The sequence below is a fragment of the Shimazuella sp. NTD247 genome, from assembly GCF_059510415.1.
On sequence record NZ_JCAJZU010000004.1, the window covers coordinates 173,015 to 229,827 of the forward strand.

The 56,813-nt window shown below is 38.9% G+C and carries 65 protein-coding genes (2 of these 65 running past the window's edge); 42 read left to right on the plus strand and 23 right to left on the minus strand.

The genetic code is table 11. The annotated features are described in order from the left end of the window. A protein-coding gene (locus AC5WOC_RS11580; protein WP_496055574.1) for an alpha/beta hydrolase family protein crosses the window boundary here: on the plus strand, positions 1–884 show its 3' portion. The gene continues 535 nt to the left of window position 1, outside the view; 884 of the gene's 1,419 nt are visible here — the last part of the coding sequence; the start codon falls outside the window, past its left edge; its stop codon occupies positions 882–884. Positions 885–1,043: 159 nt separating this feature from the next. On the opposite strand, the gene AC5WOC_RS11585 is transcribed toward AC5WOC_RS11580, so the two are convergent. From AC5WOC_RS11585 to AC5WOC_RS11595, 3 genes are all read right to left on the minus strand, one after another. Continuing rightward, a complete protein-coding gene (locus tag AC5WOC_RS11585; RefSeq protein WP_496055575.1) occupies positions 1,044–1,649 on the minus strand; it encodes a TetR/AcrR family transcriptional regulator in 606 nt (201 codons plus the stop codon). Positions 1,650–1,668: 19 nt separating this feature from the next. Next, positions 1,669–2,715, minus strand: coding sequence for an alpha/beta fold hydrolase (locus AC5WOC_RS11590; protein WP_496055576.1), 1,047 nt, complete (start codon positions 2,713–2,715; stop codon positions 1,669–1,671). 293 nt (positions 2,716–3,008) lie between these two features. Further along, a complete protein-coding gene (locus AC5WOC_RS11595; RefSeq protein WP_496055577.1) occupies positions 3,009–3,797 on the minus strand; it encodes a class I SAM-dependent methyltransferase in 789 nt (262 codons plus the stop codon). 106 nt (positions 3,798–3,903) lie between these two features. Here AC5WOC_RS11595 and AC5WOC_RS11600 point away from each other — a divergent pair, with 106 nt between their 5' ends. Further along, on the plus strand, positions 3,904–4,824 hold the full coding sequence (locus AC5WOC_RS11600) for a LysR family transcriptional regulator (protein ID WP_496055578.1): 921 nt from the start codon (positions 3,904–3,906) through the stop codon (positions 4,822–4,824). 207 nt (positions 4,825–5,031) lie between these two features. Here the strand turns inward: AC5WOC_RS11600 and AC5WOC_RS11605 are convergent, their stop codons facing one another. After that, positions 5,032–5,373: a hypothetical protein gene (locus AC5WOC_RS11605; protein ID WP_496055579.1), complete on the minus strand. Its 342-nt coding sequence runs from the start codon at positions 5,371–5,373 to the stop codon at positions 5,032–5,034. Positions 5,374–5,534: 161 nt separating this feature from the next. Here AC5WOC_RS11605 and AC5WOC_RS11610 point away from each other — a divergent pair, with 161 nt between their 5' ends. The 3 genes from AC5WOC_RS11610 to AC5WOC_RS11620 all read left to right on the plus strand — a co-directional run bounded on the left by AC5WOC_RS11610 (position 5,535) and on the right by AC5WOC_RS11620 (position 9,969). Further along, the gene (locus AC5WOC_RS11610; RefSeq protein WP_496055580.1) at positions 5,535–6,776 is read left to right on the plus strand and encodes an LOG family protein; all 1,242 of its coding nucleotides are present in this window, start codon (positions 5,535–5,537) and stop codon (positions 6,774–6,776) included. Between the two features lie 548 nt (positions 6,777–7,324). Continuing rightward, on the plus strand, positions 7,325–8,821 hold the full coding sequence (locus AC5WOC_RS11615) for a malate:quinone oxidoreductase (protein WP_496055581.1): 1,497 nt from the start codon (positions 7,325–7,327) through the stop codon (positions 8,819–8,821). Between the two features lie 263 nt (positions 8,822–9,084). Then, on the plus strand, positions 9,085–9,969 hold the full coding sequence (locus AC5WOC_RS11620) for a hypothetical protein (RefSeq protein ID WP_496055582.1): 885 nt from the start codon (positions 9,085–9,087) through the stop codon (positions 9,967–9,969). Positions 9,970–10,107: 138 nt separating this feature from the next. On the opposite strand, the gene AC5WOC_RS11625 is transcribed toward AC5WOC_RS11620, so the two are convergent. Both AC5WOC_RS11625 and AC5WOC_RS11630 read right to left on the minus strand, forming a co-directional pair. Continuing rightward, positions 10,108–11,088 (minus strand): HTTM domain-containing protein, encoded by a 981-nt coding sequence (locus tag AC5WOC_RS11625; protein WP_496055583.1) that lies wholly within the window; start codon positions 11,086–11,088, stop codon positions 10,108–10,110. Next, positions 11,085–11,690, minus strand: a complete 606-nt coding sequence (locus tag AC5WOC_RS11630; protein WP_496055584.1) for a DUF5819 family protein — start codon at positions 11,688–11,690, stop codon at positions 11,085–11,087. The genes AC5WOC_RS11625 and AC5WOC_RS11630 overlap by 4 nt, the downstream gene beginning before the upstream one ends. Before the next feature lie 161 nt (positions 11,691–11,851). Between AC5WOC_RS11630 and AC5WOC_RS11635 the strand changes: the two genes are divergently transcribed. Further along, complete coding sequence (locus tag AC5WOC_RS11635) at positions 11,852–12,271, plus strand: thiol-disulfide oxidoreductase DCC family protein (RefSeq protein ID WP_496055585.1); 420 nt, start codon at positions 11,852–11,854, stop codon at positions 12,269–12,271. Positions 12,272–12,476: 205 nt separating this feature from the next. Then, positions 12,477–12,599: a hypothetical protein gene (locus tag AC5WOC_RS11640; protein ID WP_496055586.1), complete on the plus strand. Its 123-nt coding sequence runs from the start codon at positions 12,477–12,479 to the stop codon at positions 12,597–12,599. On the opposite strand, the gene AC5WOC_RS11645 is transcribed toward AC5WOC_RS11640, so the two are convergent. Further along, positions 12,590–13,561, minus strand: coding sequence for a CPBP family intramembrane glutamic endopeptidase (locus AC5WOC_RS11645; protein ID WP_496055587.1), 972 nt, complete (start codon positions 13,559–13,561; stop codon positions 12,590–12,592). The genes AC5WOC_RS11640 and AC5WOC_RS11645 overlap by 10 nt on opposite strands. 100 nt (positions 13,562–13,661) lie before the next feature. Here AC5WOC_RS11645 and prfA point away from each other — a divergent pair, with 100 nt between their 5' ends. Together prfA and prmC are read left to right on the plus strand one after the other, a co-directional pair. Continuing rightward, entirely contained in the window at positions 13,662–14,729 is a 1,068-nt protein-coding gene (gene prfA / locus AC5WOC_RS11650; RefSeq protein WP_496055588.1) for a peptide chain release factor 1, read from the plus strand. Next, positions 14,719–15,588 carry a peptide chain release factor N(5)-glutamine methyltransferase gene (gene prmC, locus AC5WOC_RS11655; RefSeq protein ID WP_496055589.1) on the plus strand — a complete coding sequence of 290 codons (870 nt, stop codon included), beginning with the start codon at positions 14,719–14,721 and terminating at the stop codon, positions 15,586–15,588. The genes prfA and prmC overlap by 11 nt, the downstream gene beginning before the upstream one ends. Positions 15,589–15,829: 241 nt before the next feature. Here prmC and AC5WOC_RS11660 read toward each other — a convergent pair whose 3' ends face one another. The 3 genes from AC5WOC_RS11660 to AC5WOC_RS11670 form a co-directional block, all read right to left on the minus strand. Further along, positions 15,830–16,075 (minus strand): hypothetical protein, encoded by a 246-nt coding sequence (locus AC5WOC_RS11660; protein WP_496055590.1) that lies wholly within the window; start codon positions 16,073–16,075, stop codon positions 15,830–15,832. 176 nt (positions 16,076–16,251) lie between these two features. Next, positions 16,252–17,058 carry a hypothetical protein gene (locus AC5WOC_RS11665; RefSeq protein WP_496055591.1) on the minus strand — a complete coding sequence of 269 codons (807 nt, stop codon included), beginning with the start codon at positions 17,056–17,058 and terminating at the stop codon, positions 16,252–16,254. Positions 17,059–17,377: 319 nt separating this feature from the next. Continuing rightward, the gene (locus AC5WOC_RS11670; protein ID WP_496055592.1) at positions 17,378–17,908 is read right to left on the minus strand and encodes a superoxide dismutase family protein; all 531 of its coding nucleotides are present in this window, start codon (positions 17,906–17,908) and stop codon (positions 17,378–17,380) included. 244 nt (positions 17,909–18,152) lie between these two features. On the opposite strand from AC5WOC_RS11670, the gene spoIIR reads away from it, so the two are divergent. Then, the gene (gene spoIIR / locus AC5WOC_RS11675; protein WP_496055593.1) at positions 18,153–18,788 is read left to right on the plus strand and encodes a stage II sporulation protein R; all 636 of its coding nucleotides are present in this window, start codon (positions 18,153–18,155) and stop codon (positions 18,786–18,788) included. Between the two features lie 243 nt (positions 18,789–19,031). Here the strand turns inward: spoIIR and AC5WOC_RS11680 are convergent, their stop codons facing one another. After that, positions 19,032–19,454 carry a hypothetical protein gene (locus tag AC5WOC_RS11680; RefSeq protein WP_496055594.1) on the minus strand — a complete coding sequence of 141 codons (423 nt, stop codon included), beginning with the start codon at positions 19,452–19,454 and terminating at the stop codon, positions 19,032–19,034. A 371-nt stretch (positions 19,455–19,825) separates the two neighbouring features. Here AC5WOC_RS11680 and AC5WOC_RS11685 point away from each other — a divergent pair, with 371 nt between their 5' ends. The 3 genes from AC5WOC_RS11685 (at position 19,826) to AC5WOC_RS11695 (ending at position 21,824) form a co-directional block, all read left to right on the plus strand. Further along, positions 19,826–20,263, plus strand: a complete 438-nt coding sequence (locus AC5WOC_RS11685; RefSeq protein WP_496055595.1) for a hypothetical protein — start codon at positions 19,826–19,828, stop codon at positions 20,261–20,263. A gap of 68 nt (positions 20,264–20,331) precedes the next feature. Further along, the gene (locus AC5WOC_RS11690; protein WP_496055840.1) at positions 20,332–21,363 is read left to right on the plus strand and encodes an L-threonylcarbamoyladenylate synthase; all 1,032 of its coding nucleotides are present in this window, start codon (positions 20,332–20,334) and stop codon (positions 21,361–21,363) included. Between the two features lie 11 nt (positions 21,364–21,374). Continuing rightward, on the plus strand, positions 21,375–21,824 hold the full coding sequence (locus tag AC5WOC_RS11695; RefSeq protein ID WP_496055596.1) for a GNAT family N-acetyltransferase: 450 nt from the start codon (positions 21,375–21,377) through the stop codon (positions 21,822–21,824). A 44-nt stretch (positions 21,825–21,868) separates the two neighbouring features. On the opposite strand, the gene AC5WOC_RS11700 is transcribed toward AC5WOC_RS11695, so the two are convergent. The 4 genes from AC5WOC_RS11700 to AC5WOC_RS11715 all read right to left on the minus strand — a co-directional run bounded on the left by AC5WOC_RS11700 (position 21,869) and on the right by AC5WOC_RS11715 (position 25,427). Next, positions 21,869–22,858, minus strand: coding sequence for an NADP-dependent oxidoreductase (locus AC5WOC_RS11700; RefSeq protein ID WP_496055597.1), 990 nt, complete (start codon positions 22,856–22,858; stop codon positions 21,869–21,871). Between the two features lie 106 nt (positions 22,859–22,964). Further along, positions 22,965–23,255: an ArsR/SmtB family transcription factor gene (locus tag AC5WOC_RS11705; RefSeq protein ID WP_496055598.1), complete on the minus strand. Its 291-nt coding sequence runs from the start codon at positions 23,253–23,255 to the stop codon at positions 22,965–22,967. Positions 23,256–23,687: 432 nt separating this feature from the next. Then, positions 23,688–24,455 carry an SDR family NAD(P)-dependent oxidoreductase gene (locus AC5WOC_RS11710; RefSeq protein WP_496055599.1) on the minus strand — a complete coding sequence of 256 codons (768 nt, stop codon included), beginning with the start codon at positions 24,453–24,455 and terminating at the stop codon, positions 23,688–23,690. A 204-nt stretch (positions 24,456–24,659) separates the two neighbouring features. Further along, positions 24,660–25,427 (minus strand): SDR family NAD(P)-dependent oxidoreductase, encoded by a 768-nt coding sequence (locus tag AC5WOC_RS11715; protein WP_496055600.1) that lies wholly within the window; start codon positions 25,425–25,427, stop codon positions 24,660–24,662. 295 nt (positions 25,428–25,722) lie between these two features. Here AC5WOC_RS11715 and AC5WOC_RS11720 point away from each other — a divergent pair, with 295 nt between their 5' ends. From AC5WOC_RS11720 to AC5WOC_RS11735, 4 genes are all read left to right on the plus strand, one after another. Beyond that, complete coding sequence (locus AC5WOC_RS11720; protein WP_496055601.1) at positions 25,723–26,286, plus strand: manganese efflux pump MntP; 564 nt, start codon at positions 25,723–25,725, stop codon at positions 26,284–26,286. 94 nt (positions 26,287–26,380) lie between these two features. Continuing rightward, positions 26,381–26,830: a low molecular weight protein arginine phosphatase gene (locus tag AC5WOC_RS11725; protein ID WP_496055602.1), complete on the plus strand. Its 450-nt coding sequence runs from the start codon at positions 26,381–26,383 to the stop codon at positions 26,828–26,830. Positions 26,831–26,837: 7 nt separating this feature from the next. Next, a complete protein-coding gene (rpiB, locus tag AC5WOC_RS11730; RefSeq protein WP_496055603.1) occupies positions 26,838–27,281 on the plus strand; it encodes a ribose 5-phosphate isomerase B in 444 nt (147 codons plus the stop codon). A 2-nt stretch (positions 27,282–27,283) separates the two neighbouring features. Beyond that, the gene (locus tag AC5WOC_RS11735) at positions 27,284–27,832 is read left to right on the plus strand and encodes a TIGR01440 family protein (protein ID WP_496055604.1); all 549 of its coding nucleotides are present in this window, start codon (positions 27,284–27,286) and stop codon (positions 27,830–27,832) included. Positions 27,833–28,329: 497 nt separating this feature from the next. Here the strand turns inward: AC5WOC_RS11735 and AC5WOC_RS11740 are convergent, their stop codons facing one another. Then, positions 28,330–29,571, minus strand: a complete 1,242-nt coding sequence (locus AC5WOC_RS11740; RefSeq protein ID WP_496055605.1) for a macrolide family glycosyltransferase — start codon at positions 29,569–29,571, stop codon at positions 28,330–28,332. A gap of 177 nt (positions 29,572–29,748) precedes the next feature. On the opposite strand from AC5WOC_RS11740, the gene AC5WOC_RS11745 reads away from it, so the two are divergent. Then, the gene (locus tag AC5WOC_RS11745; protein WP_496055606.1) at positions 29,749–30,996 is read left to right on the plus strand and encodes an RNA-guided endonuclease InsQ/TnpB family protein; all 1,248 of its coding nucleotides are present in this window, start codon (positions 29,749–29,751) and stop codon (positions 30,994–30,996) included. A gap of 417 nt (positions 30,997–31,413) precedes the next feature. Here AC5WOC_RS11745 and AC5WOC_RS11750 read toward each other — a convergent pair whose 3' ends face one another. Further along, complete coding sequence (locus AC5WOC_RS11750) at positions 31,414–32,661, minus strand: macrolide family glycosyltransferase (RefSeq protein ID WP_496055607.1); 1,248 nt, start codon at positions 32,659–32,661, stop codon at positions 31,414–31,416. A gap of 296 nt (positions 32,662–32,957) precedes the next feature. Between AC5WOC_RS11750 and glyA the strand changes: the two genes are divergently transcribed. After that, positions 32,958–34,187 carry a serine hydroxymethyltransferase gene (glyA, locus tag AC5WOC_RS11755; protein WP_496055608.1) on the plus strand — a complete coding sequence of 410 codons (1,230 nt, stop codon included), beginning with the start codon at positions 32,958–32,960 and terminating at the stop codon, positions 34,185–34,187. Between the two features lie 65 nt (positions 34,188–34,252). Here glyA and AC5WOC_RS11760 read toward each other — a convergent pair whose 3' ends face one another. Both AC5WOC_RS11760 and AC5WOC_RS11765 read right to left on the minus strand, forming a co-directional pair. Further along, positions 34,253–34,603, minus strand: coding sequence for a hypothetical protein (locus AC5WOC_RS11760; RefSeq protein WP_496055609.1), 351 nt, complete (start codon positions 34,601–34,603; stop codon positions 34,253–34,255). 216 nt (positions 34,604–34,819) lie between these two features. Continuing rightward, positions 34,820–36,193 (minus strand): MATE family efflux transporter, encoded by a 1,374-nt coding sequence (locus tag AC5WOC_RS11765; protein WP_496055610.1) that lies wholly within the window; start codon positions 36,191–36,193, stop codon positions 34,820–34,822. Between the two features lie 197 nt (positions 36,194–36,390). Here AC5WOC_RS11765 and AC5WOC_RS11770 point away from each other — a divergent pair, with 197 nt between their 5' ends. From AC5WOC_RS11770 to AC5WOC_RS11825, 12 genes are all read left to right on the plus strand, one after another. Beyond that, positions 36,391–36,618, plus strand: a complete 228-nt coding sequence (locus AC5WOC_RS11770; RefSeq protein WP_496055611.1) for a hypothetical protein — start codon at positions 36,391–36,393, stop codon at positions 36,616–36,618. A 360-nt stretch (positions 36,619–36,978) separates the two neighbouring features. Then, the gene (gene upp / locus AC5WOC_RS11775) at positions 36,979–37,608 is read left to right on the plus strand and encodes a uracil phosphoribosyltransferase (protein WP_496055612.1); all 630 of its coding nucleotides are present in this window, start codon (positions 36,979–36,981) and stop codon (positions 37,606–37,608) included. Positions 37,609–37,821: 213 nt separating this feature from the next. Beyond that, a complete protein-coding gene (locus AC5WOC_RS11780) occupies positions 37,822–38,037 on the plus strand; it encodes an AtpZ/AtpI family protein (protein WP_496055613.1) in 216 nt (71 codons plus the stop codon). A gap of 8 nt (positions 38,038–38,045) precedes the next feature. Beyond that, positions 38,046–38,420 (plus strand): ATP synthase subunit I, encoded by a 375-nt coding sequence (locus AC5WOC_RS11785; RefSeq protein WP_496055614.1) that lies wholly within the window; start codon positions 38,046–38,048, stop codon positions 38,418–38,420. A gap of 9 nt (positions 38,421–38,429) precedes the next feature. After that, a complete protein-coding gene (gene atpB / locus AC5WOC_RS11790; protein ID WP_496055615.1) occupies positions 38,430–39,167 on the plus strand; it encodes a F0F1 ATP synthase subunit A in 738 nt (245 codons plus the stop codon). A 21-nt stretch (positions 39,168–39,188) separates the two neighbouring features. Beyond that, positions 39,189–39,413 (plus strand): F0F1 ATP synthase subunit C, encoded by a 225-nt coding sequence (atpE, locus tag AC5WOC_RS11795; protein ID WP_160800256.1) that lies wholly within the window; start codon positions 39,189–39,191, stop codon positions 39,411–39,413. A gap of 134 nt (positions 39,414–39,547) precedes the next feature. Next, positions 39,548–40,036, plus strand: coding sequence for a F0F1 ATP synthase subunit B (gene atpF / locus AC5WOC_RS11800; RefSeq protein WP_496055616.1), 489 nt, complete (start codon positions 39,548–39,550; stop codon positions 40,034–40,036). Further along, positions 40,033–40,563 carry a F0F1 ATP synthase subunit delta gene (locus AC5WOC_RS11805; protein ID WP_496055617.1) on the plus strand — a complete coding sequence of 177 codons (531 nt, stop codon included), beginning with the start codon at positions 40,033–40,035 and terminating at the stop codon, positions 40,561–40,563. The genes atpF and AC5WOC_RS11805 overlap by 4 nt, the downstream gene beginning before the upstream one ends. 22 nt (positions 40,564–40,585) lie before the next feature. Continuing rightward, complete coding sequence (gene atpA / locus AC5WOC_RS11810) at positions 40,586–42,100, plus strand: F0F1 ATP synthase subunit alpha (RefSeq protein ID WP_496055618.1); 1,515 nt, start codon at positions 40,586–40,588, stop codon at positions 42,098–42,100. A gap of 42 nt (positions 42,101–42,142) precedes the next feature. Beyond that, entirely contained in the window at positions 42,143–43,006 is an 864-nt protein-coding gene (gene atpG, locus AC5WOC_RS11815) for an ATP synthase F1 subunit gamma (RefSeq protein WP_496055619.1), read from the plus strand. Positions 43,007–43,030: 24 nt separating this feature from the next. Beyond that, positions 43,031–44,431 (plus strand): F0F1 ATP synthase subunit beta, encoded by a 1,401-nt coding sequence (gene atpD, locus AC5WOC_RS11820; protein ID WP_496055620.1) that lies wholly within the window; start codon positions 43,031–43,033, stop codon positions 44,429–44,431. A 15-nt stretch (positions 44,432–44,446) separates the two neighbouring features. Next, positions 44,447–44,842: a F0F1 ATP synthase subunit epsilon gene (locus AC5WOC_RS11825; RefSeq protein WP_496055621.1), complete on the plus strand. Its 396-nt coding sequence runs from the start codon at positions 44,447–44,449 to the stop codon at positions 44,840–44,842. 491 nt (positions 44,843–45,333) lie between these two features. On the opposite strand, the gene AC5WOC_RS11830 is transcribed toward AC5WOC_RS11825, so the two are convergent. The 4 genes from AC5WOC_RS11830 to AC5WOC_RS11845 all read right to left on the minus strand — a co-directional run bounded on the left by AC5WOC_RS11830 (position 45,334) and on the right by AC5WOC_RS11845 (position 48,126). Continuing rightward, entirely contained in the window at positions 45,334–45,900 is a 567-nt protein-coding gene (locus AC5WOC_RS11830) for a DUF4309 domain-containing protein (protein ID WP_496055622.1), read from the minus strand. A 288-nt stretch (positions 45,901–46,188) separates the two neighbouring features. Next, entirely contained in the window at positions 46,189–47,256 is a 1,068-nt protein-coding gene (locus AC5WOC_RS11835) for a DUF4097 family beta strand repeat-containing protein (protein WP_496055623.1), read from the minus strand. Further along, positions 47,253–47,810: a DUF1700 domain-containing protein gene (locus AC5WOC_RS11840; RefSeq protein ID WP_496055624.1), complete on the minus strand. Its 558-nt coding sequence runs from the start codon at positions 47,808–47,810 to the stop codon at positions 47,253–47,255. Before AC5WOC_RS11840 ends, AC5WOC_RS11835 begins: the two co-directional genes overlap by 4 nt. After that, on the minus strand, positions 47,797–48,126 hold the full coding sequence (locus tag AC5WOC_RS11845; RefSeq protein WP_496055625.1) for a PadR family transcriptional regulator: 330 nt from the start codon (positions 48,124–48,126) through the stop codon (positions 47,797–47,799). Before AC5WOC_RS11845 ends, AC5WOC_RS11840 begins: the two co-directional genes overlap by 14 nt. Before the next feature lie 509 nt (positions 48,127–48,635). Between AC5WOC_RS11845 and ndhC the strand changes: the two genes are divergently transcribed. The 11 genes in view from ndhC to AC5WOC_RS11900 are tightly spaced (at most 35 nt apart) and all read left to right on the plus strand, a layout consistent with a single transcriptional unit that may run on beyond the window. Continuing rightward, a complete protein-coding gene (gene ndhC / locus AC5WOC_RS11850) occupies positions 48,636–49,010 on the plus strand; it encodes an NADH-quinone oxidoreductase subunit A (protein ID WP_496055626.1) in 375 nt (124 codons plus the stop codon). Positions 49,011–49,045: 35 nt separating this feature from the next. Continuing rightward, positions 49,046–49,519, plus strand: coding sequence for a NuoB/complex I 20 kDa subunit family protein (locus AC5WOC_RS11855; RefSeq protein WP_496055841.1), 474 nt, complete (start codon positions 49,046–49,048; stop codon positions 49,517–49,519). After that, positions 49,516–50,073 carry an NADH-quinone oxidoreductase subunit C gene (locus AC5WOC_RS11860; RefSeq protein WP_496055627.1) on the plus strand — a complete coding sequence of 186 codons (558 nt, stop codon included), beginning with the start codon at positions 49,516–49,518 and terminating at the stop codon, positions 50,071–50,073. The genes AC5WOC_RS11855 and AC5WOC_RS11860 overlap by 4 nt, the downstream gene beginning before the upstream one ends. Before the next feature lie 3 nt (positions 50,074–50,076). Further along, positions 50,077–51,177 (plus strand): NADH-quinone oxidoreductase subunit D, encoded by a 1,101-nt coding sequence (locus AC5WOC_RS11865; protein ID WP_496055628.1) that lies wholly within the window; start codon positions 50,077–50,079, stop codon positions 51,175–51,177. After that, positions 51,177–52,157, plus strand: coding sequence for an NADH-quinone oxidoreductase subunit NuoH (nuoH, locus tag AC5WOC_RS11870; protein ID WP_496055629.1), 981 nt, complete (start codon positions 51,177–51,179; stop codon positions 52,155–52,157). The genes AC5WOC_RS11865 and nuoH overlap by 1 nt, the downstream gene beginning before the upstream one ends. A 13-nt stretch (positions 52,158–52,170) precedes the next feature. Beyond that, positions 52,171–52,632 (plus strand): NADH-quinone oxidoreductase subunit NuoI, encoded by a 462-nt coding sequence (gene nuoI / locus AC5WOC_RS11875; protein WP_496055630.1) that lies wholly within the window; start codon positions 52,171–52,173, stop codon positions 52,630–52,632. Next, the gene (locus AC5WOC_RS11880) at positions 52,629–53,126 is read left to right on the plus strand and encodes an NADH-quinone oxidoreductase subunit J (protein ID WP_496055631.1); all 498 of its coding nucleotides are present in this window, start codon (positions 52,629–52,631) and stop codon (positions 53,124–53,126) included. The genes nuoI and AC5WOC_RS11880 overlap by 4 nt, the downstream gene beginning before the upstream one ends. Continuing rightward, positions 53,126–53,431 carry an NADH-quinone oxidoreductase subunit NuoK gene (gene nuoK, locus AC5WOC_RS11885; protein WP_496055632.1) on the plus strand — a complete coding sequence of 102 codons (306 nt, stop codon included), beginning with the start codon at positions 53,126–53,128 and terminating at the stop codon, positions 53,429–53,431. The genes AC5WOC_RS11880 and nuoK overlap by 1 nt, the downstream gene beginning before the upstream one ends. Before the next feature lie 2 nt (positions 53,432–53,433). After that, a complete protein-coding gene (gene nuoL, locus AC5WOC_RS11890) occupies positions 53,434–55,287 on the plus strand; it encodes an NADH-quinone oxidoreductase subunit L (protein WP_496055633.1) in 1,854 nt (617 codons plus the stop codon). Further along, complete coding sequence (locus tag AC5WOC_RS11895) at positions 55,287–56,747, plus strand: complex I subunit 4 family protein (protein WP_496055634.1); 1,461 nt, start codon at positions 55,287–55,289, stop codon at positions 56,745–56,747. The genes nuoL and AC5WOC_RS11895 overlap by 1 nt, the downstream gene beginning before the upstream one ends. 2 nt (positions 56,748–56,749) lie before the next feature. Continuing rightward, positions 56,750–56,813: the start of an NADH-quinone oxidoreductase subunit N gene (locus AC5WOC_RS11900; RefSeq protein WP_496055635.1), read on the plus strand. 1,385 nt of this gene lie beyond the right edge of the window; 64 of the gene's 1,449 nt are visible here — the first part of the coding sequence; the start codon lies at positions 56,750–56,752; the stop codon falls past the right edge of the window.

A 56,813-nucleotide genomic window follows, 5' to 3' on the forward strand; every position in this document is an offset into this window, starting at 1 on the left:
ATATCCAAAATCGTCTGGTACAAAATGGAATAACTGCTCCTAATGTGATTGATTCGCTGACCACGAGAGGTGCTAGATTTGTATATCAATCAGGGATGTTTCCGGAAGGTGATCATGGAGCAGAGAAGTATCTAGCTGAAGTAAAACAACCTATATTAGCAGTGTGGGGAGCAAAAGATCGTTTGACACCAGCAACAGAAGGTTCGCAAAAATTATTGGAACTTTGGAAACAGAACGGTAATAAACATAGTTCCATTTTGTTTATAGCTGATGCAGACCATGCAGCACATCAAACAGATAAAACAGGATTTAAAAGAGATGATGCCTTTGCAGCAGGTTATGAAAAAGGAGTAACAGATTGGCTTCAGCAAGTGGCAGAGGGAAAGACACTGACATCCAAAGTGATGGGACAACTGCCAAAACAAGATGTTGAAGTATATCATAACTTGATTCATGATGTAAAAGTCTATGATTCTTTGTTCATGCAAGCGGGGATCTTAGCAATTTTACTCATTGGCTACATCACTGTAATTATCAGCTCATGTTCTAATCGAAAAACAAAGAAAAACTCTCCGATAAAAGGTTACGCAGGCTGGACAACAGCTGCAGGACTGATTGCCACCATCGGATTTGCTACCTATTTTATTATGATTTGGTCTAAAGGAGCGAAAATATTAGGACCAATTTTGTTAGATCGTCCGCTGATTTGGCTGATTGTGCAAGTATTTACAGTCTTAACTGTACTGTTAACACTTATTCTCAGTGTAAAAGGTGCAATGAAAAAAGTATATCAAACGGATTTGTTTCGATATATAGTATTGGTTATCACAGGAGTCGTATTCCTTGTGTGGTCATATTACTGGGAATTGTTGTTTCCGCTTTAAATGTCTGAATTACCTTTAAAATTGCGTAGTAGACCTTTTTGATTACACTATAGTAATCAGCCTGCATAGATTACATCTATGCAGGTCTACGAAAAAAACATTTAATATAATCCAAAATGACTAGCCCATCTACTGACTAGTCATTTTTTATATCCAATTCTAATCGTGATACAATGGGTGTTTGATTAGTTGCAAAAGAAAATCAACACTTGGCATACCATAAATTTCATCCCCATTTTCTTGTACGAGCAGACTATTGATAACGAGAAAGTACCAAACGAGCAATTGTCTAGCATCCCCTTCTCGAAATTGTCCTGTTTTTTGTCCCTTTTCGATAATCGGTACCACTTTTTCATAAAAAGCTTCTTTCGTATTTTTCTGCAAAAGCTCTACTACTTTTTCAGGGAGGTTATCTGCTTTTCTCACTTGATGGATAAACATAAATGCATAACGGCTTTCTTCATCAAGCATATTTTGTGTTAGAGCTCGCATCTGTTCAAGTGGAGTTCCTGGAAACAATTGCGTCTCATCGAGTTCTTGGCTGGCATCGGCTAACAAATCTTCCACTAATATTTGAAATAATTCTTCCTTGGATTTGAAGTAGCGATAGGCTAATCCCGCACTAACACCGGCTTTTTCTGCAATCATGCTCATTTTCGTTCCAGTTGTGCCTTTTTTGGCGAATACTTTGAGTGCTGCTTGTTTAATTTGTTCTTTGCGTTCATCCTTTATTTGTTCTAATTGTTGTTTGTTCAGTGGAGACAACTTCTATTCATCCCTTCCATTATCGGGCAACAGGGTATCCCTTTCCCTTGTTTATATGTGGTAAGACACGTGTCACCAACTCTTCTAAAAAATGATCCGGTCTTGCAAAGCAGGCGAGATGCCCTGCTTGGCGAAGCAATGTGAATTCCTTATGAGGAGCTTTTATTTTATCAAAATATGCTTTTGCTGTTACGGTTGGAGTAATTATGTCATTATCTCCTTGAAAGATAAATAGAGGAATTTCAAGTGATGTAACTTCTTTGTTTTCATAAAAATTCACTAGTTCCTTATTTAGTTGTGCAGAAGAGTACTTCATCCCTTTAAAATAATCTTTTATGTCACTGAAAGTATGCTCTGGAGACGAAAGCATGGATGGTAAAATCAAATCCATGATCATATTCGGTACATTTTTCATTGTTTTGATCAATAATTGATTGCGTTTATCAAACTCTTTTTCTGTCCAATTTAACGGATTCGTTCCCATTTTTCTAACAAAATCGAGTCCTTTTTTATCTTCAGTTTTGGTCAAAGAATCAAGTATCATTTGATAACCAAGGTGATCTGGGTCAGGTGAGTTTTGATCTGTCCCTACATAAGCATAAAAGAGATCTGGCCGCTGATATGCCATTTGTGTACCTGTTAAACTGCCTACGGAGCTGCCAACGAGAATTACTTTCTTGTGTCCTAATTGCTCTAGTAAATATTCTACTGTCTCGATTCCATCTTTTATCAGACGATCAAAGGTGATTTTCCCTGTTCGATCTTCCCCGTTTCGGCTGAATGTTTTTCCAGCACCTGGTTGATCCCATTGTACGACGGTAAACTGTTTTTCCCAAAAACGTATCAAGGAGTGAAAGATAGTATAACTAGAGGCTGGTCCGCCATGAACAATGAAGAGTATCGGATTATTTCGATCTTCCCCTCGTATAGAAATCCATTGGTCGATGCCGCCGATTTGGATAAATCTGCTTTCTGTGATGCTGTTTGGAGTATCGATTTGCAGTAATTTTGCATTTTGGCGTTGATTTCTTTTGCGGAAAATCATGGAAGATAATAAGTTATTCATAAGAGAATACCTCTTTCATTTTGTATTTTTTTGATGAATGAATTATTCATTCATTGATTATGGATAGAATATACCGTTTTAGAGATAATGTCAACATTTACTTTTCTGTTATAAAAAAATTTTGGATTGCGCATAGAAATCAAATGGAGTATAAGTTCTAAGGATATGTAAAGTGATAGTTAGAGATAGAAGAGAAAAGGGGAAGGGTGGTATTCGAAAATTCTTTTGTACAAAAATGAAGGAAATCAGAAGAAATGTAGTATTACCTCCGATTCCCAATTTCAAGATTATTCCTATATGGCTTCAATTGATTCCATTTTTTTAATGCCTCTAATCAAAATAGATTTTAAACAAAAAGAATCGATCGAACCATCTTCTTTATAACGAATGGAAAAGGTATCTTTTTCTGCTTGAGAAGCATTTTGGAAGAAGGATTGAAGCTGTTTTTTTTGTTCTTTCGATGTTTGTGCTCGATCGACCCAGTTATCATAGAAGAGAGGAATTTCCCAGTGCTTGACTTCTTGATAACTCAAGTTATTGTCGATAAAGAATGATTTCCATTCGGATAAGGTATATTCACGAATATGTGATGGATCGCGAATTTGATCGATTCGGTTGATAAACTCGTCAAGTTTTGTATCTTCAGGAGCATAATGATCGTCAAGCAGGAATACGCCGCCTGGTTTTAATACTCTGGCTATCTCGCTCATCGCTTGATGTATATCTGGGAAATGATGTGCTGCTAAGCGACAGGTTACTACACAAAAAGTGTTATCTGCAAAAGGAAGCCTAGTAACGTCTCCTACTTGAAAGTGTACATTGGTTATGCCTTGATCCGCTGCGAATTGATTGGCAACGGATACCATTTCCTTTGTCACGTCTACTCCTATACACTCATCAGCTAAGTCAGCAAAGACAATGGCAGTATGCCCTGCTCCGGCACCAATGTCTAGCAGTGTCTTAATATGATCTAATCCTACAGCTTGTTTCATATCTCGTAAGTCTGTACCTTTTGCAAAGATCTCATTATCCCGGTATTTTTCTGGATTTTTGGCGAATTGCTCAGCGGAAGATGTGTTCAAAAATAACTCCTCCTTGTACTTTTTTTCAGTTTATCGTAAGAATATTTATAAGTCTAAGATATGGTTGTGATAAGATCGATAGATAGAACCTATGAAGGAGAGTTAAATGGAAATTCGTTTGTTGCGTTATGCATTGGAAATTTACTATCAAAGGAGTTTCACCAAAGCAGCTTCCCGATTACATATTGCTCAACCATCCCTTAGTCAGCAAATAAAAAAATTAGAATCAGAACTTGGTGTGACTTTATTTCACCGTGCCAAAAATGAAGTAGCCGCTACCCCTGAAGGTCATCGTTTTATGGAGAGCGCGCTGCATATTATTCAAGCACATGATGACTTGGTACGGGAAATGAAAGATCACGAAGGTGATTTATGTTCGACTTTAACGATTGGAACTCCAGCAGTAACAGGAGGATATGTGCTGCCTCCTATGATTCAGAGTTTTTTAGAACAATATCCGTCTGTTCATGTGAGATTGATCGAAGATTCACCAGCGAAACTAGAAAAATTATTAATTCAAGGTGAAATTGATTTTGCACTTTTAGCATTGCCAGTCGAAAAGGAGAATATAGCAACCCGTTCAATCATTACCGAACCATTGCTGTTAGCTGTTCCAAAAAAACAGCCAAATAGCATGTTACTAACTCTGCCAGATTCAGTTGATTCAATAAAATCGGCTTATTCCCACATGGTTATTTCTATCAAAGCACTGCAACATGTTCCGTTTATTTTATTAAAAGAAGAATATGGCTTTCGGAGAACCGTTTTGGATCTCTGTGCTGAAGCAGGTTTTCAGCCAGATGTTGCTTTTTTGACCAGCAATATCGAGACCGCGCAATCTTTTGTTGCTTCTGGGCTAGGAGTGACGATTGTTCCACAGATGGTGACACGGGAACGAGCAGATCTATTGTATTTTTCACTAGAAGAGCAGCCCACTCGAACATTGGTATTTGCTTATCAGAAAGACCGCTATCAAACGAAAGCAGTTCAAGCTTTTATGGATGTCTATGGGAATGAGGATGTGTAAAATAAAAGTGATATAAGAAGGATTCGTAATAAAAAAGAAGAGGTATTGTTTAGATTTTTCAACATTTGGGATACAGTAGATTTTTGTTATTCCTATTTCAAAAATACCTAAAAATAAATATATCCCCCAATAGCTTGAAAACTAATGGGGGGCGGTTGCAAAATCGCAACCAGTTTGCTTTTTTACTAGCTATTTACCTCATAAGTTCTAAGCTTCCTTTGCCCAGCCCTTCCCTGGTTCAAGCTTCCATACGCCGATAATCTTCTTATTCTTATCAAAGAAGACATAGCGATAAAGCTTGCCTGCTTTGATAGTGAGGACAATAATGAACTCAGTTTCCTGAGGCAGCTCTCGAATCAGCTCACCAGGTCTCTCTTGAAGCTGTGCCTCTTCACACTGGCCTTCAAATTTCTTTCTCTTGTAACGAAAAGAGTAAAGAACTTCGTCAAGGAATTGCTTCCATCGCTCCCTGTTGTAACGGATTTCTCCCTGATTATGTTCGAGAGTGAACATTTTTGTTGTTTCATCAAACTGTCCAGGGAATTCCATGGTGTCTCCAACTGTTAGGTGATGGTTTGTACGATTCTTATATTATCAGTAATCCTCTTATTCCAACAAGCATATTGTTTGTTTCACAATGCATAAAAAATGTATAAAAAGAAGGAAAATAAAGGAGGATGTAATGACAGGCATAAGAAGGGTTGTTTGGTATGAATGAAATAGAATTGTATGGAACCATTTTTTATGAACCAACTACCAATCAATGGACTGGATCTGGTACTGGATGGTGGATTGATAGAACAGAAAAAAATAAAGCGAAAATCGTTTTTGAAGAGCCAATCACCTTTGATCAGCGTTTACCATCTAAAACGGAGCATTATAACCTATCAATTAGCAATATTAACGAAAATGGCGATGTAGAAACATATCAGGTTAACGAAAAAGGTTTTATTTTAAAATGGAGCAATTACACAGAAGATACTTGTATCGCATCTTTTCATGTTGTCGGCACACAAGTATGTTTTGTACCAAATGACCGAAATCTCCGCACGGAGCAAAGTGTAGCAGATATTTACGCAGCTGAGCTGCTATTTAATTATGAGGCGAAGTATGGTGTCATCACGGCAATGGGTTCTGGTACGATTTCATGCAGTGACATTGCTAACAAAAAAATAGACGTTTTGGGAACGCATACAGACAAAGTGAAAACAGCCATGGAAGAAGAAAATGATACTTTCTCGAAAAAACTGTTGCAAGATCGTCTTTATAAAACAGATTTACGTGCAGAAAGACATAAAAAAATTATTGATAATAGCGCAAAATATTGGGATTCCGCTTTAAAATTTGGTCAGTTGTGGGGGCATTATTCTGCAAATGAACAGGAAGAAGCACTAGGTGGATGCTATATTCCGCTGTGTACTGGCGGAGGACCCGGCATTATGCAGGCAGCCGCCCAAGGAGCCAGAGAGCAAAATGCTCATGTTATTGGGATTGACTGTCAGTTTGGCATAGATGATTTTTTTAATCTTAAAGATACCTATTCGGTTTACACCAATCAGCGGTTACGCTTAAACAATTTCTCGATTCGCGAGAGCGTGCTCATTAATTATTCGCATGTTATTTTGTTTTGGCCTGGTGGCTTTGGAACTGCTTGGGAAGTATTTGAGACACTATCCAAAATCCAAACCAATCATCTACGCAAACATCGTGTGAAGGCAATTTTTGTACACCAAGAGTATTGGGAACCCCTTTTTCGGATGATTGATCAAATGCGCGAACATGGAGCGATTAACAGCTATGGAGATCGGATTAAAATTCCGGGTGTGGACGATCAGTTGCCGGATGAGGCTTATATTGCGGAAGTAGTAGAGGGACCTGTGGAAGCGTTTGAGAAGACACGAGCATTTGTGGAAGCTTTATATCACAAAAATCAATTGACGTTGAGAGAATGAAAATTAGTTAACAATAAACAGTTAGATGACCGATTTCATACATAAAAGCAATAGCTTTAATGGATACCCATTTTAGCTATTGCTTTTTATCATTTTATCTTTTTCGATTTTGTTCCTTCTCCCAGTCCTAGCAGCAGCTCATTTCTGCTGCAACTTCTTTTTTCAAATTCAGTAAAAGCTGCAAAAAAATGAAACATGTGTTATCCTGTTTCATTGGGGCCCTTGGATTATGCTTCGTTTAAATCATATACCGTTTATAGAATGGCAAATATGTTATTGGAAATTGAACTTATTTAAAGATGTTTGTAAAATAGATGATGTAGAAGTAAAGTAAACCCGTCCAAATTTGAGAAGGTCATGGGAACATTTCATGGAGTTAGATGCCACAAACTAGTAGTAATGGCATGTTTCAAGATATTTCATACTACAAGTAATTGTAATACACTATGATATGGCATAGTGGGGACAGGAAGGTGTGTGACTGCGCCTTAGCTTGATGTGACGCCTGCATCTTTTCTGTAAATTTCAGGAAAAAAAGGTTGATAAAAATGAGCAACAGAGAAACGAAAACAGATGTGATTTTAATTGGTGCTGGAATCATGAGTGCCACTCTCGGAACACTCTTGAAAGAATTAGTGCCAGAATGGGAAATTACAGTGTTTGAGAAACTCGCGAACGCGGGACAAGAAAGCTCTAATGAATGGAATAATGCGGGAACAGGACATGCGGCTCTATGCGAGCTTAACTACACCGTCGAAAAACCAGATGGATCAGTAGATATCAGTAAAGCGATAAAAATTAATGAACAGTTTCAGCTTTCCATGCAGTTTTGGTCTTATCTCGTTAAAAGAAATCTGCTAAATAATCCACATGAGTTTATTATGCCATTGCCTCATATGAGTTTTGTAGAAGGGGAGCAAAATGTAGCGTTTTTAAAGAAACGTTTTGAAGCGTTACTGAATAATCCTCTCTACCAAGATATGGAGTTTTCTGATGATCCAGAGAAACTGATGGAATGGATTCCGCTGATCATGCAGGGCCGTGTATCAAATGAACCGATAGCTGCCACCAAAATTGACTCAGGAACAGATGTCAACTTTGGTGCGTTAACACGCATGTTATTTGATCATTTGGGAAGTAAAAACGTTGATATTCACTACAAACATAGTGTGAATAATATTAAACGTACAAGCGACGGGCTGTGGGAATTAAAAGTGCGGGATCTCGATAGTGACGAGATAAAACGTCATACTGCCAAATTTGTCTTTATCGGCGGTGGGGGAGGAAGCCTGCATTTACTGCAAAAGTCCGGTATTCCAGAAGGAAAGCATATCGGCGGATTTCCGGTAAGTGGAATATTTATGGTCTGCAATAATCCAGATGTCATCTCCCAGCACCATGCAAAAGTATACGGAAAAGCTAAGATTGGTGCTCCGCCAATGTCTGTTCCACATTTGGATACCAGATATATTGAGAATAAAAAATCGTTACTCTTTGGGCCGTTTGCTGGATTTTCACCTAAGTTTTTAAAAACAGGTTCTATGTTTGATTTAGTGACTTCCATCAAACCAAATAATGTCTTGACGATGCTGGCGGCTGGCGCGAAAGAGATGTCATTGACCAAATACTTGATCCAGCAAGTGATGCTGTCAAAAGAACAGCGTATGGAAGAGCTGCGTGAGTTTATTCCGAACGCCAAAAGTGAAGATTGGGATATGGTAGTTGCTGGTCAACGTGTACAAGTTATCAAAGATACCGCTGACGGCAAAGGAACGCTTCAATTTGGCACAGAAGTAATTACTGCCGCTGATGGTTCCATTGCAGCGCTGCTAGGTGCCTCACCGGGTGCTTCTACAGCTGTTCATGTAATGCTTGAAGTCATCAAAAGATGTTTTCCAGATCAGATAAAAGAATGGGAACCGAAAATCAAAGAGATGATTCCATCTTATGGCATGTCTCTGCTGGAAAATCCATCGCTGCTGGACGAAGTCCATCATTTAACAGTACAAGTGCTAGGCTTAAGCGAAAAAGCTGCTGGTTTTTAGCTGTCTTATGTAGAACCAAAGGTTGAATGAAAAGGGAATATGTTTTATTTTTGGCGCATGCAGCCCCATGACTAAAATCAAGGGGCTGCATGCGTTTTTTGCCTCTTTATAAATACACCGTCTTTTTACGATTTTAACTATGTGAAAAAATTCACTCAAAAACGAGGCTTCTTTTACTCACTGCATACAGCAAAATACCTAGAAAAATGGTAGAATTACAGAAAGAGCCATCAAGGCTGAAGATTCAGTTGAATGGAGTTGTCATGCAGGTTCGTCGTCTTCCGGCTGGTTTCACGCTGACCACCAACACCCACAAGGGGAAGGTTCAGCTGCCGCAGTACCAGCGTCAGGCGATCAAGTCTGCCAAGCTTCCCTCCAAGAACGGAGAGGTGCATGGCGGCACGCTCATCCAGATCGACGACTCGGCGCACTACGTGCTGGAGCTCGTCGAGTCGGGATTCTGGCACAAGAAGCTGGAGAACACGGAGATCCCGGTCTTCCGTTTCCCGACGTGGATGCGAAAGTCCTCGGTGCTGGACAAGGCGCTGAGTGTCATCGAGAAGCTCATCTCGGTGCGAATCGACTCGCTGGAGCGGTTCAACGCCCCGCAGCAGACGTACGCCAAGCTGACCGACGAGCAGTTTGAGCAGCTGGTCGCCGAGCCGGACACCATCGATCTGACGGACGGCGTCCGCACCGGCAAGTACCTCGTGCTCATTCTCCACGAGAACGGGAACAACCGTCAGGTCATGTCCGCCGCCACCGGTGGATCGGTCAACAAGGAGATCGCCAAGTCGCGAAACGCGATGGCGGAGAACGTCCTCGACCGCCAGTTCACCGAGCTGGGTATCTCTGTCAACCCGGAGAAGATCACCTTCAAGTACCACCTGATCGACGGATCGATGAATCACCTCGTTCCGATCATGGAGTACGGAGCGGAGATCCTCAGCACGTTCGCCAGCCGCACCAACAAGTTCGTCACGGGCAGGATCATCCTCCCGGCGACGCTGGAGGCTGTCGAGGCGTTCGGAGAGACCATCGAGGAGAATGGCAAGACCTACAAGGTCTTCAAGCACGCCGGCAAGACCTACAAGGTCTGGAACGGCATCCGCATGATCGCCCGCGAGGAGTGGGGCTCCAACAACTGAACATCTGCCTGAGATCAGGTACTCACCTGTGATTAGGTAGAAAGTTGCCCTGTTCATATGACCATCCAGTCATCTTGAACAGGGCAGCGTCGTTTTTAGAAAAAAAATCCGCTTTCCATTAGGAAAACGGATAATCTATTAGGAAGTAATAACTGTCTCTTGCACAGGTGCTTCCACTTGTTTTTCTTTTCGCTGAATAATGCGCCTCAACCATGTTGCGAGGATGCGATAATCTTTATCAAACAGCAGCATACATTCACAACCAATCATTACCCATGAGAAGTCGACTAATCCCATGGAAACAGCGATGCCAATGTGTAAGAGACATGCTGAGAAGATAGCAAAGTATTTGGTATAGCGATTGAGCAGCAAAAACGGAAATGCTACTTGAAAAATCGTCGTCGCATACGTTGCGAGAACGAGAACAGGCTGGTACTTCCAGAGTAATTCATTTAACCCAGGAGTATAAAATTCCTGCACACGACTTGCATAGTACAATGCGGTACCGTTTTGCCACAGTTCACCCATGATTTTGTAGCTGCCAGAAGCGAAATACATAAAGATTAACTGGATCGCACAGGTAATCCATGCAAAGTTGTGAATAATCGCGATAAAATCTCTTAACCCTTCATTATCGCGAAGCTTTGCAAACCATTTGCCCTTTCTCCTTTTTCTCCACCATGCATCGACCGAAAAGTAAGCGCCCACATTTGCAAAGATCAAGTAAATAAATAAAATGCGTAAAATATTGTCCCCGCCATGCGTAATGCTGTAATCTCTTGTATAAATCGAGAACATGAGAATAGCCATCAAAATCCCCATGATGCGAGTTTGAAATCCAATGATATAGAGAATAGAAACAACTATCCCACCAAAAATAATGAGGTTTACAACCCATAAATCCGGCCCAATATCAAACAATGTATGTATGTTATTAGACTCAGTAATATGTTGGTATGATTCATAAGAGACGATACCATCAGGTCCCCATAGTAAAAATCTTGTCGGAATATTCATCGCTAGTTCATAAAGCATGGCAACTCCAAAGATAATACGGACAAGACTCAAACCAATCAAAGATTGCTGTGTAGTGAGAAAGTTTGTAAGTCGGTTAATCAAGATTCCCCACCTCCTGTTTGTAACGATTGTGGATTCCACCAATTTGTTTGATAGTAATTAATATTACCAGCTGAGTCAGGCTTGTCCCTGTTTTGGTAATTTGGGAAGCGGTTAACGACTGCGCGAAGCTGAATTTTATTAATCGTTCCTGGGACTACATATTTTTTGCTTTTAAGAATATAGTCCACATACCGCTGCATGGAGTGAAAAGCTGCATCTTTGTCATTTTTTTCTCCCCACACATAATCGCTGATGAGGGAATCTTGGAATTCGGAGATACGCGCATTTGGCGAAAAACGATTGGATTGCAGTTTTTGTATCACTGGCAGCGTAATGCTTTTCCAATCCGTCTGTCTTGTTTTTCCTTCTTTATCCACGTATTGTACACGCATATCCAAGTTCATCTGCTGGTTAGCGGGATTTGGTGCGAATAGTTTCCAATTTTGTGTAAATAAAGGGTTCATGTAATGAAATATTTCTTCCCAATAATTACTTTTTAGTGGATTTGCAGGTGACAAATAAATAAAGGTAAAGCTAAAATGAATGAGTAAAACAATGGATAGTATCGTGCTTGTCGTAAAAACGAGTATTTTTCGAGACAAGGAGTTCTCTCTCCCTTTTTTTAAAATAGAGTACTACTAAAATAACACAAATTAGCAAAAGGAAATAGTACAATCATCATGACAAGTATAGGTAATGTTATGTTTAAAAATTTGCAGAGAGGGAATTCAACTAGTGTAGAATAGCAAAGGGGATGACAGTTATGTCAACCGATACAAAAGCAGATCCATCTGGTACATATGTGTTATTTGACGGGGTTTGTAATGTATGTAATTACTGGGTTCAGTTTATCATTAAAAGAGATCAGCAGTCGCATTTTCGTTTTGCGTCTCTCCAATCAACAGAAGCCCAAACATTACTAAACGAATATAAACAAAAAGCAACACTCGACTCTATTGTGTTACTTCAAAATGGAAAAGTCTATACAGAATCAACTGCGATTCTACAAATTACGAAAAAGTTAACAGGCTTATGGAAATTATTGAGCGTATTTCTTCTTGTTCCTAAATTTATTCGAGATGCTGCTTACCGCTGGTTTGCTAAAAATCGATACCGTTGGTTTGGTCAGCAAGAAAGCTGTATGATTCCTACACCTGAAATTCGTCAGCGTTTTTTAGCATAATGCCTCTGTAAGGTGCTAGGACACTGCTCATCATGATAATAATAAAAAGACTTGAGCCATGTTTCATCGCGAAGCTCAAGTCTTTTCTATTCACTTATTCAAACGACTTGGGATGAGCGGTTTGCCGTCACCAAGATCAAACTGCTGGATATCGAGGAGATCGATTTCGATTATTTTTGAGCCATACTCCATTGGTGTTTCGATCATGAATTTTACACTTCTTGGTTTTGCATCTTGTATTCTGCGGTTTGATTGTGCGACATACTGCTCTACTTTGATTTCCGTTGGATTGACCACGGCTTTAGCCGTGGGGAGTTATCATGTGTAGTGTGAACCAATCAGTGTCATCAGACCTAAAATAATATTATAACTCGCATGTGTAATCATGGTTAGTGTTGTGCTGTATCGTTTGCGCAGTATACCTAGGGAGATGGCTAATATGAACACAATCAAAGTGGCAATGCTCAATCCATAGTTAGCATGTACGAGTGTAAACAGGAGACTTGTATAAACAAGTCCAAAACGAGGCAGCAATGCACCTCGAAAAATAAGTTCTTCTCCTAATGCAGCGGCCAGTCCTAATGTTAAAATGCCAGGTATGGTGTTGAACAAAGGGCCTAACTCTTGATCTGTTACTTTATCGACGTTCGGATCGATGCCTATACCAGTGATCGAGGCTAATTGTTCTAATACTACATTGATAAACACGAAGCACATCGCAAATGTGACCCCGAGTAAAACAAGCCGTACTGTCGGGCGGACAATGCCCAATCTTGCGAGCGTTTCCTTTGTATTCCTATTTTGTAGCCATCCGACTCCAAGTAGAGCGGTCAAGGCTAATAATATGTCTTGTGTCCAAAGATTTCCTATCGTTGTACCTTTACTGGCATCTTCGATGAGCTGCTCTAAAGAAAATGCAGTCAAAATATACACATGAAACACGATAAAGCTAAGGCTGAGTGATACTGTATGTATAGCACTATTTGGATTTATGGGAATGGAACGGCTGATCAATCTTCGTATTGCTGGTACAAATATGGTTAGTGCTGCAACTGCTACGAGAAACATAGCGACAGATTGCAGTGTATTTTCATCTTGTGAATATGCAACTCGTAATAATGCTGGAAAATTTGAAATAGCAACAAACGCATAACTAACGATTACAAGGGTATAGATTATTCGTATAATCCATTCATATACGAAAGGATGATTGTCTTTTTGTTTCTCTCCAAACTGCAGGAAGAGGAACAGAAGCAGAAAAGGGGAAACTTCCAATATGATTTCAAACACAAATTTGTCTCCTTCGATGATAGATTTGAATATCCTTTCTTCTCTATAATAGATATGTTACAATTAAATGACTTATGGTTAAAAAATGGGAGTGAGAACTATGCTGGATCGACTCCAGTCCATTCATGAAAGATATGAAGAACTAAGTACATTATTATGTGACCCAGAAGTGATAAATAACCCAAATAAATTACGTACTTATTCCAAAGAGCAGCGAGGTTTGGAAGATCAAAACAGTGCCTATTTGGAGTATAAACAAGTAATCGAAGGCCTGCAAGAAGCGAAGGCAATGCTCGAAGAGAAACTGGACGATGAAATGCGCGAACTGGTTAAGGCTGAGCTGGATGAATTGACGGAACGAAAAGAAGAATTAGAAGAACAGATTAAAATTTTATTACTGCCAAAAGATCCAAATGATGATAAAAACGTGATCGTCGAAGTTCGTGGCGCAGCAGGCGGGGATGAAGCTGCTCTTTTCGCTGCTTCTTTGTATCGGATGTATGGACGTTATGCAGAGCGCCAAGGCTGGAAAATAGAAGTACTAGAAGCCAATTCAACAGGATTAGGCGGAATGAAAGAGGTAGTCTTTTCTATTCAAGGCCAAGGTGCTTACAGCCGTTTAAAATATGAGAGCGGGGCACATCGCGTACAGCGTGTTCCTGCGACAGAATCTGGCGGCCGTATTCACACTTCTACAGCAACTGTAGCAGTTCTGCCAGAAGCAGAAGATGTAGAAGTGGAGATATTGGATAAGGACTTGCGAATCGATACATTTTGTTCCAGCGGTCCTGGGGGACAGAGTGTGAATACGACGAAGTCTGCTGTTCGTATCACACATATGCCAACGGGAATTGTTGTTTCATGCCAAGATGAAAAGTCTCAGATTAGCAATAAAGACAAAGCGATGCGTGTTCTACGTGCAAGACTGTATGATTTGAAACAACAAGAAGAGATGGCAAAGTATGCGGATGCAAGAAAATCAGCAGTAGGTACAGGGGACCGCAGCGAACGAATTCGCACGTATAATTTCCCGCAGAGCCGGGTTACAGATCATCGTATCGGGCTTACACTGCATAAATTGGATATGATTTTAGATGGTGATCTGGAAGAAGTAATCGATTCGCTTATTTTACATGAGCAGACGGAGCAATTAAAACATGCAGAATAACACAATCCGGGAAGCCTTAGGTGAGGCTTCTTCTTTTTTAATAGAAAATGGAATTCAAGATGGATTATTTGAAGCAGAATGGATGCTCCGGGAATTGTTAGGTGTGGATCGGGCTGCCTTTTTTTTGAATCTGGACAAGCAGATGACAGTAAGCGAGTTACAGAAATTTCAAGAGTGGCTGGAAAAGAGAGCACATCATCAACCATTGCAATATATTTTTGGCAAGGCTGATTTTTATGGCCGGCCTTTTCATGTAACACCAGCTGTACTGATCCCACGACCAGAAACAGAACTATTGGTAGAGCATGTCATAAAAAAAGTTGATGCCAGCTATGGGGGCCGTCCGATTCGAATAGCAGAGGTTGGCACTGGAAGCGGCTGTATTGCTGTTACATTGCAGTTAGAACGGCCAAATTGGTCTGTTACGACAATTGATATATCCGCTGATGCCTTACAAATCGCGAAGAAAAATGCAGAAACATACGGTGTCAGAGACAAGATAACATTTTTACAAGGCTCTTTCTTAGAGCCTGTGCAAGATACGGGTATCGATGTTATCATTTCCAATCCTCCCTATATTCCATCTAGTGTGATTCATACGTTGAATCAAGAAGTTCAAAAGTATGAGCCGCATCTTGCATTAGATGGAGGAGAAGATGGAATATATCCATATCAGCAAATCACTTCACAAATCGAGAAGATGCCATTACATGAACAGCAGTTGATCGCATTTGAGATTGGAGATGAACAAGGTCAGCAGGTAGCTGACCTTGTGCGAAGAATACCCAAGAGCAGTGAAATAGAAGTTTTACAAGATATGAATAACCGCGACCGCTATGTGTTTGGTTGGATTAATTAAACAGGAAGTAGGCATAAATGCAGATACTATTTTTCAACCTTTAACTTAGCGAGCATTTGTGAGCTCTTACCAAAACAAAAACCGTATGAAAAATTTTTTCATACGGTTTTTTTCTATATGAACAAAAATGTTATAGTCGAGCCCGAACATCCGCTTGATTAGAAGCAGCTGTTCAGGTGTACTCCCAGCAGGAGCACATCCACAGGAGAGATCTTCCTGGGGCTCTAGTGCATGAGAAGCGTCAGCCCTTCAGCCAGACGGACTTGTCCTGCACAGTGCCGTCCTCGTAGACGAGGAAGTAGTTGTCCGTCTTTTCTCCGTTGCTGTCGAGCTCGTAGTAGAGCTCGCAGGGCAGGTCGCCCTCGCCGATGATGCTTTCGGGGGCGGTGGTCTTGTGGCTGTGAGCGTCGCCGTTGTTGTCCTGGAAGGACAGCGTCTCACCGTCGAAGGAAACACCGGGAGCCTTCTCGTCAGCACGAGCCATCATCAGGAACCTCCTGGGAGTTGTTGTGATAACTTTATATTAATTTATTACCCATCGATTTTCAATTATTTGCCCTAATAAAATATAATAAAAAAGCACTCTCTATTGGTAGTAATTTAACAATAGAAGGTGCAGTTATTTATGATCCAATTTGAAAAGATAAAATTGTTTCTAAAATACTAATAAGTAGTATTGCTATTGCTGCTTCCATTACTGCTCGTTGGTTGGCTAGGCTGTGCACTTTGGATCACTTCTGATGGAATGGTGATTGGATCGCTGTAAGGAACTAGATCCAAATCCACTGAATTAAACTTACTGCCGTCTGCTGATTCATAACTGAAAGCGTATTTTTTTGGTGCAAATGTATTTGCATCAACTGTTAGTATGGTTTTTCGGGTTTTGGTTTGTTTTTTATAGGTAATAAAATCAGCATCAGTCATGGAAGGATCTTTAAATACCAAATAATCAACCGTAATGGTGTATTCAAAGTCATTTTTATTTACGGTAATGCCTGGGATCTGGTCTTTTGTTCCTAGGTTTTCCAAGATGAATTCCACATTATTTGTAAATAAAACACTCACTAATACTTTTCCATCGGTGTTGGTACCTTTGATCCATTGTCCATCTTTTTTCATATAAATATTTTGTTTATCGTAATAATACTCGTGATTTTTGGAATTTGTAAAATGGGCAATCTCCGGATTTAGTTGTTCCTCTCCCGTTTCTGTGTTGTTGTAATTCGTAGTGCTGCTTTTTTCAATCGTAATCCGTGAAAATTTATAACCGCGTATCGCTGAGATCTTCTTTTGTGTTTCTTTTAAAATCTGAAGAGGAGTTTTTTGTTCATCCGTGGACGTTTGCTGGATTTGTTTTTGATTGGTATTTGTACTAGCGTCTGTATCCGTGTCAGATTTCCATAAAGAATATCCTTTGTAAAGAATAACGACAAGTGCGACTAGAAAAAGGAGAAACCGTAATTTCTTCATTGGATCACCAAGTCTTTCATAATATGATTCTAAAACATTATAAAAATAATTAATAACATAATAATCTTTATTTTATACTAATTTTTCCTTTTAGTAAATAATGAAGGAAGCATAGAGATGAACTATTCTAAAGGTTTTCTCTTACCAAAGCAGGATACATTTTCAAAGGAAAAATATTTGAAAAGACCAGATAACAGATTATTTTATAATTGTATGGAGATATTTAAATAAAAATGGATATGATTTCTAAGAAATGAAACACTTTGGAGAAAAAATGCGCATTAGAAAAAGCCATCCCATCGGATGGCTTTTATAAATATTATTGTTTGTATTTTACTACTCCACAAGCGATGCGGCTTCCCGCATTTCCAGTCGGGTCTGTTTTTTCATCATCCGGTTTCTCATGGATGACAAAAGCGGTGCCTTCTGGCTGGAAAAGAGAATTTTTTTCACCGGGCTGCAAAGTAATGCCTTCTATTTTTTTGGTTAAGCTAAATGTACCATCTGCTTTTACGGTTATATTTCCAAGGTCTCCAGCATGGTTTCCATTTGGATTGTGATGACCGTGTTGTTTGTTTGTTGGATTAAAATGTGAACCTGCAGATTTAAAATCTGGTGCAGAGCATTTTCCTACTGCATGAATATGAAATGCATGGGTGCCAGCTGGCAGATTTTGTGCTTTTACTGTTATTTGCACACCATTGTGATCTTCCGTAAGTTGAACTGTTCCAACGTTTACTCCTTTCGAATCGATCAACGTTGCTGTTGCTACTTTGGATGCGTGCAGCTGTGAGCATCCAAGGATGAAGGAAAAACAAAAAATGACAATGAACAGAAAAGTTTTGTGCAAAGGTGATCCTCCCTCTATGTATTTATTTGCAATTATAACAAAATTTTCCGAAAAATTAAATCTACAAATCTTTTAAGAGGTTCGCTCATTATCACAAAGCCGGATTAATACAGAAACAATGGCATTTAAACTACTTCCGTATGATAGATAGAGAGCAAAAAATGAATCATCTGGAATTTTCTGAATGGTACCACGACTAAATTTCTAATCAATTGTCCATACTGAATAGGGAGGAGGGAAAGAAATGAAAAAGTTGTTTGCACTTATAACATTTTTATTATCGATGATGCTTGTATCCAGTCAACATACTGAAGATCTCAGTATTCCCAGTATTCCAAATGAAGCAGTAAGACTCCGCATTCTTGCCAATAGTGATTCAGCTGGAGATCAATGGCTTAAACGCCAAGTTCGGAATGAAATCGTAAATGAAATGAAAACATGGGTACATAAACCAAAAACAATCGTTGAAGCGAGGCAAATGGTACGTCAGCATCTTCCTTTATTTCAACAATTAGCAAAAGAAACGATCAAAAAATACGGATTCACTTATCCAGTCAAAGTACAATTTGGACAAGTTCCATTTCCAACAAAGCTCTATGGGAATCAAGTATATGCTGCTGGAAACTACGAGGCATTGTTAGTGACGATAGGTTCTGGAAAAGGCGGAAACTGGTGGTGTGTTCTATTTCCTCCATTATGTTTTGTCGACATGGGGAAAGGAGAAGCATATCCTAAAAATGATACAGGAGCAGTAGTTTCAACGGATATTGAACCTCAGAGGCAAGTGTACGCAGAACCGACAAGAGAGAATAAGAAGGTAAAAGCGAGTCATTTGGAAGTGCGTTTTTTACTATTAGATGAAGTCAAAAATTTATTTTGATCCTATATACATAATGTATATAGGTTTTTCCATTTTTCGATAGAGAAATCAAGCGAAAATGAAGCAGAAGTAATAAGATTATTTTAAATATTTATGGGAATGTTTTCGTTTTTTTGGAAATTATTTCATTTTCTGGATTATAACAGGGGGTGTGCATGTTTTGAATAATTGGGGCTCCTCTTCATTGAGAGGAGCGGGGCTATTGCCTTCACCCAGCTGTGATGATCAAGCTTTGCATAGCGATCAGTAGGATGTGATTTGATGATCCCAGCTCCAACGATGCCACCACGTGCCGAGGACATTCTCCTCAAGTGGAGGATCCTGCAACCACGGGAAGGCCTCCGGCTCCTGCCCATCTTCTGCGCTGCAGAGCCAGTGGTCGATGACCTGGAGCCAAATACCAAGTCGACTGCGCAGCTGACTTCCCGCTTCGTCAATGCAGAAGAAGTGCTTGGCCGGGCTTCCATTCGGCTCGACCTTGAAACGCTGATCACCGTCCACAAAAACCGTGTGGTGAAGTGTCGTGAATACGGTGATATTCCCAAGTTTGTTCTCGGAGGCAAGGTAGGGGAAGATGTAATACACCCCTCCCTGAAACAAATACAGGGAGTGAATGTCCGTTCCCGGGATGCACTTTCGCTCGATGGTAAGCTTGTTGTCTGCCATTGTGTGGACCCTTTCACGTGGGGTGGCAATAGTATTTGTATATAGTATAGCAAATACTACTATCGAAAGAATATTTATGTTATTTTTTTCGATAAGAAAAAGGGTTTTTCATGGTTTATTGATAATTACCATACAAATATTCGGCGACTCTGCACGACCCATCTGCTTGGCAAATTCGGCGTTCAGCCAGAGGAACGCAAAGTTATGAAGAATAATCATTTGGCAACTTTCATGAGAGATGTTTTTTTGTTGGTTATAAATTTTTTCTTTCTTGACGAGTACGAGAAACTTTACCAAACTACGGAAACATAGTTCTACTTCTCCTCTTTTTTCATAGATTAGAACAAAACAATGAGCAAAGGGAGTTAGATATGTTTTTTTTACGTAGAGCGATAGAAACGGATCGAAACTGGATGAATACTTGTAACTTGGGAGTGGCAGAAGAAAACGTAGAGAAAATAGATGAGTATTTTATTGTGGAATCCATTATCGAGCAAAAATCGATTGGTATGTTAGCAGTTGAACTGCATGGAAACATCGCTTATTTGCATTCTTTGCGTTTTATGCATGGTGCTCCAACACTGGAACAATTGGGAATGTTATTCGATCATGTGATTCATCACTGTCAAAAACAAAAAAAGGACAAATTATTTCTAGTTGTCCCTCCAACTTCTAAATGGCTGCTAGATCTAGGGTTTTTACCGGTTGAGGAAGCACCGCACGCTCTGCAATTCTCAACACATTACCAAAGTGTTGCAAATAAAGGGGAATTATTGTTTTATTCCTTATCCGTAAGGGAAATTGTTTAAGTTGCATTTTGTTTTCATATTCGTTACCTTGAAAGGAGTACGTAAACAAGGAGACAATACGAGTGACAATCGTAAATAAATTACCATACAATAAAAAAACAAGTGAGTATCGGAAAATAAAAGAAGTGAATCAAGCCGCGGATCTTCTGAGATCAGGTGGCTTAGTTGCATTTCCGACGGAAACGGTCTATGGATTGGGTGCAGATGCAACCAATGAACAAGCAGTGAAAAATATATTCAAAGCAAAAGGAAGACCTAGTGACAATCCATTGATTGTTCATTTAGCAGGAATAGAACAGATCAAACGATGGATTCAAGTAGTTCCACCTGTAGCACAGCTATTAATCAATCATTTCTCCCCAGGGCCAATTACATATGTATTGCGGCATCAAGGAGGATTTGCACAAGCAGTTACAGCGGGTTTGGATACTGTTGGTATTCGTATTCCTGATCATCCACTGGCACTTGCCTTACTGGAACAGGCAGATGTTCCTGTAGCAGCCCCAAGTGCTAATGCATCTGGCAGACCAAGCCCTACTTCTGCTGAGCATGTGCAGGTGGATTTGGATGGAAAAATAGATATGATTTTAGATGGTGGGACGAGTACAGTAGGAGTTGAATCTACTGTTATCGATGTAACTGGAGATGTTCCTATTTTGCTTCGACCAGGTGGGATCACTTTGGAGTTGATCGAGGACGTTGTGGGGAAAGTATTGGTTGATAATGAAATTAGCCAAAAACCACGCTCTCCTGGGATGAAATACCGTCATTATGCTCCAAAAGGTGAAATGTGGCTCGTTTCAGGTGTCGACATGGTAAGCAAAATTCAATCTATTTCCCGGGAAAAGGTGAGTGCTGGGTATCGTGTTGGCGTTTTGACGACTATAGAGAACAAACATCTTTACTGTGGTGTAACTACAATATCTTGTGGGAGCAGAAATAATCCCTCTTCTGTTGCTCATGCACTATATGATGTTTTAAGGCAGTTTGACGAATTCGATATAGATTTCATTTTGTCAGAAACATTTCCTATGGATGGGATCTATTTATCTGTGATGAATCGATTGATGAAAGCATCTGAAGGGAAAATCATTACGTAGAGGGGATCAAAATGATAGTTCCGCTTGATATCCGCAATCCGATGGTTGCAGAACAGATTCTGAATGTACAGATGCCAGCATATGAAGTGGAAGCTAAACTCATTGGTTTTAAAGATATTCCACCGCTAAAAGATACTGTTGAAACGTTGCAAAACAGTGGAGAGATGTTCTATGGATATATAGAGAATGAAACATTAATGGGAGTGACTGGTTTTCAAATAGACCAAAATATTTTAGATATTCACCGAGTGGTTGTTCATCCGCTTTTCTTTCGAAAAGGAATCGCAAAAGCGATGCTTTCTTTTGTATTAAAAACATATAAACAGAAAGTAGATCATTTTGTTGTTCGTACAGGTGCAGCCAATATACCTGCCATAAGTTTATATCGTCGTTTGGGATTTCATGAAATCGATCGTATGCAGGTGAATGATCATCTTCAAATGGTTGTGATGTCATTATAGGAACAAATGGCATGCATATTGTGAATACATACCATTTGTTTTTACTATATTTGTACAAGAACTTTCCCCAAGTATTTGCCAGCTAAGAGGTCTTCAAAGGCTTTTGGAGCATTTTCAATGCCTATAATGATTGTTTCTGTATACTTAATCTTACCTTTTTGTATCCAATCGCTGAAATCAGCATTAAAATCAATTGCGCGATTCAGATGATCAGTAACGACAAAACCTTTCAGGGTTATTCTTTTCCCGATGGCTAATGCTAGATTAGAGATGTTACTCATGCTTCCCGAAGATGTAAGTACAGTTCCACATAGTACAATATGACCATACGGATTCATTACTTCTATAGCAGCTTCCAGCTGTTCTCCCCCAACATTATCAAAATAAACATCGATACCTTCTGATGCTAATTGACGAAGCTGGTCTATGGAGCCATCATGATAATTAAAAGCAGCATCAAATCCCAGATCTTTTAATAGGTATTCGACTTTTTTGGAGGAACCAGCAGAACCAATAACTCGTTTGGCTCCTTTGATTTTGGCAATCTGACCAGCTATGCTTCCAACGGAACCTGCAGCATTGGATACAAAAACAGTGTCACCAGTTTTAAACTTTGCAATATCGAGTAATCCTACATACGAGGTTAAACCGAGACTCAAGTGAGCCCCTAAAGTTGGAAAAAGGTTTGGATCGATTTTACGAAACTGATTCCCCTCTGCTAATGCGAATTCACGCCATCCGTATGAATGACGTACGATATCACCGACTTGCAGAGACTCATCTTGCGATTGGATTATCTCCCCAATTGCATCTCCATACATTGGTTCTCCAATCGAGTATAGGGGTACTGGCATATTTAATTTTTCCATACGCAGTCGCATTCCAGCATCCAATGAGAGATATTTATTTTTGACTAAAACTTGTCCTTTTGAAACATTTGGTATGGTCACTGTTTCGATTGTAAAATCATTTTCATGTACACCATTCGCAGGTCTCTTAGATAGATGAATTTCTTTACCAATGCTAAAATTCATAAGATAACCACCTCATTATATAAATTAGAAGATAAAATGCGAAGTTAGTAAATTAGTTAAATTGATATTTAACTATTTAACTAATTTACGAAAGAAAACCTGAATATTATAAGGTATCCAGGAAGGAAGGTAAATACTGCTCAAATATTTCTAAATCGAGAGAAACATACTTTGTCTGTGCTTCTTTCCTTACTTTTATTAAGCCAGCTTCACGAAGTGTACGAAAATGATAAGAAATATTTGCTTTTGAGGTGTGACATTGTTCCCCTACAATTCCAAAACTCATCTCCTTTTTACTATGATAAAGTGTTCGAAGGATCTCTAACCGTGTGGGATCAGCCAATGCTTTAAAAATTTTAATTCTTGTTTCATCTTCTGAGATTAGTTTAATACTCATACAACTAATTTATAACGTTTTTTAAAAAAAGTAAATGGAGATCAGGTCAGATAAATCACTATTATTTAGGAGTAAAAAATACCCACTTTTGACAACTCCACACGGCTAAAGCCGTTGGATTATGGGATGATAGCCTTATGACTATTTCCTTACCAAGTAAACTCGTGTGCCCTGCGGTTTATATATGTAGATTTCTTCTTTGTCGCAAGCAAATTGGTTTTTTGCTGTGACTATACTATTATCGTGCGAATATTTGTTTGTAATGGGACGGGTAAAGGAAAATTCCTTCCTTTGTCCATCGCTCGCTTCCATCCCACGATTAATCGTGGTTTTTCTCGCTCACAATGCTAAAAAATATAAGTATGTAGAAGATAATCGTGCGTATACTGGAGATAGTTGCTGCTTCTATGACTTCATTTTGTTATTGTTTTATTACTTCGCTGTCATCCCGCCATCAATAATATGTGATGTGCCTGTAATGTATTTTGCTCTGTCGGAAGCTAGAAATAAAATACTCTCTGTTACTTCATCTGCTTCCAAATAACGCCCCATCGGAAGTAAACTTAAAATTTGTTGTCTTCCCATCATTGGATTATCCGGAAAGAGAATTTCTTCCACCTCATCCATCATAGATGATTTCATAGGTGCAGGGACGACTGCGTTGACTCTAACACCTGATGTTACACAATCCAATGCAGCGGATTTCATAAATCCGATCAGTGCATGCGATACCATAGAATATGCAGAAAAGAATGGCAGCCCTCGCAATCCAAAAACAGCTGATACAAAGAGAATACATCCACTATGCTGTTTCTGCATGACAGGTAACACATATTTGTAGTTTAAAAAGGAGGTCAGTACATTGGTTTCGAATGTATCCATAATATAATTTGAAGAAATATCAGAAGCTTGAGTAATCGGGCCATAAACGCCTACACAATTGATTAAAACGTCGATATTACCAAGTAAATCGATTGTTTTCTCTACATAGAGTTTGACTTGTTCGTCTTCTCTGCAATCGGCTGGAATAAAGATAGCATCTGATTCATTTGACAATTGTTTTTTTAGTTCATCCAATTTTTCCTGATCTCTATCAATCAGGACGAGAATAGCACCTTCCGCTTGAAATCGTTTACTCAATGATGTACCTAGTGTTCCAGCAGCTCCAGTGATCATAACAACTTTATCTTTATACTCCACTAAAAATTTTCCCCTCTTCGAGATTTTTTTTGATAGGAATTATTTGTGTAATGAAAAATGAATATTTAAATAAAGAAGAAAGCAATAAAAAATCTATTGTATTTTTAAAGGGTGTCTATTTACGAATAACTTTGTTCTAAAAATCGTTATATGTATTAGTATTTTATGATTGTTAAGAAATTGGTTTTGGATTAAAACTTCTCTCTATTTTGCCAGCATACCGCCATCGATGATATGAGAAGTTCCATTGATATATTTTGCCCGAGGAGAAGACATGAATAATACATGATCAGCAATTTCATCAGCTTCTAAATATCTACCATATGGGAGAAATCCTAGTATATGTGCTCTTCCAATTTTCGGGTCGCTTGGGAACAATGCTTTTTCTACGTCTTCCATCACAGGAGAATTGGTTGGAGCGGGAATGATTGCATTTATCCGGACACCTGTCAGTGCAGCTTCTAAAGCAACTGATTTCATAAAACCATTCAAAGCATGGCAAGCGGTAGTGTATGCTGCAAAATGGGGTAACCCGCGAATACCAAACACCGCAGACGTAAACAGTATGGATCCAGAACGTTGTTTTTTCATTACAGGAAACACATATTTATGGTTTAAAAAGGCAGTAATAAGATTGGATTGGTAGATTTCGTTCATATGTTGTACGGTTAAATCCGTAGCTGGCATAATGTCACCTGTAATTCCTACACAGTGTACAAAAGCATCAATTCCTCCAAATATATCAACGGTTTTGTCGACATATTCTTTTACAGCTGCTTCATCTGCGCAATCTGCTTGGAAGTAGTAAGCATCAGCGTTTTGTGGCATGAATGATTTTAAATTGTCAAGTGCTTTCTGATCAATATCAACAAGAACAAGTATTGCTCCTTCTTCATGGAATCGCTTACTTAATTCTTTTCCAATTGTTCCAGCAGCACCAGTAATCATGACTACTTTTTCATGAAATTCCATTTTTTTAACATCCCTTCATCAAAATTGAGTTGATAAAAATGGTAAATTCTTTATAAATTTCTAGTTGTCTCTTGAAGATTCATAATTAAAATAAATATAAGGTAATTTCAATAAAAATAATAGCATATTAATGAAATAGAAAGTAGATAGTTTATCTTTTTTTTAAAAAAATGGTAATAAGAAAATATGAGAATCATAACCAATTGATTAAATAATTTGATCAACTGGCTTCGATTCTATTTGACAGGGACAGTGCATAACCTTGTCTTATGAGCCACGGACAAGGAGGTTCTCCATGGGTATCGACACATTAGCATGGGGGCAGTTAATAACGCTTAGTATCATAGCAATTGCTCTGGGAATGGATGCATTTTCACTCGGCATAGGGCTGGGGACGAGGAAACCTTCTCATAAACGTTCATTTCTTATCAGTTGTTTTATAGCTGTTTTTCATGTAGTGATGCCTCTTATCGGAATATGGATTGGTCAATTTTTAAGTTTATATTTTCATCATATTGCTGTTATTGTGGGAGGAGCATTGCTCTGTTTATTAGGATTGCAGATGTTTTGGTCAAGTATCCAAGAGCGGGATGATGCACTTGCCTTTAGTGATAGAACGGTTATTGGTCTTATTCTTATTGCTTTTAGCGTGAGTTTAGATTCTTTATCTGCTGGTCTAAGTTTGGGTTTTTTTGCAACAGACCCTATATTGACTGTAGTACTATGTGGTGTCGCTGGAGGGGTCATGTCTTGGATTGGTTTATATTTTGGAAGTTTAATGGGTAACTGGATCGGGAAATATGGAGAAGTATTCGGAGGAATTATATTGATGACACTCGGGATCCAATTTATCTGGTAATCCAATTGTCAAATGCTTTTCAGATGTGTTATACATGAATAGTGGGCATTTTTTGCATATTACCCACTGAAGAATGAGGAAAGGTGGGAAAAAATTGAAACGCGTTTTATTTGTATGTACGGGTAATACGTGTCGAAGTCCGATGGCTGAAGCAATTCTTACTCATATGTCCCAGCAAAAACAATTCCCGCTAGAAGTTCGTTCAGCGGGAATTTATGCTGTGCCTGGAGAAGATATCAGCCCGCAAGCAAAAGAAGTGCTTTCTAGAGAAGGGATTCATACAGATCATTGTGCAAGGCAGCTAAATGAGGAATTATTAGAGTGGGCGGACGTAATTCTTACGATGACACGGCAGCATAAAAACGCTGTTTTATGGGAGTCTCCTTCTCTTAATAAAAAAGTTTATACACTTACAGAATATATTACTGATGATACATTTGATATCATGGACCCATACGGTTCTTCTGTGGAAGTATATCGCCGGTGTGCAGAAGAATTGTATCAACATTTGGAGATACTAATGGAAAAGTGGTCAAAGGAGTAGCTTAAAAATGAAAATAGCAATAGGTTCTGATCATGGTGGAATACATTTAAAAAAAGAAATAATCGAATACCTTGGGTCCAAACAAATCGAATTTGAAGATTATGGTGCATTTGTAGAAGAATCTGTTGATTATCCTGACTATGCAGCACCTGTTGGGAACAAAGTGGCAAATAAAGAAGCTGATTTTGGAATCTTAGTTTGTGGGACAGGCATTGGCATGTCCATTGCTGCAAATAAGATTCGGGGAATCCGTGCAGCAGTCGTTTCAGATGAATTTTCCGCTAAAATGAGCCGGGAACATAACAATGCTAATATTCTCTGTCTAGGTGAACGTGTGGTTGGCCGCGGATTAGCGTTGTCCATAATTGATGCTTGGCTTGCTGCCTCCTTCCAAGGAAATCGTCATGAAAGACGTGTTGAGAAGATCGCTAAGTTAGAGGAACTTCGTTAAAAATGAGTAAAATCCGTGAGGAAACAGCATCGATAGTGAGTCAGCTGCATGCTACTTTTCCGCTGAATCATCACAAATTATTAGTAGTAGGTGTCAGCACCAGTGAAGTATTAGGTGAGCGAATTGGTAGTTTCGGCAGTGATCAAGTCGCTGCCGATATTTTTGAAGCAGTATCACAATCCCAAAAAGCACACGGTTTTATGTTAGCATTTCAATGCTGTGAACACTTAAATCGATCTTTAGTTGTAACAAGACAAACTGCAGATTACTTTCGTTTGACAGAAGTAGCAGCTGTTCCAGTTCGTCATGCTGGGGGAGCAATGGCCTCATATGCATACCGCCATATGGAAGATAGTATATTGGTGGAATCGGTTTCGGCAGATGCAGGGATTGATATTGGCAGTACTTTGATCGGAATGCACTTAAAGAAGGTAGCAGTACCGATTCGAGCTGAATCACCTTATATTGGCGAGGCTTATGTAACAATGGCCATGACAAGACCGAAATTAATCGGGGGAAGCCGAGCTGTTTATGTGTTAGAGAATAATTAATCGCCAAAAGAACGCTGATAGTAGCGTTCTTTTTAGCGTAGTGGGATTTATATTCGTATAATATGTCTTGACAACTCCATACGGCTAAAGCCGTTGGATTCTTGGGCCGATAGCCTCATGACTATTCTAACCCTGTGCGCCCCACGGTTTATGTTTGTTGTTTTTTCTTTGCCTCGAGCAAACTTGGTTTTCGTCTGTCGCGACTATACATATAGTAAAACTAGAACGTTTGTTTGTAAATCTATTTTTTCCAAAGGTTGAACTGCTGAAGGGAAATTCCTTCCCCTCGTTCAACGCTCGCTTTCATCCCACGATTTAACTCGTGGGTTTTCTCGCTCGCAATGCTATAAGAAATTAAATTATACGAATTGATTTAAGCATCTATTTTTCTCAGTAGTTCTAAATTCATAGCCCTTCTGACTTTTTTCTCAGAAGGGCTATGAATTCATTTAAAAGTATTTTTTTGTTATTGGGATAAGTAGTTTCTGCTCTTACTCTTATATATTATTAGCTGTCTTATTTCTTGTTCTTTTTAACAATTCATCTGCAGCTTTGATATAGCCGCCAGCCTCTTGAAAAGTACGGCTGATCTTTAAGCTGTTTTGTTTGTAGGTTGGGTCGTTTAACGCTTCTAGTACTGTGTTTCGCAATGAATCCACCTGTAATTTTTGTGAATCAAGCAAGAGACCAGCCCCTAATTTTTCTACCCGTTCTGCTACCATAGGCTGATCATTTACGAGTGGTAACATGACAAGAGCATTACCAAAATATAAACCTTCACTTGTGCTATTCATACCACAGTGGGTGATAAAAACATCACTGTATTTTAAGACTTCTAGCTGTGGTACATAATTGCGTACGATAAAATTATCAGGGATATGACCAATATCTGTTGGTGATAAGTGATTGCCTATGCTAAGGACTACTTTCATATCCAGATCTTTTAATGCATCTATGCACATTCGATATAAATCGGCTCGTTTGTTGACGATCGTACCTAGAGCCATGTAAACTACTGGTCCAGTTTGTAACTCATGGATTGGAAAATCCGTTAGGTCTTTTCGATCTATCAGAGAAGGTCCGACAAAGAGATAATCATTTCCATAAAGTTCAGATTCAGGTTGAAACAATCGAGAAGTAAATACAATATGGGAGTCAGCTTCCACAGCCATGCCGTTTAGAAAACTAGCAATGGAAATTGCATATTTTTGTTCCAGTCTCTGGGTTAGTTGCACCATCTGTTCTTTTTTTTCTTGAAATGCCTTTTTCATTTCAGTTGGCCATTTTTCCATGACTTTTTTAAAAAAGTCAGACTTTTGATTGGAGGCAAAGGAAGACCATAGTGCATAAGATGGTAACTTCTTTATGTCAGCGATCCATTTTCCAGGAGAATTCATTGCATCAAATAGAACATAATCATAAACTTCGTTTTGAATGTCTGTTAAAATTTCATCTGTAATCCATTCCATGGACTGCATCATTTTATCCATGTTTCCAATCATGGGACTCTTGTTTTGATCCTTATGGTTATGAAAGTTTGCTAAAAGCTCATTCATCAAGGTCTGTGCTTTTGAAGAGATCGAGCGGACTTCAGCTCCTGTTTGTACCAGCTTTTTTTTGTAATGATCACTTGTGTAGTAAGTGACATGTTCTCCACGTCTTACTAATTCTGTTATTAAACCAATAGAAGGATTAATGTGTCCTTCTCCCATATAATTGACCATTAGTACTTTGGACATTTTTGCACCTCATTTCAAATATACAGATAGTATCACTTTATTTTATTTTTGTGGTGAGAATACCCGTGAATTCATTCGTGGGATGAATCGTTACGGTTTTTGGTTTTCTTTTTTGACAAATCCATCCATATTTTGCATATTAGGATTCATCCTTACTAGAAAAGAGGTGAGAAATTCATGTATTTCACTGTAAAACAACAACTCAAACATCTTTCGAAAGAAGAATATCTGATTTTAAAAGACTTGAGTCATACTGCCAAAAATTTGTACAACCAAGGCTTATACCAAGTTCGCCAGCAATACTTTCAGGAAAAGAAATATCTGAATTACCAGGAAAATAATCAGCTTTTGAAAGGAAGCGAACATTATAAGCGGTTGAATAGCAACATGGCACAACAAATTTTAAAAGAAGTCGATGGGGTATGGAAGTCTTTTTTTGCGCTGATCCGACAAGCCAAGCAAGGAAAATACGACTTTCGAGCCATTGAGATGCCTCGATACCTACTGAAAGATGGATGTTATCCGTTAATAGTCGGCTTCATTCGTTTAAATGGAAATCTGATTGTGTTGTCCTATTCTCGTTCTTATCAGAAGGAACATCCCCCACTGATGGTTCGCATTCCTCCCTTGTTGGCGGACAAGAAAATCAAAGAGATTCGTATTCTTCCCAAACATCGAGCAAGGTTCTTTGAAGTGCATTACACGTATGAAGAGCAGGCAGTTCAAAGGGATACCGATAAAAACCATGTACTTGCAATGGATTTGGGGATAAGCAATCTCGCGGCTTGTGTCACCTCCAAAGGGAAAAGTTTTCTGATCGATGGAAAAAGACTAAAGGCAATCAACCAATGGTATAACAAACGCAATGCCCATTTGCAGCGAATCAAAGATAAACAAAAGCAGAAAGGGTATACGCATCAACAAGTTGCTTTGGTGGCAAAACGAAATCGTTTGGTGAACGATTACCTGAACAAGACCTGTCGTAAGATAATCAATTATTGTTTGAAATATCGCATTGGGACACTGGTTATCGGATATAACGAAAATCTGCAAAAAGGAAGTAATCTAGGCAAGCGCAACAATCAAAATTTCGTGAATATCCCCATTGGGATGATCAAAGAGAAGTTGGAATATATGTGTGAGCGATATGGGATGACGTTGGTGCAACAAGAAGAAAGCTACACATTCAAAGCGAGTTTTTGGGATCAAGATGAACTTCCCACCTATGATCCATACAACTCGAAAACGTATACCTTTAGAGGTGCACGGGTGAAACGTGGCTTATATCGTACATTTTCGGGAATGTCGATGAACGCAGATATCCATGGCGCATTAAACATCTTGCGAAAAAGTAACGTTGTAGCCCTTACGGGCTTATACACTAGAGGCGAAGTGGACACGCCTGTACGAATAAGGATAGCCTAGCTATCAACCTTCGTAGACGAAGCTTACGACTTTAGTTGTGAGAGGTTCACGAACGGAGTATGAATATTTTGAAAATTTTTATAAACTCCAGATGAGCAAATTCACTAACATTTTGTGCCAAATCCCCTTGATATACACGTCTTCCGCGTCTGTTGTAAAGAGCAACAAAGGACGCTAAAGACGAGTATATTTTCGCTTGGGATTTTTTGTATTTATTTTTGCTCAAGTAGAGTATAAATTGTTTTTTGCAACATTTTTATCTTTCATATAAAATCCCAACTTACACCCATGTTAAGTTGGGATTTTGCATTCTAAGCTTATTATCAACACAAACAACAGCGTTTTCCATGGGGAAACAATCACTGTATGATATTGAATCCAAATTTGTTCAAACTTTGATACTTAACCGTTTTAGCATTATGGGGTGTTAACAACTAATTCTTCTCTTGTTATTTTTAGTAGTTCATCAGCTGCTTTTCTATATCCCCCAGCTTCTTGGAAAGAACGGCTAATTTTTAAACTGTTTTCTTTGTATTTTTCGCTATTTAAAGCTTCCAATACTGCTCTTCGCAGAGCATCTGCATCTAAGTTTTGTGGATCAAGCAAGATGCCAGCGCCCAGTTTCTCTACTTGTTCTGCTACTATTGGTTGATCATTCACAAGCGGTAGCATGACAAGTGCATTTCCAAAATACAGCCCTTCATTCGTGCTGTTCATACCACAATGAGTGATAAAGACATCACTATGTCTCAAAACTTCCAATTGAGGGACATAGTTGCTCACGATAAAGTTATCAGGAATGGAGCCTATGTCATCTGGTGTTAACTGATTTCCAATACTGAGAACAACTTTTACATCAAGATCTTTTAAAGCATCTATACACATTTGGTACAAATCTACACGTTTATTGACAATGGTACCGAGAGCCATATAGACAACACGGTCATCTTGTAATTCATCGATTGGGAAATCCAGTCGTTCTTGTCGATTTGCGATAGATGGCCCTACAAAAACATAATTTTCATCAAAATGTTCTGACTCTGGCTGGAACAAGTGAGACGTAAAGATGATGTGTAATTCGGCATCGACGACCATTCCGGTTATGAAACTAGGGACAGGAACACCATACTTTCGTTCCAATCGTTTTGTGATTTGCTCCATTTCTTGGCGTTTCTTTAGAAATTGTTCTTTCATTTCCGGTGACCATTTTTCCATTACTTTTTTGAAAATACTTGTCTTTTCACTGGAAGCAAAGGTAGACCATAGTGCATATGATGGCAATTTCTTTATGTCTGCAACCCATTTTCCAGGAAAACTTTGCGCATCAAATATTACATAATCATAAACTTCATTTTGGGTTTCTGCTAAAATTTCATCTGTAATCCATTCCATGGACTGCATCATTTTATCCATGTTTCCAATCATGGGACTCGTTTCTTTATGGTCATGGAAATTTGCTGTAACCTCTTTTATCAATGCTTGGGCCTTCATAGAGATAGGACGAAATTCTGCACCTGTATAGTGTAGTTTATCTTTGTATATGTCACTTGTGTAATAAGTGACTTGTTCTCCGCGTTCGACTAGTTCTTTTATAAGACTGATGGAAGGATTGACATGTCCTTCTCCTAAGTAATTGACGACTAATACTCTAGCTATTGTAAACACCTCATTTCAAATAATACAATCGTACCATGATATTATATGAACAGAGTTCGAAAATCTGAAAAAAATGTATATATTGTATATATTATGCAAATTACAAATGTTATTATATTTCTTCAAAATAAACATCTGACCTCCTTTGTCGTAAAATAAGAGCAATGTATTTTGTGGAGACGACATACAATCGCTAAGGGAATAAGGTTCAGAAAATGATGGGGATAATGCAATCGATGCTAGTAAAAAATATTAACATTTGTTATGATGTTAGAGAAAAATATTCGGAAATAGGGGGAAAACCCATGTTAAAAGATCAAGATTCGCAAGTTTTCGAAGCGATTCAACTGGAACTAGAAAGACAACAAAACAATATTGAATTGATTGCTTCAGAAAATTTCGTAAGTCCTGCTGTGATGGAAGCACAAGGTTCGGTACTTACTAATAAATATGCAGAAGGATATCCTGGAAAAAGATATTATGGTGGTTGTGAACATGTAGATATCGTGGAGAATCTAGCTCGTGATCGTGCGAAAGAACTTTTTGGGGCAGAACATGCCAACGTTCAACCTCATTCTGGTGCACAAGCGAATATGGCTGTTTATCATGCTTTCCTAGAACCAGGGGACACTGTACTCGGAATGAATCTTGCTCATGGCGGACATTTAACACATGGTAGCCCCGTTAATTTTTCTGGCATTTTATATAATTTTGTAGCTTACGGTGTGGATGCAGAAACACATCGCATCAATTATGAAGAAGTTCGTGAATTGGCTCTGCAACATAAGCCAAAGTTGCTGGTAGCAGGAGCAAGTGCGTATCCTCGTGAATTTGATTTTGCTATACTAAAACAAATTGCTGATGAAGCTGGCGCTTTGTTTATGGTCGACATGGCTCATATCGCTGGTCTTGTAGCAACAGGACAACATCAAAGCCCAGTTCCTTATGCGGATTTTGTGACCACCACTACTCACAAAACATTGCGTGGACCTCGCGGCGGCATGATTTTATGCAAAGAAAAATATGCTAAAGCCATTGATAAATCGATTTTCCCTGGTATTCAAGGCGGACCCCTTATGCATGTGATCGCAGCCAAAGCGGTAGCACTTGGAGAAGCTCTGAGCGATTCTTTCCAAGATTATGGTGCCCAAGTGGTGAAAAATGCGAAGGTGCTCGGAAATCAGCTGGTGGAGAATGGTTTAGAACTAATTTCTGGTGGAACAGACAACCATTTGCTCCTAATTGATGTTCGTAACTTAGGCTTAACTGGAAAAGAAGCAGAACATTTGCTGGATCAAGTTGGCATTACGACGAACAAAAATGCCATTCCATTTGACCCGGAAAGTCCTTTTGTAACAAGTGGTATTCGTATCGGAACCCCTGCTGTCACAAGTCGTGGAATGAACGAAGAGGCGATGATTGAGATAGCAGCAATTATTGCTCTTACATTGAAAGAGAGAGAAGATGTTTCAACGGTTGAAAAAGCACGAGCACGAGTGGCAAAGTTGACAAGTAAGCACCCTTTATATGTATAGATAACGAAAATATTTATAGCAAAGAAAGTCAAGGATGCTCAGGAATGATCCTTGACTTTTTCTTATCAGAATTTCACTCCACTTGTATCTTTCATTCTTCTATAATGACAAACTTGTCCATTTTCGAATTTCATTGTCATTAAATTGTTTTCCATTTGAATATCAAGATTTTCTTCATGCTTATCCGCACTAAACTTGTATTTGTTTCCACTTATTTTTTCATAAGTAAAGCTTTCAAAATTCAGGTTACTAGATTTGGTGGTATTCACTCGATTATCATCAAGGAAAAAGAGGGTATAAAAACAAGGATCTTTTTTCTCAGACCAATTAACTACCCAGTTTCCTTCTAAGTTTGAGCTAGTACAACCAGTTATGAGACAAATAATAAACAATAAAGTCAATGACCAGCTTTTCATAAACGCTTCCTCCTATTTTCGATCGCAACCGTAATTCATATATTCAATTTTATATGGTAATTCAATTAATTTTGAGAGATAATAATACAAAGTTAAAATTCCATATATGAGAATAATGGTTTTACAGTATGGAAAAACGTAAATTGTAATTTGTATATGACGGCACCCCTCTTTGTGAAAAAAGAAGGGTGCTTTTATTGTGCTGGTACATCGATCTTATGCTGTTTTAATCACAGCCGGCCTCCATTTTTGTGTGTAGAAGTACCAACTTACTATTGCGGACTCGAACATCATGTACAGCACATACGCCATTGCGACAGCCCACAGGTTCATGTGCTTCCAAGCATAGTACTGGGTACCGAGCCAAATGACGTTGCTTGCGAGGCTGCTCCACGCAATGATCGCAGTCTGTTTGATTGCTGTAAGTGCTTGCTCAGAGGCTTTGTACAAAACCGCCACTACGTTCAGCAATACATGGATCCAGATCCATTGGTGTGTGGACTCGATCATCTGCGGGTCATCAGTGAAGAACTCTGCAAGTTGTCTTCCCATGAGACCTACGATGCCAAGCAGGATACAAGCGGTGAGAAGACCTGCTTTCAACATGCTAGTTGCGTACTGCTTAACCAATCTGTACGCACTGTTGCCGAATGCCTTTGCAACCGATTGACTTATGGCTACGTAAAATCCTCCGAGAATCGCGACAGGAAACGCGACGATATCTTCGGCAATTCTCTGCGAAGCAAACACTACATCCCCATAAGTTTGCAGGATGTGCCACAACAGCATTCTGTTCACTTGGTAAAACAACTTATCTGCAATGAGCGGGATTGCCTTACGGATGGCATCTTTCTGAAAATGCCAATCGGGACGAAGTGAGATGAGCTTTTCTTGGAACACCAATTTCCAAATAAAATAGGTCACATACATCAGCCCTGCTACCTGTCCCAAAATCGCTGCCCACGCAATTTCAACTACTCCGATATGCAGGAAGCAGATTCCGCTACCAGCAAGCAACAGGTGTGTTCCATTTCTCACGATGCTCGCTCGGAAGGAGAGCTTGGCTTCTTCGAGTTGCTGGAGTGCACTTTCTAGTACATTGGAAAACGAGAACAGACAAATCAGCCCGATCATCACCTGAAAGTATGCAGAACCTGCTTGGGCGACTGAATCACTGCTGCCAAATAGCCGCAGAAATTCGCTTGGGAAGACAACTGCAAATCCTCCAATAAACACACCGAATGTCATGGAAAACCACAATGTTTGGATAACAGTCGTCTGTACGAGCGCTTTCTCCGTTTTTATCTCTTTATATTGGGCTTTCAGGACTTTCAGACTTTTCGGCAGATTTTCTTTCTTATCGCTGGTGGATTGGCCAATCCACGTCAATGTGGCTCCTTGGTAAGATCGATCGATTGCCTCATAAACGAAATTAACCATATAAGTCGAGGCAGCGATCATCACGGCTTGAAAGCCCAGATGAGCAACCAGCACTAGGTTAATAACACCTGTTGCGGTTTTTGACAGTTGTCCTGCGCCAGCCCAGCCAGCAGTCCTAAGCATACTGCGGGTTCGGGATTTCAGATCCATTTGCCTATCCTTTTTTGTAGTCCGAATATTTTTATTATAACATTGCGAACGAGAAAACCTGTACGGAGTTGGCAATTGCGTAGTTTCTTCTTTTGTCTGCAAAAGATTGCTCTATTACAACACTGCTTTCCTATTCGATTTCATATCAAGTAGTGCTAGAATAAAGAAGTAACTGTTTAACCAATTGGAAGGAAACCATGGACATCATTATCGCTTCTAACGCACTCTCTGGGTTCCTGCGGAAACTGAGCCCCGAACAGCGAACCGAAGTTAGCCAGAAGCATCCCGAACTGGCTTGGATCGGTAACCTCGATCCCAATGAGAACAGCTGGTATGCTGATTGCCATTTGTTCCATTGCGCCAATGAAGATACTTCTCAGCCAGTCCGTATTCTGGCGGATTACCTCAAAAAGATGCTCAAGTAACATGGTTCATCCCCTATCTCCAAAAGGAGATAGGGGATGTTGTCGTATTCTAAATAAAGCAATATATATATTGATCTGAATCCAAAAGTTAGACACGAAATTTAGGCAGCTTCCTTGTTTAGGGAGAACCTATAAATATATTTCTAGGCACCGATTGATAAGAATATACTTTACATAAAAACAAGCTCTGCTTAAGTATAAAAAGCTAAGCTTGTTTTCTTTTCTAGATAAAGATTTACATTTATTCCTTCTGAAAGCTAGTAATTTCCTTTCAAAACCTCTATATTCAATATGGGTCTTTTTTTAGGTATGGAAAAAAATACATCGTCGATAATGGATAACAGAAAAGAGGAATGAAAGATGAGTAATGTATACGTTTTTGATCATCCATTGATTCAACATAAGCTGACGTATATTCGTGATAAAAATACAGGAACAAAAGAGTTTCGTGAATTAGTGGATGAGGTAGCAATGTTGATGGCATATGAAATCACACGGGACTTGCCATTAAAAGAAGTAGAAATAGAAACACCTGTTACTACCACTGTGTGTAAAATGATCGAAGGAAAAAAGATAGGTTTAGTCCCGATCTTGCGGGCAGGACTTGGCATGGTAGAAGGTGTACTTAAGCTCATTCCAGCAGCAAAAGTTGGTCATATTGGTTTATACCGTGATCCAGCAACTCTGGAAGCAGTGCAGTATTATGCAAAGATGCCATCTGATATTGGTGATCGTGATCTAATCGTTATTGATCCTATGCTCGCCACAGGAGGATCAGCATCTGTTGCTATTGATGAATTGAAAAAAATAGGTGCAACAAGTATGAAATTTATGTGCTTGATTGCTGCACCAGAAGGTATTGCAAGATTGCAAAATGATCATTCAGATGTAGATATATATGTAGCGGCGGTAGATGAGAAATTAAATGAAAAAAGTTATATTATACCAGGTTTGGGAGATGCAGGGGACAGGCTTTTTGGAACAAAATAAATTTTCACGAATTTTACACCGGTTTTTCAAGCTTTCTCCAAGGATATTGCAAATGTGTGACGAATTATTCACATTCTCGCATACGAAAGCGTTGACAATGAAAGAAGGCATCCGGTAGTATTAGCAGGGGAAACGACTAATTGAGATTTACCCTCGAACCAACAATTTTTCACCCAATACCCCATTTAAACCTATATGCAGGGGGTTTTTAGTGTGAATCAAGATAAAAGTGCGTTACGTCTGGTAGCAATGGTTGGTTCTATGGGTATGGAAGTGATTATCCTCGCTGTTGGTGGCGCTTGGTTAGGGAAACTGGCAGACGATACTTGGCATACCAAGCCTTTGTGGCTTCTTATAGGCCTAGTTATAGGTCTTACAATCGGTTTTGTCAGTGCTGCCTTCACGTTAAAAGCTTTTTTAAAGGAATGACTTCCCTCATGAAATCAAAATCAACCACTCGCCGTCGCGTGATGGTCCTCACTACTGGACTCCTCATCGTGTTCCTGATCATGGTTTTTCTAACCCCATACCGTGCTTTTTTTTGCGGACTCCTCTTGGGAACAATTGTTAGTCTCTATAATTACTGGTATATGTCTTGGAAATTGGGACTGGTACTGGAGAGTGTACTATCAGGCAACAAGATTAGAGGAACTGGAATGATCAATCGTTTCTTCGTGGTAGCTTTTGCGATGCTTATCGTAGCTAGATTTCCAGCTGCATTTGATGCAAAAGGAGTAATCATCGGCTTACCACTATGCTATATCCTATCTATCTTCTCCTACTTTACAACTCCTATAGCAAAAAGGGGGTGACTACACAGAATGGAATTAACACCAAAGGTAACTTTTCTCGGATTGACTTTTGATTTGACTGTCATAATTGGTTCGCTATTAACTGCTGTTCTCGTATTCATTATTACTATACTCGCTACACGTGGACGAAAAATGAGACCCGGAAAACTACAAAATCTAGTAGAGATGGTTATCGACTTCAGCCGTGGAATAGCTCGTATGAGTTTTGATGATCGTACAGCAGAAAAATATTTGGGTTTTACGTTCTCCCTATTTTTGTTTATTTTGATCGCCAACCAGCTTGGGATCATTATGATGGTATCCGCAGAAGCACATCATGCAATTCCTTCCTTGGGTATCACAGAACAGTTACTAAAACAATCACATGAGGTTTCTTGGTTGAAATCGCCAACCGCTGATTTAAACGTGACGATTTCCATGGCAGTTGCAGTAGCATTGTTTGCTAACTACATGGGACTACGCACAAGCGTGAAAGGCTACTTCAAACACTTTTTAAGTCCACTTGGTATTTTACATGTCATTGAAGAGTTTTCAAAACCAGCGACACATGCAATGCGTCTATGGGCAAATATTTTTGCTGGTGAAGTTTTAATTGTCATTATGCTGACAAAAGGACCGATCTACTTAACTGGTATACCTATGATCGCATGGATGGGCTTCTCTGTTTTCGTAGGTGCAATCCAAGCATATATTTTCACCGTACTTGCCAATGTGTATATCGCTCAAAAAATGTCATCAGACCATTAATTTTTTAGGAGGAACATATAAATGGATTTAAATATTCTTGCAGGTGCAATCATGATCGCTTTTGCAGCACTCGGAGCGGCTATCGGGAACAGTAATCTTTTCGCAAAATACATTGAAGGTATCGCACGCCAACCAGAAAGTCAAAGCAAATTGTTCGGACAAACAATGATCTTATTCGGATTGATCGAAGCACTGCCAATTATCGGTGTAGCACTTGGTATTCTTCTTCTCTTTGGAGTTATCTAAAAACCAAGTCTCTGTGCTAGTCCATCCTTATTCTGTCTGTTAGGTAAATGGGCGGGGGCACAAATACTCCCGCTATTTCTTTCAAAATATCCGTCATCCGAGTTTTTGAATAAAACCGAAAGGAGTGACCTCCTTTGTTAAGTCTAAATTTGGGTACAATGTTAGCTCAGTTGGTAATTTTTATTATCCTGATGCTGCTGGTTTCTCGATTTGCACTTCGCCCGTTACTAGCAACGATGCGTACAAGACAAGATTATATTGATGATCAAATCAAATCTGCAGAACAGCATCGAGTAGAAGCGGAAAAGTTTGTAGAGGAACAAAAAGCTGCCTTACAACAAGCACGTGAAGAAGCAAGGGAAATTGTAGAACGTGCGAAAGCACAAAAAGAACGTGAAGCGGAAGAAATTATTCGTTTGGCTAACGAAAGAGCAGGTCGGTTAATGGAAGAGGCGGCCAATGAAATTAACCGAGAGAAAGAAAAAGCTCTAGCTGCACTTCGTTTAGAAGTTGGCGAGTTAAGTGTTCAACTTGCTACCAAATTGCTTGGTCAAGAACTAGACCAAACAAACCAATCGAAATTGGTGCACCGCTATCTGGAACAGGTAGGAAGAATGCAATGAGTGTGTCATTGGTAGCGAAACGATACGGTAAAGCGTTGTTTGAAGTCGCCCAAAAACATAATTTGCTCCAAGAAATAGGAGCTGATTTAGAGCTTGTATTCGAATCGCTAACAAATTCAGATATTGCGAAATGGCTTTCTCATCCATCGACACCATTGGTGCGGAAAAAAGCCATATTAGAAAACAGTTTTGCTACGGTACAGCAAATCACCAAAAACTTTTTGTTTTTGCTGGTGGATGAAGGTCGAGAAGAAGAACTAACTGGAATTGCAACGGAATATCGGAGATTAGCTTTAGAAGCATCCGGTATGGCAGAAGCAATTGTTACTACTGCTTACCCAATGAAAAACAATGAAAAGGCTGAATTGGTTCATACTTTCAGTGAGATTATTGGAAAGAAATTGGTTATCCAGGAAAAAGTGGATTCAGATATATTAGGTGGAGTTATTGTCCAAGTGGGCGATCGTCTTTATGATGGCAGCCTGAAAACGAAGCTCCTCCGCTTTCAAGAACGTCTAAATGCTTAAAGCATAGGGGTGAAAAATCGGTATGAGCATTCGTGCAGAAGAGATCAGTTCGCTGATTAAAGAACGGATCGAAAATTATCAAGCGGAACTAGAAGTAAACGATGTCGGTACCGTTATCCAAGTAGGGGACGGTATCGCTCGAGTGCATGGTCTTCAAAATGCAATGGCTGGAGAACTGTTAGAGTTTAATGGCGGCATTATGGGAATGGTTCTTAATTTAGAAGAAAATCATGTTGGGGTAATTATTCTTGGTCCTTATAGTGAAATACGTGAAGGAGACCAAGTAAAGCGCACCGGCCGTCTTATGGAAGTGCCAGTAGGTGAGGCACTTTTGGGCAGGGTTGTCAGCCCGCTGGGTCAACCGTTGGATGGGAAAGGTCCTATTCAAACAACTGAATTTCGTGCAGTAGAATCTCCAGCTCCTGGTGTTATTGATCGGAAATCCGTTCATGAGCCCATGCAGACTGGAATTAAAGCTATTGACTCAATGGTACCAATCGGTCGAGGACAAAGAGAATTGATCATCGGTGACCGTCAAACAGGGAAGACTACCATTGCAATCGATACCATTATTAACCAAAAAGGTAAAGATGTAGTTTGTGTATATGTAGCAATTGGACAAAAACAGTCAACCATTGCACAAGTGGTAGAAAAATTACGTCGTCATGGCGCATTGGATTATACGATTATTGTAGCAGCTAGTGCATCAGATCCAGCTCCTCTCTTGTTCTTAGCTCCATATGCAGGTTGCTCCATGGGTGAATATTTCATGTACAAAGGCGGACATGTTCTCTGCGTATATGATGATTTATCCAAACAAGCAGCAGCTTATCGTGAGTTGTCTCTCCTCCTTCGTCGTCCGCCAGGTCGTGAAGCATATCCAGGAGATGTCTTCTATCTGCATTCTCGGCTTTTGGAACGTGCAGCAAAATTGTCTGACGAACGTGGCGGCGGTTCTCTAACTGCATTGCCATTTATTGAAACACAAGCAGGAGATATCTCAGCTTATATTCCTACCAACGTTATTTCGATTACTGATGGTCAGATCTTCTTGGAGTCTAACTTGTTCTACTCTGGTGTTCGTCCAGCAGTTAACGTAGGTTTCTCTGTATCTCGTGTAGGCGGTTCCGCACAAATCAAAGCAATGAGCAAAGTAGCAGGTAGTTTAAAACTTGACCTTTCTCAGTACAACGAATTGGCTGCATTTGCTCAGTTTGGTTCTGATCTCGATCCAATTACTAGTGCAAAACTTGCACGTGGTGAAAAAGTCGTCGAGATTTTAAAACAAGATGAAAATCAGCCAATGGAAGTAGAAAAACAAGTAATCTCTATTTACTTAGTAACCAAAGGTCATCTCGATGATATTGCCGTTTCAGATGTACGTCGTTTTGAAAGTGAATTCCATTCCTTCTTAGATGCAAACCATGAAGATATCTTAGCGAGTATTCGTGAACATAAAAAAATGGAAGACGATAACGACAAAAAGTTGCAGGAAGCAATTACTAATTTCAAAAAAGGATTTTCTCCTTCTGTATAAATTTAATTGCTTTAGCTGGAAAAGAAAGGCGGTGAATCAACGATGGCAACAATGCGTGAGATTAAAATAAAGATAAATTCTTTTGAAAAAACAAAGCAAATTACCAAAGCGATGAAAATGGTAGCTGCGTCCTATCTTCGTAAGGCACAGGAACAAGCGGAAGCATCTCGTCCTTATGCAGATAAGCTAAAAGAAGTTATCACTGGTCTTGCTCAGGGCACTTCAGGTGTAAAACATCCGATGCTGGAATCTCGTCCTGTTTCCAAGACTGGGTATTTAATCGTTACTTCTGACCGCGGATTAGTTGGAGGATACAACAGTAACTTAATCCGTCTTCTTACAGAGAAGTTAAAAGAACGTCATCAATCAAAAGATGAGTATGCAGTGTTTGTGATTGGTCGAAAAGGATTGGAAGTACTCAAAAAACGCAATATCCCGATTATCGGTCAAGCTACAGGTATATCGGCGATACCTCAATATTCGGAAGTAGTAAACATTGCGAAACAAGCAGTGGGTAACTATGAAGATGGAAGTTTTGATGAGTTATATCTTTTGTATAACGAATTCGTCAATCCAGTAATACAGCGTCCAATAGAAAAACGCTTATTACCGTTGGCTTCAGATGAGTTAAAACAAGAAGAAGGCAATAAAACCGCTTATGAATACGAGCCATCGGAAGAAGAAGTATTAGCGGAGTTGTTACCTCGATATGCAGAAACGCTAATTTACAGTGCTCTTTTAGAAGGTAAAGCGAGCGAGCATGCAGCACAGATGAACGCAATGGAAAATGCCACTGATAATGCGACCGAAATTATTGGTAAGTTGACGCTTGCATTTAACCGTGCTCGTCAGGCAGCTATTACACAAGAGATTGCAGAAATTGTCGGTGGTGCAGCAGCCCTATAGTTCTTTGTTAAGGAGGGAAATTTGATGAGTCTTGGACGTATTTTACAGGTAATGGGTCCTGTCGTAGACGTTGAATTCGAACGCGGCCAATTACCAGAGATCAACAATGCATTAGTTGTAAAGAAAAGCGACGGCACTACGCTTACGCTTGAAACAGCTCTCCATTTAGGAGATAACAATGTGCGGACAATCGCCATGGCATCAACAGATGGTTTGGTGCGTGGAATGGATGTAGAAAATACTGGTGCTCCTATTTCTGTACCAGTTGGTCGCCCATCACTAGGTCGGATTTTTAATGTATTGGGTGAACCAATTGATGAAGCAGGGCCAGTGGAGGCTTCTGAAACGCTTCCTATTCACCGATCTGCTCCAAGCTTTGAAGAGCAGTCAACGGAACAGGAAATGTTAGAAACCGGAATCAAAGTAGTAGATTTGTTAGCACCATATGCAAAAGGCGGTAAAATTGGTTTATTTGGCGGTGCGGGTGTAGGAAAAACCGTTTTGATTCAGGAACTTATTCACAATATCGCACAAGAACATGGTGGTCTATCTGTTTTTTCTGGTGTAGGTGAGCGTACTCGTGAAGGGAATGACCTGTACCACGAGATGAAAGACTCTGGTGTTATCAGCAAAACTGCAATGGTGTTTGGTCAGATGAACGAGCCGCCGGGTGCGCGTATGCGTGTTGCGTTGACAGGGTTAACCATGGCAGAGTACTTCCGTGATAACGAAGGACAAGACGTATTGTTTTTTGTGGACAATATCTTCCGATTTACCCAAGCAGGTTCTGAAGTTTCTGCTCTGCTTGGACGTCTGCCTTCTGCGGTAGGTTATCAACCGACCCTTGCAACAGAAATGGGTCAATTGCAAGAACGTATTACCTCTACGAAGTCTGGTTCTGTAACATCTATCCAAGCGATCTATGTTCCTGCGGATGATTATACTGACCCAGCACCAGCTACAGCGTTTGCACACTTAGACGCAACAACCAACTTGGAACGCCGATTGACACAAAAAGGTATTTTTCCAGCGGTTGATCCATTGGCTTCTTCTTCTCGTATTTTAAGTCCAGCGATTGTTGGAGAAGAGCATTATAATGTGGCACGCGGTGTACAACAAATCTTGCAGCGTTACAATGAATTACAAGATATCATCGCAATCCTTGGTTTTGACGAACTTTCCGAGGAAGATAAACAATTGGTAGCACGTGCTCGTAAAATTGAGAAGTTCCTTTCCCAAAACATGCACGTTGCTGAGCAGTTTACCGGACAACCTGGAGTATATGTACCAGTAAAAGAAACCGTACGTGGTTTCAAAGAAATTTTGGAAGGCAAGCATGATGATCTTCCAGAAGATGCTTTTTACATGGTAGGTAACATTGAAGAAGCCATTGAAAAAGCGAAATCCCTTGGCGTAACAGTCTAGAGGGAGTGATAGCTGATGAGTAAAATGCACTTGGATATTGTAACTCCTGAGCGTAAAGTATACTCCAAAGAAGTAGAAATGGTAATTACAAGAGCAGCAAATGGGGATATTGGTATTCTTCCTCATCATGCACCATTAGTAAGTCCACTTTCTGTCACGGTAGTCAGAGTGAAAGATGAAGGCAAAGAAGAGAGAATCGCAATTAGTGGAGGTTTTCTAGAAGTAAGACCTTCTGGGGTAACGATTCTCGCTGAAACTGCTGAAATATCATCCGCTATTGATATATCACGTGCAGAAGCTGCTGTAAACCGAGCACAAGAACGATTAACAGAGCATGAAGGTGATCTTGCTCGTGCAGAATTAGCACTGAAACGTGCTGTGAATCGTTTAGAAGTAGCAAAATGGAAATAAGCTAAAAAACTCCCTTACGTCAGTAAGGGAGTTTTTGTATGAATTTTGGACTCATTACTGCTGAAGTTTCGAAAGATGGAAATCGGTTTAAAAATGTCTGTAAATCTCCCTACGATCCATCAACATATTGATTAGGGCAAAAGATAACCTTAAACAAAATAAAGCAAGAGATGCAGTCATTGACAACTCCATACGGCTAAAGCCGTTGGATTCTTGGGACGATAGCCTCATAACTGTTTCATTACCAAGCTAACCCCGTTCGCCCCGCGGTTTATGTTTGTTGATTTCTTCTTTGGCCGCTAGCAAATTTGGTTTTCGTCTGTCACGACTATACATATTTTATCATGGGAATGTTTGTTTGTAAGTTTGCTTTTACCAAAGATTGAACTCGTGAAGGAAGATTCCTTACCCTCGTTCAACGCTCGCTTTCATCCCACGATTTAAATCGTGGGTTTTCTCGCTCGCAATGTTATAATCAGCAGATCGCTGTATTACTTTACTTGGTCTGGATCTTGCTTTGGTTTCGTACCAATTGTTACAGATTGTAATTTATCACTATTTTTATAATTTCCCTCGAATGTTAAAGTTAGATCATATTTCCCCGATCCTGCATCGTAGAATACATTAGTAATTCCCTCATCTGCTTTTTGATCAACAGGTTTTCCAAGTGATTTGATTGCTTCTTCATACGTAATATCAGCAAGTGAAGGGGATAGAGATACGATCTGGTCTATTTTTTTATTCGATTCATCGTAATAAACAGAAATTTTTTGGTTGCTAAAAAATAATCCTTTTTCTTGTTTATCAACAGGTTTTCCCCAGTCTTTCTCGATTTCAGATCGATCAGCGCCTATTGCAAAAGGTTCACTCCCAACGGTTTTCCCTTGATCTGCCAAATCTTTGATTTGTGTTAATACTTCATCATGATTTTCGGTTTGTGCGGAAGTATTTGATTGGTTAGATGGAGTTTTTTCTTTGTCTGCATTTCCATTCGAACATCCAACTAAACCTACACTAACTAAAAGCAAAGCAATAAGTCCTTTTGAAATAAAACTCATAGATCTGTCTCCTTTTTTATAGTAATAAGATTATCATAGAAGGAATTTGTATCTGAAAAATATCGAATGTTATCCTAGTTGTATCGTAAAAGTGACAAAAAAAAGACATACTCAAAAATATAATTTAAATATTAAATAATATAAAATTCGTTGTTATGACTATTCATTTTTCTGATTAAAACGCCTCGATTTCTTTTACATGTTAATTATTAAGGGATAAGATGCATTTGAGAGGTAGTTTTGATGGATAAAAAAATCCCTCTCTCTTTTAGAGAAAGGGAGTGTATATCATCTACTAAATGTGATAGTTCCGTGGTGTGTTTGCATATTTAACGAAGGGAGATTTGCAGAGTTTGTTCCAATGGTCCCTTTTAACTCATTCGTTTCTTCACTATTCGTATTCACTGTGGTTAACGCATTTTGAACAGGAAAATCGGAATGGACGGTTGAAGCTTTAAAGTTTATTTGTAATGATTCTGGATCATTTCCCACAGAAACATTGATATCTCCATTGCTTGTCACAACACTATTATGTCCGGTAAAGTTAGCAATGGATTGTAAATTAATATCACCATTGATGGTTTGTGCAGTAAAAGCACTATTTATATCAGCAATATGAATATCTCCATTATCGGTTTTTGTTGTCAATTGTGCACCTTCATATCCATTTAAGGAGATATCACCTTGGGTAGATTGTAATGAGAGCTGTGTGCCGCTTGGTATTTGGTTCGTTTGATTTTTTACTGTCTGAATTGCGATGTCTCCTGTGTCAGTGGAAATGATATTTTTTCCTTGAAAAGCTGAAATGTTATCTAAATCAATATCCCCGTGGCTGCTTTGTAAAGTCAAAATAGCATTGGTGTTTGATAGCTTTATGTCTCCATTCTTTAAGAGAACTGTTGTTGTCTTACCTTGGAAATTTTTTATCTGAACATCACCTTGATTTCCATTTATGGTGAGTGACTCATATTGTTTTTTTGGTAAATAGACCGTTAATTTTTTCGGTTTTTTAATCGATCCGAGATCAAAATGAATCCAGTCTTTGATGTCAGAACCAGCATAAGTTGTCTGAATTTCAACGGTATCTCCACTTGCGGAAAACTGTAGTGCTGTTTTTACTTCTTTTGGTTTCGTACCGGTAAAAGAGGCAATGATTTGGTTATTGGTACTAGGTAAAATGTTAACATCGATCAGGTCACTATTTATTTTTATATTTTTTATCGCTGTAGCATCTTGTTTTTGCTCATATTTAAAAGAGTTTTCTTTTTCTGTTCCAATACGATTAAAAATCATGAATGCTGAGCCGATGAATCCAATAAGAAAAATAATAATTCCTGCGAATATAAATTTCTTCACTTGTTATCACCTCGGATGATTCGCTGGTTTGTTTTTAAATAACGAGTAAACCATGTAGAAAACTTTTTTGTAAAATAAGTATTAATCGTTCCTAGTATTAAACCAATTCCGAGCAGGATCAGTGTGACAAAGCCTAGCAGCATAATTTGTTGCCAGCTGTCGTCACTAAACAGCACGGCAATGACGGATAAAGGTGATAGAACAAATGCCAAAGATACTGCATAAACTGCGATGATGACAGCAATAATTGCGATAAATGGTGCTAGAACGAATACAAGATTGATGAATCCCAGTCCTAAAGAAGCAAAAACAGCTCTCGTAATACTCTTATAGGAGTTGTTTTGTTCTGCATGTTCTAAGTGAAATTCTGTCAATAATTCATGAGCTATTTTTTTGGGATGACCAATGCTCTTGGCAATATCCTCCTCTGTTCTTCCTTCGAAAACTCCATGTGCAAAGTGTTCTTCATAATCAGCTATTGTTGCTTCTTGTTCTATTTTAGGAAGTTTTTGTAAGTGTTTGCTTAATTCCATTAGGAATTCATTTTTGTTCATTGATAATCCCTTCCTCGATCAACTGATTCACCCCAGTTGAAAATTCTTTCCACTCCCGGATTAATTCATCTGCATACTTTTGCCCGTCATTTGTTAACTGATAATACTTTCGTGGTGGTCCTTCTGTTGACTCAACGAGGTAGGTTGTAAAATATCCTTCCTTGGTGAGACGTCTGAGAAGTGGATAAATGGTCCCTTCTGCGATGAGGAATTTTTCTGATATTGTATGAACCAATTCATAGCCGTATCTATCTTTTTTTAATGTCAATACCAGTACGCATAGTGTAAGAACTCCTTTTTTAAACTGTACATTCATTTGATCACATCCAATTAACTTAAGGTACTGTGCATTGTTTAGTACTTGGTAAATGCATCATAGCATATACCTATCGTTTATTGCAAGGTACTAAATTTACTTTAAAAAGATTTGCATGTCATTGTTTAGACATATTTTATCTTGTTGTCCCATAAATAAATGGTGAAGTAACCCTCTTTCTCTTATAGCTAAAATCCTTGAATTTTTTTTGCTGGCAAAAGAGAGATAAGGATTATCAAAAGAAGTATATTTATTTTAGATGGATTTTTAAGATAAATTTATATTAATTACATAATTATCCTATTCTTGCGAACGACAATTCTATAAGTTGTACATAATTAGACACATATCAACTTTTTTTGCTATAATACAGTTCAAAAGATTGGATTTTTTATTAAGATTTTGTTTTTCACAATGAAAAATATGTATGGAAAAAGGTTCTTTTTTTGTCTAAAAATCTGTAAGCGTTTTATTTTGTTTAAAGAAGGGCATGCAAAGGGGTTTTTTTAATGCCGATAAGTAAATCTTTTCTCATTATTTGTATCTTTTTTGTAATTGCTGTGTTACTTCCTGTAGCTGCATTAACTTTGGGCAGATTTTTACGTGCATCAAAACCAAATAAAGAGAAGTCTACAACTTATGAAAGCGGCGTACAGCCAGTAGGAGGAAGCTGGATCCAGTTTCACGTGCGTTATTATTTGTATGCTCTTTTGTTTGTGATTTTTGATGTAGAAGCGATTTATCTCTTTCCTTGGGCAGCTTCTTATGATGTTCTTCGTTCACAAGTTGGTTTAGCGATCTTATTGGAGATGGGTTTATTTCTAGGCTTTCTCGTATTAGGTTTGATCTACGCTTGGAAAAAGAAGGTGTTAGAGTGGAAGTGAATTTTGAGAATATCGACCCTTTGACGCGTCAAACGATGGAACGAAATGTATTAACAACGAGTTTGGATCAAGTAAAGGCTTGGGCTAGAAGTAACTCCATGTGGCCACTTACATTTGGTTTAGCTTGTTGTGCAATTGAAATGATGGGTACAGGCGGCTCGCACTATGATTTGGACCGTTTTGGTGTGATATTTCGCGCATCTCCTAGACAGTCTGATGTAATGATTGTTGCTGGAACGGTTACAAAAAAAATGGCTCCTTTACTAAGAAGACTATATGATCAGATGCCAGAACCGAAATGGGTTATTGCTATGGGTTCATGTGCAACTGCTGGTGGGCCTTATATTAAGTCATATTCAGTAGTAAAAGGTGTCGATCAAATCGTTCCTGTTGATGTCTATATTCCTGGTTGTCCCCCAAATCCAGCTGCATTAATATATGGAATTCATAAGTTACAAGAAAAAATACGATATGAAGCGAAAACTGGAAAGCGGGTGACTAGCCGATGAGTGAAGAAGAGAAGAAACCGCCTGTTCGTCCTCGACCAACCGTAAAAAAGGCGGAAGAAAAGCCATTACCGCCTTCACCGAAACAACCTATGGTAGATGAACTTGTCTTAGAAATACGAGCGAAAATCGGAGAAATGGCAGTAGTAGAAGGATATATCAATCAGCCAAACAATCATTTGCCGACTTTAATTATTTCCCGGGAAAATTGGCTGGATGTCTTAACATTTGTGTGCAAGGAACCAAAACATCGATATACTTATTTGCAAAATGCTTCATCCATCGACTATGAAACTCATTTAGAAGTAGTTTTTCATCTCAATAATTTAGAACGCAAAGAACAGATTGCCATAAAAACAAAGCTCGATCATGATCAAGCAATCCTGCCAAGTGTTTCACACTTATTTGCTGCAGCAAATTGGAATGAACGCGAGATGTTTGATTTGATGGGGATTGAATTTACCAATCATCCTGATTTAAAGCGAATATTATTACCAGATAGTTGGGTAGGTCATCCGCTTCGCAAAGATTATGAAGCGTTTGATAAGGAGGTTTAGCCTGTGATTCGAACAGAAGAGATGCTTCTAAATGTTGGCCCTCAGCATCCCAGTACACATGGAGTGTTGCGCTTAGTCGTAAAAGTAGATGGAGAGAGAATCATCGAGGCAGAGCCTATAATTGGTTACTTGCATCGTGGGACAGAGAAATTGGCTGAGGATTTAACATATACTCAAATTATTCCTTATACTGATCGAATGGACTACCTTTCTGCCATGACAAATAACTATGCGATTGTACATGCAACCGAAAAATTGATGGGATTGGAAATTCCAGAAAGAGCAGAATTTCTGCGTGTTATCGTCATGGAATTAAATCGCATTGCTAGTCACTTAGTTTGGATGGGAACCTATTTGCTGGATATCGGAGCAATGAGTCCATTTTTGTATGCATTTCGTGATCGGGAACAAATTTTAGATTTGTTTAATGAATTATGTGGAGCGAGATTGACCTATAACTATATGCGTGTTGGTGGCGTAAAGTGGGATGCTCCAAACGACTGGATTGGGAAAGTGGAAAAGTTTGTCACTTATATGCAAACGCAAATAAAAGAGTATCACCAGTTAGTAACTGGTAACGAGATTTTTATTCAACGAACCAAAGGAATTGGTGTATACGATCAAGAAACAGCGATTAGTTATGCACTCTCTGGGGCAAATTTACGAGTGACTGGTTTGGATTGGGATCTTCGCAAAACAACTCCGTATTCCATTTATGATCAATTTACATTTGATGTTCCAGTTGGGAAAACGGGGGATTTATATGAGAAATATATTTGTCGAATGAAAGAAATCGATCAATCGTTATCTATTGTTTCCCAAGCAGTGGGGAGTTTCCCATCGGAAGGAAAAATTATGGGGAAAGTTCCCCGTGTACTTCGTGTTCCAGAGGGAGAAATATATATGGGCATTGAATCTCCTCGAGGTGAGTTGGGTTGCCATATTGTAAGCAAAGGTAAAGATAAGCCTTGGCGCTTGAAATTTCGACGACCATCCTTTTATAATTTACAAATTTTACCCAATTTATTGAAAGATGAAAATCTCTCTAATTTGGTTGCAATTCTTGGAGGAATTGATATCGTGCTTGGGGAGGTGGATGGATAATGCTGTATACTATCTTGCTGTATATCAGTCCTGTTATTTTATTGTTGGTTGTGCTTGGATTTGTCACTTATGCAATTTTAGCAGAACGAAAGGTTATTGGTTGGATTCAAGGCAGAATAGGACCGAATCAAGTAGGACCATGGGGATTGTTGCAGACAGTAGCAGATATTCTAAAATTGCTAATCAAAGAAGACACCATCCCAAAAGAGGCGGATCGAACTCTATTTAAGTTATCTCCTATCATTGCGTTTGTCCCTTCCTTTTTGGTGTTAGCTGTGATGCCTTTTAGTTCTCGTATTCAGTTTGCGGATATAGGAGTTGGCCTGCTCTATTATATGGCTATCTCCAGTATTACAACCATTGGTATTCTGCTAGGAGGATGGGCATCCAACAACAAATATGCACTTTTGGGAGGAATGCGCTCTGCTGCACAGATGATTAGTTATGAGATTCCATTAGTGCTGTCTGTTGTAGGGATTGTGCTGACGGTTGGTTCGCTCAATCTGACGGATATAGTGGAAGCGCAACAAAAAACATGGTTCATTTTTCCACAGATTATCGGGTTTATTGTTTTTATCATTGCATCTGTTTCGGAGTTAAACCGTACACCTTTTGATTTACCAGAAGCAGAATCAGAGTTAGTAGCAGGTTACCATGTAGAATACAGTGGATTTCGATTTGCATTCTTTATGTTAGCAGAATATGTATATATTTTTGCGATGGCATCTTTGACAACAGTTCTTTTCTTAGGAGGATGGAATGCTCCATTTGGCCTGATTTTTTTACCAGGGATTGTCTGGTTTATTTTGAAATTTGCTTGTGTTGTATTTTTTCTTTATTGGGTGCGTGCGACGATGCCTCGAATACGAGTTGATCAATTGATGCAGTTTGCCTGGAAGGTTTTGCTTCCAGTTGCGATTGCGAATATTGTACTGACCACGCTGTTAAAAGAGGTTCCATTTTTATCTCATTTTTATTAAGGAGGTTCGGTGGATGCTTGGAATTATCAAAGGCTTAAATGTAACACTTAAAAATATGGTTAAACCAAAAGTAACTTACAATTATCCAAAGGAACCGTTAAAAATGCCTGATCGATTTCGTGGTATTCAGTATTTTGATCCAGATAAATGTATTGTTTGCAATCAATGTGTGCGTGTCTGTCCTACTGATTGTATTACCTTAACAGGTAAAAAGAATCCCGATCCAAGTCAAAAAGGGAAAGTCATCGATACTTATAATATCAACTTTGAAATTTGTATTTTATGTGATCTATGTACCGAAGTCTGCCCTACAGAAGCTGTTGTGATGACTAATAATTTCGAGTTATCAACTTACTCACGAGATGAATTATTCAAAAACAGTGAATGGTTGTTTGCTAATGACGAAAATATTCGATCAGAAAATACATTGAATCCTATTCCAGTCAAGAAACAGGCAGGAGGGGCTTCTTCATGAATGCTGAGTTTCTTGCCTTCACCATACTTTCTGTCTTTGCTATCGGAGGTGCAGTATTCTTTTTAAATGCTGTTCGAGTGATGCATATGGCATTGGCACTGGCATTTACATTTTTTAGTTTGGCAGGGATATACCTTTTGTTACAAGCAGAGTTTTTAGCTGTTGTCCAAATCCTCATCTATGCTGGTGGAATTTCCATTTTAATGATATTTGGCATAATGCTGACCAAGCCAGAAGAAAGTAGTCCAAGCAAATCATTTCGGCTTCATCAATGGATCAGTTTAGCGATTGTTACTTGTTTTTTTCTAGTTGTGATGATCATTATTTATGAAAATCCTATTTTTTCACCAGCGGAAAAAGCTTCCACTCCTGCGATAAAAAATATTGGCAGCATTTTGTTCCAAAACTATGCTATTCCTTTTGAATTAGCCTCCATCCTGTTACTCGTTGCGCTCGTAGGTGCAATTGTAATAGCTAGAAAGGAGGAAAAGTAATGTATTTGACTTCTTATCTCGCACTGGCAGCTATTTTGTTTACTATTGGACTTTATGGTGTTTTAACCAAGAGAAATGCTGTCATGCTCCTATTTAGTGTGGAGTTAATGTTAAATGCTGTAAATTTAAACTTGGTAGCTTTCTCTCGACTAGGCTTTTTCCCAAGTGTTGAAGGACAGATTTTTACTTTTTTTACGATAACAGTAGCAGCAGCAGAGGCAGCCGTCGGTCTTGCGATACTCATTAATCTTTATCGAAAGAAAGAAACAGCAGAAGCAGATCGGTATAACTCCTTAAAAGGATAAGGATGGTGATTGAATTGATAAATTATGCTTGGGTTATTCCATTGCTTCCACTCCTTGCCTTTATACTTCAGCTCCTCTTGAGAACAAAAGGAAGAAAGGCATTGGTATCTTGGCTTGGAGTTCTCTTTACTCTCTTAGCATTTCTCTATTCAACTTCTCTTTTGGTATGGAGCGTAGCAGGAAAAGACATTGCGGATTGGAAAGTAAATTGGTTACATATTGGTACGAAACAGATAAGCGTTGGTGCTAGTTTTACACCGTTACAAGTAGCTATGTTGTTTATTGTATCGCTGATAAGTTGTTTGGTGCAGCTTTATTCAATTGGTTATATGGAACGAGATAAGAGAAGAAATACTTTTTTTGCTTATCTCTCACTTTTTACTTTTTCCATGCTCGGATTAGTTATTTCACCAAACTTTTTGGAACTCTACTTTTTTTGGGAACTAGTAGGTGTGTGTTCTTTCTTATTAGTCGGATTCTACTATGAGAAAGAATCTGCTAAACAAGCGGCCAAAAAAGCTTTTATTGTGACTCGTATTGGTGATGTCGGCTTGTTTATCGCAATCTGCCTTCTTTTTTGGAAAGTAGGAAGTTTTGATTTTTCTACTGTAAAACAAGCGATTGATACAGATCATATATCAGCAGGTATGCTGACACTGTTAGCCATTTTGATTTTTATCGGTGCGATTGGAAAATCAGGGCAATTTCCACTACATACTTGGTTACCAGATGCCATGGAAGGTCCGACTCCTGTGAGTGCTCTTATTCACGCTGCCACGATGGTTGCTGCTGGAGTATTTCTTGTAGCTCAAACATATTGGTTATTTGAGGCGTCGCCTATTGCATTGGATGTTGTAGCATATATTGGTGCTTTTACAGCTTTGTTCGCCGCTATTATTGCTCTAACCCAAACAGATATCAAACGTGTACTCGCATATTCCACTATCAGCCAACTCGGTTATATGATGCTTGGACTAGGGACATTAGGGATCGGTGCTGGTATATTCCATCTATTCACACATGCATTTTTTAAAGCACTGCTCTTTTTAGCTGCTGGTGCTGTCATTGTCGTATTACACCATGAACAAGATATTCGCAAAATGGGAGGATTGGGCAAACAGCAAAAAGGATTAGCAGTTGCATTTTTATTAGGATGTTTGAGCATTTCAGGAATCCCTCCGTTTTCTGGATTTTTTTCAAAAGATGAAATCTTTTTAGCAGTTTTTCAGAGTGGACATTATGTTTTGTTTGGTATAGCACTTTTAACTGCATTTTGTACCGCTTTTTATATGTTTCGGCTATATTTCCTCATCTTTACTGGGAAAAATCAAAAAACAGAAACAAAGCCGATATCTTGGCATTTTCAATGGCCTATTTGGATATTGACTTTCCTCTCGGTAATAGCAGGATTTTTACAATATCCAAAACAAGTATTAACAGATTGGTTTCAAGAAACCCAGCAAAATACGATTTGGTGGATCCCCATTTTAGCAACAGTAGTGGCATTACTTGGAATACTGTTTGCTTATTTGGTATATCAACGAAAGAGTATATCAGCTAAAGCTTTGGCAAAGTATAGCGGCTTTGGTTACCGGCTGTCCTATCGAAAGTTTTATGTAGATGAATGTTATCAAGCCCTCTTTGTGTGGTCTTTAAAAGGGTTGGGTTGGATATTAACGGGCTGGGATCGTTTTGTAATAGAAGGTATCGCCCGGTTCATCAAGGAACTGGCAAGACAATTAGGTGAACTAGGGTCATATTTACAAAATGGTCAAGTACAACGATATATACTGATTAGTATTTTTGGTATGTTAATTCTCCTCTTATCTATTACGGCAGGGAGGTTAGTCGGCTGATGGGGATATTATCTATTCTTCTATGTGTTCCAATACTTGGAATACTGTTGTTGCTTGTTTTTCCAAAACGTATGATTACAACCCATCGGGTGATCGCAAATCTAATCACCTTTGCAGTGCTTCTAGTATCTCTTTACTTGTATTTTGTATTTCAAACTGATCAAGAGATGCAATTTGTTGAGAACATGACTTGGTTTTCCATAGGATCTTTAGAACCTGTAACTTATAGTCTTGGACTTGATGGTTTGTCTTTGCCGCTGTTGATATTGACTACATTGGTTAGTTTTATTGCCTCTTTGGCATCTATTTATGTAAAAGAGCGCACAAAACAGTACTATATTTTGTTTTTGTTGTTAGAGGTTGGGACGATAGGGGTATTTTTAGCAACAAATCTGTTATTGTTTTTCTTCTTTTTTGAGCTGACTCTTATAACGATGTTCTTTTTAATTGGAATATGGGGATATTCGAAAAAGGAAAAAGCTGCTTACCAATTTCTTATATACAATGGTTTAGGATCTGCTTTTCTATTGATTGGAATCATCGGAATATATGTTTATTTCGGTTCGATCGATTACGAAACGTTATTAAAAGTTATTCCAGCTAGCAGTATAACTCCTATTACTTGGACATTGCTGTCCTGTATACTCATTGCATTTGCAATCAAGCTGCCGATTTTTCCTTTTCATCGTTGGATGTTATTGGTACATGTAGAATCACCTCCATCCGTAGTGATGATTCACGCGGGAATTTTATTAAAAATAGGCGCATATGGGATGCTGCGTTTCGGAGTGAGTCTCTTTCCATCGTATATGGAGTATATTGCAACTGTACTTGCTGTTTTGGGGCTTATCAATTTGTTTTATGGTGCTGTATTAGCTTTCGCAGGACTTGAATTGAAGTCTATTTTGGCATATTCAAGTATCAGTCATATGGGCATTGTTTTATTAGGAATCGCTGCAATTAATCAGATTGGTTTACAAGGAGCAGTGTTTCAATCCATATCTCATGGATTAATATCAGCACTTTTCTTCTTCTTGATAGGAGCACTTTATGAGAGAACAAAGTCGACTCAATTAGAGGATTTGGGTGGGTTGGCCAAATCGATGCCAATCTATTGTGGAATTTTAATGGTTGCTAGTTTGGGTTTACTAGGATTACCGGGTTTGTCAGGGTTCATTAGTGAATTTTTCTCTTTCTTAGGTTTGTTTGAGCAGCATCCCATCTATGCAGCTATCGGATCGTTAGGTTTAATTTTGGCTGCTGTTTACACATTGCGCGCATTACTTTCTGTGAGTTTTGGTGAATTGAAACGAAAAGATCTTATCGATCTTCCATGGAAAGAATGGTTGCCAATGTTTGTTTTGGTGATTACTATTATCTCCATTGGTATTTATCCTGATTTCATTAGCAATACATTAAATCATACATTAGAAACAATCGTTTCCGATTGGAGGGGATGATGATGAAACAAATGATATTGCAACTTTCGCCAGAATGGATTTTGCTAGCGGGGATAGCCCTTATTC

Coding starts and splice junctions, on each gene's coding strand:
- AC5WOC_RS11590 (WP_496055576.1), bottom strand. CDS start 2,715: ATGAATAACTTATTATCTTCCATGATTTTCCGCAAAAGAAATCAACGC.
- AC5WOC_RS11600 (WP_496055578.1), top strand. CDS start 3,904: ATGGAAATTCGTTTGTTGCGTTATGCATTGGAAATTTACTATCAAAGG.
- AC5WOC_RS11605 (WP_496055579.1), bottom strand. CDS start 5,373: ATGGAATTCCCTGGACAGTTTGATGAAACAACAAAAATGTTCACTCTC.
- AC5WOC_RS11610 (WP_496055580.1), top strand. CDS start 5,535: ATGAATGAAATAGAATTGTATGGAACCATTTTTTATGAACCAACTACC.
- AC5WOC_RS11615 (WP_496055581.1), top strand. CDS start 7,325: ATGAGCAACAGAGAAACGAAAACAGATGTGATTTTAATTGGTGCTGGA.
- AC5WOC_RS11620 (WP_496055582.1), top strand. CDS start 9,085: ATGCAGGTTCGTCGTCTTCCGGCTGGTTTCACGCTGACCACCAACACC.
- AC5WOC_RS11635 (WP_496055585.1), top strand. CDS start 11,852: ATGTCAACCGATACAAAAGCAGATCCATCTGGTACATATGTGTTATTT.
- AC5WOC_RS11640 (WP_496055586.1), top strand. CDS start 12,477: ATGAATTTTACACTTCTTGGTTTTGCATCTTGTATTCTGCGGTTTGAT.
- prfA (WP_496055588.1), top strand. CDS start 13,662: ATGCTGGATCGACTCCAGTCCATTCATGAAAGATATGAAGAACTAAGT.
- prmC (WP_496055589.1), top strand. CDS start 14,719: ATGCAGAATAACACAATCCGGGAAGCCTTAGGTGAGGCTTCTTCTTTT.
- AC5WOC_RS11660 (WP_496055590.1), bottom strand. CDS start 16,075: ATGATGGCTCGTGCTGACGAGAAGGCTCCCGGTGTTTCCTTCGACGGT.
- AC5WOC_RS11665 (WP_496055591.1), bottom strand. CDS start 17,058: ATGAAGAAATTACGGTTTCTCCTTTTTCTAGTCGCACTTGTCGTTATT.
- spoIIR (WP_496055593.1), top strand. CDS start 18,153: ATGAAAAAGTTGTTTGCACTTATAACATTTTTATTATCGATGATGCTT.
- AC5WOC_RS11680 (WP_496055594.1), bottom strand. CDS start 19,454: ATGGCAGACAACAAGCTTACCATCGAGCGAAAGTGCATCCCGGGAACG.
- AC5WOC_RS11685 (WP_496055595.1), top strand. CDS start 19,826: ATGTTTTTTTTACGTAGAGCGATAGAAACGGATCGAAACTGGATGAAT.
- AC5WOC_RS11695 (WP_496055596.1), top strand. CDS start 21,375: ATGATAGTTCCGCTTGATATCCGCAATCCGATGGTTGCAGAACAGATT.
- AC5WOC_RS11700 (WP_496055597.1), bottom strand. CDS start 22,858: ATGAATTTTAGCATTGGTAAAGAAATTCATCTATCTAAGAGACCTGCG.
- AC5WOC_RS11705 (WP_496055598.1), bottom strand. CDS start 23,255: ATGAGTATTAAACTAATCTCAGAAGATGAAACAAGAATTAAAATTTTT.
- AC5WOC_RS11715 (WP_496055600.1), bottom strand. CDS start 25,427: ATGGAATTTCATGAAAAAGTAGTCATGATTACTGGTGCTGCTGGAACA.
- AC5WOC_RS11720 (WP_496055601.1), top strand. CDS start 25,723: ATGGGTATCGACACATTAGCATGGGGGCAGTTAATAACGCTTAGTATC.
- rpiB (WP_496055603.1), top strand. CDS start 26,838: ATGAAAATAGCAATAGGTTCTGATCATGGTGGAATACATTTAAAAAAA.
- AC5WOC_RS11735 (WP_496055604.1), top strand. CDS start 27,284: ATGAGTAAAATCCGTGAGGAAACAGCATCGATAGTGAGTCAGCTGCAT.
- AC5WOC_RS11740 (WP_496055605.1), bottom strand. CDS start 29,571: ATGTCCAAAGTACTAATGGTCAATTATATGGGAGAAGGACACATTAAT.
- AC5WOC_RS11745 (WP_496055606.1), top strand. CDS start 29,749: ATGTATTTCACTGTAAAACAACAACTCAAACATCTTTCGAAAGAAGAA.
- glyA (WP_496055608.1), top strand. CDS start 32,958: ATGTTAAAAGATCAAGATTCGCAAGTTTTCGAAGCGATTCAACTGGAA.
- AC5WOC_RS11760 (WP_496055609.1), bottom strand. CDS start 34,603: ATGAAAAGCTGGTCATTGACTTTATTGTTTATTATTTGTCTCATAACT.
- AC5WOC_RS11765 (WP_496055610.1), bottom strand. CDS start 36,193: ATGGATCTGAAATCCCGAACCCGCAGTATGCTTAGGACTGCTGGCTGG.
- AC5WOC_RS11770 (WP_496055611.1), top strand. CDS start 36,391: ATGGACATCATTATCGCTTCTAACGCACTCTCTGGGTTCCTGCGGAAA.
- upp (WP_496055612.1), top strand. CDS start 36,979: ATGAGTAATGTATACGTTTTTGATCATCCATTGATTCAACATAAGCTG.
- AC5WOC_RS11785 (WP_496055614.1), top strand. CDS start 38,046: ATGAAATCAAAATCAACCACTCGCCGTCGCGTGATGGTCCTCACTACT.
- atpB (WP_496055615.1), top strand. CDS start 38,430: ATGGAATTAACACCAAAGGTAACTTTTCTCGGATTGACTTTTGATTTG.
- atpE (WP_160800256.1), top strand. CDS start 39,189: ATGGATTTAAATATTCTTGCAGGTGCAATCATGATCGCTTTTGCAGCA.
- AC5WOC_RS11805 (WP_496055617.1), top strand. CDS start 40,033: ATGAGTGTGTCATTGGTAGCGAAACGATACGGTAAAGCGTTGTTTGAA.
- atpA (WP_496055618.1), top strand. CDS start 40,586: ATGAGCATTCGTGCAGAAGAGATCAGTTCGCTGATTAAAGAACGGATC.
- atpG (WP_496055619.1), top strand. CDS start 42,143: ATGGCAACAATGCGTGAGATTAAAATAAAGATAAATTCTTTTGAAAAA.
- atpD (WP_496055620.1), top strand. CDS start 43,031: ATGAGTCTTGGACGTATTTTACAGGTAATGGGTCCTGTCGTAGACGTT.
- AC5WOC_RS11825 (WP_496055621.1), top strand. CDS start 44,447: ATGAGTAAAATGCACTTGGATATTGTAACTCCTGAGCGTAAAGTATAC.
- AC5WOC_RS11830 (WP_496055622.1), bottom strand. CDS start 45,900: ATGAGTTTTATTTCAAAAGGACTTATTGCTTTGCTTTTAGTTAGTGTA.
- AC5WOC_RS11840 (WP_496055624.1), bottom strand. CDS start 47,810: ATGAACAAAAATGAATTCCTAATGGAATTAAGCAAACACTTACAAAAA.
- AC5WOC_RS11845 (WP_496055625.1), bottom strand. CDS start 48,126: ATGAATGTACAGTTTAAAAAAGGAGTTCTTACACTATGCGTACTGGTA.
- ndhC (WP_496055626.1), top strand. CDS start 48,636: ATGCCGATAAGTAAATCTTTTCTCATTATTTGTATCTTTTTTGTAATT.
- AC5WOC_RS11855 (WP_496055841.1), top strand. CDS start 49,046: ATGGAACGAAATGTATTAACAACGAGTTTGGATCAAGTAAAGGCTTGG.
- AC5WOC_RS11860 (WP_496055627.1), top strand. CDS start 49,516: ATGAGTGAAGAAGAGAAGAAACCGCCTGTTCGTCCTCGACCAACCGTA.
- nuoH (WP_496055629.1), top strand. CDS start 51,177: ATGCTGTATACTATCTTGCTGTATATCAGTCCTGTTATTTTATTGTTG.
- nuoI (WP_496055630.1), top strand. CDS start 52,171: ATGCTTGGAATTATCAAAGGCTTAAATGTAACACTTAAAAATATGGTT.
- AC5WOC_RS11880 (WP_496055631.1), top strand. CDS start 52,629: ATGAATGCTGAGTTTCTTGCCTTCACCATACTTTCTGTCTTTGCTATC.
- nuoK (WP_496055632.1), top strand. CDS start 53,126: ATGTATTTGACTTCTTATCTCGCACTGGCAGCTATTTTGTTTACTATT.
- nuoL (WP_496055633.1), top strand. CDS start 53,434: ATGGTGATTGAATTGATAAATTATGCTTGGGTTATTCCATTGCTTCCA.
- AC5WOC_RS11895 (WP_496055634.1), top strand. CDS start 55,287: ATGGGGATATTATCTATTCTTCTATGTGTTCCAATACTTGGAATACTG.